Genomic DNA, 57,671 nt, shown 5'->3' with positions numbered 1-57,671 from the left:
TTTTTCTTCGTTTATCACGGTCAAAACTCTTCAACTCAATAAGAGGATTATCAAGCGATTGTTCATATAAAAACTCTGTTAATTCCTGTGCGTTATATTGCAACATCGTAATTGCTTGTCTCAATTCTTGTGTCATCGCTAAACGCATTGTTTGTTCCTGTAAAAGCCCCATCTTCACTTCCATCTCCCCCTTGCTTCCTATTGTACAATATATTTTCCACAAACAAACTGTAAAAAAGTTCCCCTACAGAACTGATTATTTTATTCTTATTAAGCAAGAAAAAAAAATACGACAAAAATATGTAAAAAAGACTGTCCTAAAGATGACAGCCTTAGATTCGACAAACTATTGCAGCTGATAGTATGACCAGTTCCGCAGAACCTCATCTCTTCCGTCAGCAGCCTCATCATCAACTATGAAGATTTGTCCCATTGAAAATACGTAGGGCTGATCCATATGGTGGTGCTGACGCAGAGAAAGTATCGACACCTCCAAAGTTACTTGGCTGGAACTTTACCCCTTAATTAAAGTGCAACAAAAAGACCCCTCATCCGAAATAATTCTCAGATGAGGGGTCTTAAAATGCCGTTGTATCAAACTAGGACGCGCTCGGAGGGACTCGAACCCCCGCAAGACGTGGTACCGGAAACCACCGCTCTATCCGACTGAGCTACGAGCGCATATTACATACACTGCAAACAACAAAGGTTCGCATGTGACACATGAAATATTATACCCTTTCTTCTCACTATACGCAAGGGGGGCATGCAGGAAAAAATATTCTTAACACTGTCATATAAAAGTTTAAAAACTTCATACATATAGTGTGTATATCTTTGATTAAAAAGAAATAGATCAGGCAATGATGAAAAGTGTTCTAAAGAAAACTCGCCGATTGGCGAGCCGGTAGGCGAAGACAGAGGCGTAGTTGCACTTACACTGTATTCCTAAAATTTCTGACTACGTCGAATAACTTCTAGCTAGAAATTTATACTTTTACAGTGTAAAGAAAACTCGCCGATTGGCGAGCCCTGCCCTTGGGCGAAGACAGAGGCGTAGTTGCACTTATACTGTATTCCTAAAATTTCTGACTACGTCGAATTGGCTTCCTGCTAGAAATTTATACTTTTACAGTGTAAAGAAAACTCGCCGATTGGCGAGCCCTGCCCTTGGGCGAAGACAGAGGCGTAGTTGCACTTATACTGTATTCCTAAAATTTCTGACTACGTCGAATTGGCTTCCTGCTAGAAATTTATACTTTTACAGTGTAAAGAAAACTCGCCGATTGGCGAGCCCTGCCCTTGGGCGAAGACAGAGGCGTAGTTGCACTTATACTGTATTCCTAAAATTTCTGACTACGTCGAATTGGCTTCCTGCTAGAAATTTATACTTTTACAGTGTAAAGAAAACTCGCCGATTGGCGAGCCCTGCCTTTGGGCGAAGACAGAGGCGTAGTTGCACTTATACTGTATTCCTAAAATTTCTGACTACGTCGAATTGGCTTCCTGCTAGAAATTTATACTTTTACAGTGTAAAGAAAACTCGCCGATTGGCGAGCCCTGCCCTTGGGCGAAGACAGAGGCGTAGTTGCACTTATACTGTATTCCTAAAATTTCTCGCTACGTCGAATTGGCTTCCTGCTAGAAATTTATACTTTTACAGTGTAAAGAAAACTCGTCGAATCCACTTCCAGCCAGAAATTTATACTTTCTTGAAGTTCAATAAAGAAGGTAATTTTCCTTTTACAACGAATACAAAAAGTATGGCTTAATTATTTCAGATGAGCCATAAGTGTTTTTATTTGACCTTTCTTGACCATAATTGTATCATAAAAAGTAAGTTCTAAATAAGGAGGAATACATAATGAATTTAATTCCTACAGTTATTGAGCAAACAAATCGTGGTGAACGTGCATACGACATTTACTCCCGTCTTTTAAAGGATCGCATTATTATGCTCGGAAGCGGAATTGACGATAACGTTGCAAACTCCATCGTTGCGCAGCTCCTATTCTTAGAAGCACAAGATCCTGAGAAGGACATCCATCTATACATCAACAGCCCAGGCGGTTCCATTACAGCCGGCATGGCGATCTATGATACGATGCAATTTATTAAGCCTCAGGTTTCTACTATCTGCATGGGCATGGCAGCGTCTATGGGCGCTTTCTTGCTAGCGGCAGGTGCAAAAGGGAAGCGTTTGGCTCTGCCTAACAGTGAAGTTATGATCCACCAACCGCTTGGCGGCGCACAAGGACAAGCGACAGAGATCGAAATCGCAGCAAAGCGCATTCTATTCTTGCGTGATAAATTAAACACGATTTTAGCTGAAAGAACAGGCCAGCCGCTTGAAGTAATTGAGCGCGATACAGAACGTGATAACTTTATGACTGCTGAGAAAGCAAAGGAATATGGTCTTATCGACCAAATTGTTACTGAACGTAAATAATAAAAAACAAGCAACCGAATTCGGTTGCTTGTTTTTTATTGCGGAGCGAATCTTATCTAGCTATTCTTAAGACGTCCTGGTTCCTTCTCCGTTTTAACTATTATAAGCAAGTACCGCTCCATTCCTCATGGCATACGATCCTTAACGACGTTTAATCCACTCCAACGCTTTGCCCTATCCTTCTTTTTTTACATATTTTACGAGAGCATCTAAGGCTTCCACCTCATCAGATCCCTCTGTCACAATAGTAATGGTAGTGTTGGCACTTACAGCTAAGCTCATTAGACCCATGATGCTTTTTGCATTTACTTTCTTTCCGTCTTTTTCAATAAAAACATCTGATTGAAAACGGTTTGCTTCCTGAACAAACAACGCAGCTGGACGAGCCTGCAATCCGGACTTTAATAAAACCTCTACTTGCTTCTGAACCAATTTCGTTTCCCCCTTTATTAATTTCCTTATATTTCACCAGCCCGCAATTTATCAGCAATCTCATCGATTTTACGCAAACGGTGATTAATACCTGATTTACTAATTTTTCCGCCTGATACCATTTCTCCGAGCTCCTTCAAAGTTACATCTTGAAAGTTTACTCGTAGCTCAGCAATTTCACGCAGTTTCCCTGGAAGAAAATCCAGTCCGACAGTGCGGTCAATGTAACGAATATTTTCAATCTGACGCAATGCGGCTCCAATCGTTTTATTTAGGTTCGCTGTCTCACAGTTCACGAGACGATTCACAGAATTACGCATATCGCGTACAATACGAATGTCCTCAAAACGAAGCAGCGCATTATGTGCACCAATAATATTCAGGAATTCTGTAATTTTTTCTGCTTCCTTCAAATACGTAATATAGCCTTTTTTTCTCTCCAATGTCTTGCTATTTAAGTCAAACTCGTTCATGAGTTCACATATCGCATCGTTATGTTCCTTGTACAGGGAAAAGATCTCGAGGTGATAAGAAGATGTCTCTGGATTGTTAACCGATCCTCCCGCCAAAAATGCACCGCGCAAGTAAGAACGCTTGCAGCATTTCTTTTTAATAAGCTCCTTTGAGATATCATGGATGAGGGTAAAATCGTTGTGGATAATATGCAAGTCTTCCAAAACCTCTTTTGTCTTTTCAACAAGGCGGACGATATAGACATTATTTTTCTTCAGACGCATTTTCTTTCGAACAAGCAATTCTACCGTAACTTCATAACTTTTTTTCAAGAGCGTATAAATACGGCGAGCAATAGCTGCATTTTCCGTTTGGATATCAATCACAAAGTGTCGGTTGGAAAATGAAAGGGAACCGTTCATGCGAATTAACGCCGATAGCTCCGCCTTCACACAGCAGCCCTTACTTTCTAAATTTGTTAATTCCTTTTTTGTTTCAGATGCAAAGGACACCTCACTTACCTCCTGCCTCTTATGAGTTACACACGAGAGACAGCAATGCATGCTATAGCAGCGAACATAAAATAGATGCAAGCCTTAACGTGTCATGACGAACAACATCATCATCATACTTCACGAGCTCCGCTTCAATAATGTCAATTCCAAGCTGCTGCAGACGCTCGCTGTCGCATAAAACCGGCGTTGATAATTCTTGTTTATATTTCTCAAGCAATTCTTCCGGGATGTCTCCATTATTTACAATAATCGTATTCACAAAATTTGTGCCAAGATGGTCGTGCAGTGCCTGAACATGGTCGGCTGCAGTATAGCCAAGCGTTTCTCCTGCCTGTGTCATCACATTACATACATACACTTTTTTCGCTTGTGCCTCCACAACTGCCTGCCCGATTTTTTCGACAAGCAGATTTGGCAGGATGCTTGTATATAAGCTTCCAGGACCACACACAATTAAATCTGCTCTTCGTATTTCATTCAATGTTTCGTTCAGAGGCTCGACCTGCTCTGGTGTTAAAAATACTCGATGAATACGTTTTCCAAAATAAGGAATTTTCGATTCCCCTGTTACAATTCGGCCATCCTCAAGCTCCGCATGCAGGACGGTACTCTGATTTGCCGCAGGAAGCACACGCCCCCGCACATTGAGTACCTTACTCATTTCTGTAATCGCATGAAAAAAATCACCTGTAATGGAAATCATGCCTGCCAGCAGCAAATTACCGAGCGCATGACCGGACAAACCATCTCCAGTCTTAAAACGATGCTGAAAGAGCGCTTCCACGAGAGGCTCAACATCCGACAGCGCAACAAGTACATTGCGCACATCACCCGGCGGCGGGATCTCCAGCTCGTCGCGAAGACGCCCAGAGCTTCCACCGTCATCTGCCACTGTGACGATAGCTGTAATATCGACTGGATACTTTTTTAAACCTCTCAACAAAACAGATAGCCCTGTACCTCCGCCTATAATGACAATTTTCGGCTTTCTATGTCGCGTTCTCTCCATCTATTAATGTCCCTTTCTTTTTTCCACATCACGGTGAGATACATGCGTTTTATAGTCATTCCCCAATTTTTTCGCCAGGTATTCAGCAAGCGTGACGGAACGGTGCTGTCCTCCAGTACAGCCGATGGCAATAACAAGCTGGCTTTTTCCTTCTCTTTTATAATGCGGCAACATAAAGGAAAGTAAATCCGTTAGCTTTTCCAAAAACTTATGCGTTTCATTAAATTTGAGAACATAAGAAGATACTTCTTCATCAAGCCCCGTTAACGGCTTCATGTTAGGAATATAGTACGGGTTTGGTAAAAAACGCACATCAAACACAAGATCCGCATCAATAGGGATGCCGTATTTGAAGCCAAATGACATTACGTTTACACGGAATGTATGCTGATCATTTGTAGAAAACTGCTCTGTAATTTTTTCACGTAGCTCCTTTGGCTTTAAATCAGATGTATCTAATACCAAATTAGCACGTGCCTTCATATCAGCTAATAACTCACGCTCCAGTTCGATCCCCTTTAAAGGAAGGCCTGTAGGAGCAAGCGGATGGGATCGTCTCGTTTCCTTATAGCGTGACACAAGAGTGCTATCCTTTGCGTCAAGAAATAAAATGTTGGGGATAATCCACGTGCGTTCTGTTAAGTCATCAAGCGCTCCCCACAAATGGTCAAAAAACTCACGACCGCGTAAATCCACACCAAGTGCTACCTTATCCATTTTATTAGTTGTTTCGCTCATGAGCTCCACAAATTTCGGAAGGAGTGTAGGCGGCAAGTTGTCTACACAAAAGTAACCTAAGTCTTCGAAACTTTGCAACGCTACTGTTTTTCCAGCGCCAGACATACCTGTAATGATGACCATTTTAATATCATTTTGCTGTTTCATAACCGATTCCCTCCTTTTTAGACTCAACTAGGGTCTAAGCGATATGACAGCAGTTCAAAATTAGGCGTATATACAAACGTTCCATAAATCATGCCGCTTCCTTGAAGCAAGTAATCAATAATATGATAATCACCCGGAGCCATCGGCAAGGAGTCAACATCAGCCAAAAGATGCCACTGCAGAATCCCTTCCTCGCTTTGCGGCTTGTTCCCGCCAGTAAAATCAGTAGCAAGAAAGGAAAACATCATCCACTCCGAGACAACCTTATCGTTCTCCTTGATAACAAATGTGAATACACCCTTTAAAGAAGGATTCTTTAAATAGATCCCGGTTTCCTCCCTGTATTCACGCACGACAGCTTCACGAATGGTTTCACCGCGCTCCATCTTTCCTCCCGGAGCCACCCACCAGTTGCGGCGCGGCTTTTGCAGCAAAAGTATTTGATTGTCTTTTAATAATACGCAGTTCGCTACTCTTTGCAAGCTCATTCACCTCAGTTGTATAAGCGGCAAACCGCACCGCTTTCTGCCTATGCTTACGTTCCATTATACTATCAATTCCGGTTTGTCACAATGAATGGAGAGAGTACCGAGAGAATAAGTAAAAATGCAAATAAATATAAAAATTGAACATTTTCTGCTTAATATGTAATTGTACCCCTCACTTTCAAGCAAGCTCCCGATAAAATTGCAAGATAATAAAGAAAACTCGCCGATTGGCGAGCCCTGCCCTTGGGCGAAGACAGAGGCGTAGTTGCACTTATACTGTATCCCTAAAATTTCCAACTACGTCGAATTCCCTTCCAGCTGGAAATTTATACTTTCTTACAGTGCAAAAAAAAGAGCATAAGCGTTATTGCCTATGCTCTGCATATAATAAAATAAGTGGGGGTACTTGCCATCTATACTATACCCTATTTATATTGCGTTACATTTACAGCAGCATGATAGAACTATTACCAATATACTACTGTTTCGTTACTTTCAATTCTTCCTTAAGCTCTTCAATATAATGTTGCGCTGTCTGTGCCGCGATGCTGCCATCGCCTGTTGCTGTTACAATTTGACGAAGTGCCTTCTCACGCACATCTCCCGCCGCAAAAATACCTGGTACACGTGTTTCCATGCGGTCATTTGTTTCGATGTAGCCATTTTGATTTGTAATACCTAACGCTTCAAACGGCTTGGATAGCGGCAGCATGCCAACATAGACAAACACACCGTCCGCCTTGAATTCTTGTTCTGCTCCCGTGTTAACATCTGTTAATGTGAGGCTGCCAACCTTTCCGCCCGCTTCGTTGATTTCCTTGACAGTATGATTCCAAACGAAGGAGATTTTGTCATTGGCAAAAGCGCGGTCCTGCAAAATCTTTTGCGCACGCAGCTTATCGCGGCGATGGACAATTGTAACCTTTGTTGCAAAGCGTGTTAAGTACACACCTTCCTCAACAGCAGAATCCCCACCGCCAACAACAACAAGCTCTCTTCCTTTAAAGAATGCGCCGTCGCATACTGCGCAATACGATACCCCGCGACCTCCTAGCTCTTTTTCACCAGGAACACCGATTTTCTTATACTCTGCACCACTTGTGATAATCACCGCACGTGCCTTATATTCTTTCTTGCCTGCAACCACGGTTTTATATTCCTTACCGTCGATGATTTCCTTCACATCACCGTAGCCATACTCCGCACCGAATTTTTTCGCATGCTCGAACATTTTGTTCGACAACTCCGGTCCTAAAATATGATCATAGCCAGGATAGTTTTCTACTTCCTCTGTGTTAGCCATTTGCCCGCCTGGAATACCGCGTTCAATCATTAATGTAGACAAATTCGCCCGGGACGTATACAGCGCAGCAGTCATTCCTGCTGGTCCAGCTCCGATAATAATAACGTCATAAATCTTTTCTTCAGCCACTTTGTTCACTCCTTATTCCGACATCAAGGTCATACACTTCTTCTGTGCTCTCCATTTACAGGTTCATTATACTGCCATGCGATATCTTTTTTCTACTGATTTGTCTCCCTAAAGACCTGTTTTAACGCCTGCACATATTTACGGACAGTTGATACTGACACATTATATATATTTCCAATTTCGGCTTGCGTCATGTTTTTCTTTTGGTCACTGCGTACAAGATACTCAACAGCGGCTGACCAGGCAGATGCATTAGACAATCCTGTACTCTTCTCATAAAGATGCAAAAACGTATAAAACCAAAACTGCAAGCACTCCTCAATTAACTCATCATCTTTTCGTGTATAGCTGTATAAGACATTCGCGACCTGTGCACACTGCTCAAACATTTCTAAATCTCTATCTACTGTTTGACCAACCGTCTTTAAGAAGAAATAATGTGCCCACCGAGAAAGAATCCCAAATTCAGAAGATAATTGTGCAATACGCAAAAAAACATCCGCCTTTTCTTCCGTCTGCAGCTCATTCATTAAATAGAGTGCAAGCATTTTCCCCTGCGTCGTTTCCTCTTCCTCAAACGAATATTTCAGCTGCATGAGTAAAGCCTGCTGGTGAGGTCCGTCCTCTGTAAAATCGGCGGCTCTCCAAGGCTCCTTGCCTTCTCTTTCCGGATACAGGTCAATCACCTGCTTCCATACCTTTTCAGCCATCTGCTCATCGCCAACCATATAAGCGGAATATGCAAGCCAGTAATAATAGCTAACATCTCCTTCATAACCACGACGTCTGAGCAGCTTCAACCATTTATATGCAAGCTCAAAATGTCCGATTGTCGCAAACGTTGTTCCTAATTTAAAGCGATGCTCCGTCAAAATCGGGTACACACGTTCCAGTCCCTTCGCCAGTTCCTCAACCTGCTTTTGACGGCCGATGGCATAAAAGAAAATAACGTTATTGCACAAAGCATGCAAATTCCCCGGATTTTTTTCCAATACTTCCTCGCAAATTTGAAGTGCTCCCTCAACATCCCCAAGCTGAAAGCGAACGATCGCCAAGTTGTTATAAGCAGCCCAAAATTCCGGATATCCAGCGATGATATCCTGTAAAACCGCAATCGCCTCCTCTAACCTTCCATTGCGGATATATCCATTTGCTTCTTCCTGCATAAGAATAAGCTCGTCCTCGTCCTCGAACTCTGCTCCGCCTTCTTCCTCAGCAATCAAATCGAGCAAATCCAATGCTTCCTCGACGAATTCTTCCTCTTCCGCCGTCTCCAAATAACGCTGAGCATATTTCTTTGCCTGCTGAAACAACCCAAGATATGCATAATTATTTGCCATAAAATAATGGCATTCCTTCACAGTGGAATCCGCACGTAACACCGCCGAGAAAATTTGATTAGACTCGTGGTACTCTCCAACCTCGGATAAAGTAATGGCCAACTGACATAACATAAATGGCTCCTTCTTCACGTCCACTGCTCTCTTTAAATATTTAACTGCCTCTTGCAGATTATTGCGCCGATATGCTTTCATGCCTCTTTCATAAAAAAATTCGGCAGACTGATGGAAGGTCACAACTTGTCCCTTCACTTCTCGCACTCTTTCATTTTTCCCCATAAAACCTCCACTTTTCTCTTTGTCCCACACGAAATCCACAGTATCTTTAATTATAAGTATAAACGATTCCTAAGAAAACAAAACAATATATTATATACAGATTATGGAGTTTTATACAATACGTGCAGATACCGCCCTAGAGGGCTCTTTTACCTCACTGCGTCAAATCGTCCCCCGGCTAAAAATGTATCCTCTCAGAAAATGATAAAAGCAATCGACTACCTGCCGATTGCTTTATTATGTACGCCTAGCCATCTCTTCTCTTGTATAAATGATTTGCATCGGATTCCCGCCGACAAACGCTCCTGCTGGAACATCCTTATGTACAAGTGTACCAGCTGATACAACAGCGCCGTCACCAATCACGACACCCGGCAAAATCGTTGTATTCGCTCCAATCATTACCTCATCGCCAATGATTACATCTCCCAGACGATATTCGGTCACTAAATACTCATGCGCCAAAATCGTTGTATTGTAGCCAATGATTGTATTGCAGCCAACCTTAATTTTTTCTGGAAACATCGTATCAGGCATAGCCATAAGCGCAAAGGCTGTTTGCTCACCAATTTCCATACGCAAGAAGGTGCGGTACAGCCAGTTTTTCACATTCAAAAACGGCGTATACCGCGCTATTTGAATAATGGTAAAGGTTTTGACCACCTTCCAAAAGGATACAGTTTGATATATCTGCCATAGCGAGTTCGCACCGTTTACAGGGTACCGCGTCGTCCGCCTCACAGCCTTCTCTCCTCGTTATAAAATAGTCAACAAGTCGCTCATTTTCTCCAGCATATAATCCGGCTTATACGCAGCTAGGTAATCGCGCCCTTTAATTGTCCAGGCTACACCCGCAGTTTTGGTACCAGCGTTTTTGCCTCCTAAAACATCATGATGATTATCCCCAACCATGAGCGTAGTAGCAGGATTGGCATCCAAAAGACGCAGTGCCTTTTCAATCGGCTCCGGATGCGGCTTCACATGCTCGACATCATCAATCGTGACAATGACATCAAAAAATTGATGTAACTTTGTCAAATTCAAGCCCATTTCTACCGTTTTTCGCGCTTTTGTTGTAACAATCCCTAGCTTATAGCCTTGTTTTGCGAGCTGCTCTACTGTTTCATAGACCGTCTCATACTCTTGCACAAGCTCATCATGATGCGCATGATTGAATTCGCGGTACGCCTGAATCATTTCCTCTGTACGCTCCAGATCCATAGATGAAAAAGTTTCACGCAGCGAAGGACCGATAAATGCGAGCACATCCTCCCGTTTATATGTATCCGGATAATACGTATCCAACGTATGCAAAAATGAAGCAATAATCAACTCATTCGTATTAATCAACGTTCCATCCAAATCAAATAATACAGTATTAATTTTCATAAGCCCATTCCTTTCATTCAACTCTTCTTCAGATGATTGAAACCAAAATCTTGCGTACAATTGCTGTAAAACTTAAAGAAAACTCGCTGATTGGCAAGCCGCCACACGCAGACAGAGGCGTAGCCCTACCTATACTGTATTCCTAAAATTTCTCGCTACGTCGAATTGGCTTCCGGCTAGAAATTTATACTTTCTTACAGTGTAAAAAAACATAGCACCCTCTACAAGGCGCTATGCTCACTCGAATGCATCTCCCGCGGACTTACGCCTCTAGGTAACGTTTATTAGCATACCCCATTTTCCTGCGAACGAAGATGAGTACAATAGCTAAAACAATCAGCACGATCGACATCACCTGCGCAATGCGGAGCGGACCAAGCATTAAACTATCCGTTCGCAGCCCTTCAATGAAGAAACGACCAGCAGAATACCAAATCAAATATGTTAAAAACAGCTCGCCGCGGCGAAGGTTGGCTTTTCGTAATAATAATAAAACAATGACCCCTGCAAAATTCCAAAGTGATTCATATAAAAAGGTCGGCTGATAATACACACCGTCAATATACATTTGATTAATAATAAAGTCAGGTAAATGTAGACCTTCCAAAAACCCGCGCGTCACTTCCCCGCCGTGCGCTTCCTGATTCATGAAGTTGCCCCAGCGGCCTATCGCCTGTCCTAGCAAAATGCTCGGCGCTGCAATATCAGTCAGTTTCCAAAATGACAAACCTCTCATTCTTGCAAAAACAACACCGGTTATCATGGCACCAATTAAGCCGCCATGAATCGCCAGGCCGCCCTGACGGATATTAATAATTTGACTAGGGTTAGCAGAATAATAACTCCATTCGAACAACACATAATACGCACGTGCACATAAAATCGCAATCGGTACCGCAAACAATACAACATCAACAAATGTATCCTTTGGCAAACCCCGTCTCTCCGACTCCCGAACAGCAAGCCATAACCCAAGCAGTACACCTGAGCCAATAATTAGACCGTACCAGTAAATCGGAAAAGGCCCGAGCTGAAGGGCAACGCGATTTAAATGCGGAATACTTCCAAGCAGCATCTTCTCCGCTCCTCTCTCTTTCTCGGTTTGTGATTAGGCTTAAGACGAGACAGCTCTCGTCCCCAGACCGAATCAATCCTGATTGCTCATCTCAATCGCACTCATAAGGCGTTCAGAAAACTGCTGCGCTGCGTTGACACCCATGCGTTTCAAACGGAAGTTCATCGCGGCCACCTCGATAATAACTGCAAGGTTTCGACCTGGACGAACAGGAAGCGTAATTCTTGTTACTTCCGTATCAATAATTCTCATTTTTTCCTCATCTAGACCAAGACGATCATAGTTCTTCTTTTGATCCCATAACTCAAGATTGATAACTAACGAAATACGTTTATGATTGCGGACTGCTCCTGCTCCGAACAATGTCATAACATTAATGATGCCCAAACCGCGAATTTCAAGCAAATGCTCGATTAACTCTGGCGAACTACCAACAAGTGTATCATCATCCTCCTGACGAATCTCCACACTGTCATCGGCAACAAGACGATGTCCGCGCTTCACTAGCTCCAGCGCTGTTTCACTTTTTCCGACACCGCTTGAACCCATAATAAGTACGCCAACCCCGTATATATCAACCAATACACCATGAATTGCTGTTGTTGGCGCAAGCTTGCTTTCTAAATAATTTGTCAGTCGGCTGGACAACCTTGTTGTTTTCAAAGAAGACTGCAAAATTGGCACATCCGTCTCACGCGAAGCTATAATCAGCTCCTCTGGCACTTCCTGACCGCGCGTAACAATAATGCAAGGTGTTGTTGGTGTACAAAGCGCGTTCATCCGCTCTGCCTTTTGCTCTGGACTAAGCGTATGAAAGAACGTTAACTCTGTTTTCCCAAGCAACTGTACACGCTCCGCCGGATAATATGTGAAGAAGCCGGCCATTTCAATCCCCGGTCTCGATAAATCGCTCGTTTGAATTGGGCGGTTTACACCCTCTTCTCCGCTGACAAGCTGCAGCTGAAATTGCTCAATTAAATCTCTTGCGCGAACCTTCGGCATATCGCTACCTCCATCTTAAGTATACGTTGTTCATTGTATCATTTTTTTGAAGAAACAAAAAATAAAGATTGGATAAAAATAAGGAACACTACCATTTAGGAAAATAAGCCGCTTCTCACTTCAGCTGCCGGACAACCGCTCCTTAGTCTGCTGGTTAACTCGAAATCAGCTAGCCTTGCTTACTCCATAATTACAATGCTGCCTCTAGACTAGATCCTTTCAGCTGTTCTTCCTCTATGCTTAGTCCTTCCTTGACAGAGGTTCTACTATCACCTTATCAATAAGCATATTCAAAACAGAGATGCATACAGCTACCGCTACTGCTGTGCCGAAGCCTTTAATATCAAATGATGCCCCAAGAAGGCTGTCCGCAATCTTTAACGTAATCGCATTAATAACAATGAGGAATAGTCCAAACGTAACAACTGTAATCGGCAGTGTCACTACAATGAGCAGCGGTTTAATAAACGCATTCAAAAGAGCCAATACAATACTCGCTGCGACGGCCGTCGTAACATTTTCTATATAAAAAGAAGACGGCACCAAAATTTTAAAAATCCCTGCTATCACAATGAGTACAATGCTGTTGCTTATAATTGAGATGATCCATCTCATTCTTTTACACATCCTTTAAAACTTATGTATGGAAAAGCTCCAAAAGAAAAGCTTTTCTTTTGGAGCTTTTTGTATGGATAGGAAGGTATAAATTCCTAATTAAGAACCATTCGATGCAGTCAGAAATTTTAAGAATATAGTATAAGGGCAACTACGCCTCGGGCTTCGCCCAAGAGCAGGGCTCGCCAATCGGCGAGTTTTCTTTACAAGATAAGAAAGGATAACTTTTCGGGATGACGTCTGGCTCCCAAGACCCAAAATGGCAGACTCCGGTCCGCCCCTATGCTGCCATAAAAGGCGGGCCTTGTCCGCTTTTCTTACACTGTAGGAAAGTATAAAATTCCAGCTAGAAGTGAATTCGACGTAGTCGGAAATTTTAGGAATACAGTATAAGGGCAACTACGCCTCGGGCTTCGCCCAAAAGCAGGGCTCGCCAGTTGGCGAGTTTTCTTTATCTACTTCATCAATTCGACTTCCTCTACCCGCTGCTTCATCCGAGCCTTATCACGTTCTAAAATCGTTTTTAAATACTTTGCCGTATACGACTTCTCCTCGTGCATTACCTGCTCAGGCGTACCGGTCGCAACAATTTGTCCTCCCTTGTCACCGCCTTCTGGGCCGAGGTCAATGATATAATCTGCAGCCTTGATCACATCCAAGTTATGCTCGATTATAAGTACCGTGTCCCCATTTTCTACAAGCCGCTGCAGCACTTTAAGCAAACGTGCGATATCATCCACATGAAGACCTGTTGTCGGCTCATCTAAAATATAGATAGTACGCCCGCTTGAACGACGATGCAGTTCTGATGCCAGCTTCACACGCTGCGCCTCACCGCCCGAAAGTGTTGTTGCCGGCTGGCCTAGCTTCATATAATCAAGACCAACATCAGCAATCGTCTGCAGCTTCCTTCTAATCTTAGGAATATTTTCAAAGAACACAAGCGCGTCCTCAATCGTCATATCGAGTACGTCAGCAATATTTTTATCCTTATATTTTACTTCCAGCGTTTCACGATTATACCGCTGGCCATGACAAACTTCACACGGTACATATACGTCCGGCAAGAAATGCATCTCAATTTTGATAATACCGTCACCTCGGCAAGCCTCACACCGCCCGCCTTTGACGTTAAAGCTGAAGCGCCCTTTTTGATAGCCACGCACCTTCGCTTCATTTGTTTGCGCAAATACATCGCGAATATCATCGAACACACCTGTATAAGTAGCAGGATTTGAGCGCGGTGTTCTGCCGATTGGTGATTGGTCAATATCGATGACTTTATCAAGATGCTCAAGACCTTTAATATCCTTATGCTGACCAGGCTTGCTTTTCGCATGATGCAGCTTTTGTGCGAGCGTTTTGTAAAGCACCTCATTAATCAACGTACTTTTCCCGGAACCGGACACACCTGTTACTGCAATAAACGTACCGAGCGGGAAGGACACCTTCACATTCTTTAAATTATTCTCCTTCGCACCAACAATTTCAATTTTGCGCCCATCGCCTTTGCGACGTTCCAGAGGTATCGGAATGAATTTTTTACCAGCTAAGTATTGTCCTGTCAGCGAGTTCTCATCCTCCATCACTTCACGAGGCGTACCGGCTGAGACAACCCGTCCGCCGTGAATGCCTGCACCTGGCCCGATATCGATCAGATAATCCGCCGCCATCATTGTATCCTCATCATGTTCTACAACAATGAGGGTATTACCAAGGTCACGCATATTTTGCAGCGTTTGAATGAGACGGTCATTATCCCGCTGATGCAAACCGATTGAAGGTTCATCAAGAATATATAATACTCCCGTTAATCGAGAGCCAATTTGTGTGGCTAGACGAATGCGCTGTGCCTCTCCACCTGACAGTGTGCCTGCTGATCGGTTTAACGTTAAGTAATCTAATCCAACATTCAGTAAAAAACTGAGACGTTCTTTAATTTCTCGCAAAACTAACCGGGCAATCGCTTCTTGCTTATCTGTTAGCGACAATGTATTAAAAAATGCATAAGCTTCTGTTACTGAGAACTTAGTTGTATCCGCAATCGTATTGCCGCCGACAAACACAGCAAGAGTTTCCGGCTTTAAGCGGGCACCCTTACATTTCGGACATGGCTGCTGCGCCATGTATTTTTCCATTTGCTCACGAATGTAGTCAGAGCTTGTCTCGCGATAGCGGCGTTCAATATTCAGGATCACACCTTCAAAGAAGATTTCGCCTTCCTTGAGTTGGCCAAAGTCGTTTACATAGCGGAAATAGACCTTCTCATCCCCGCTTCCATATAGCACCTTATCCAACAAATGCTTTGGAATGTCCTTCACCGGGATATCCATTTCAATGCCGTAATGATTACAAACTGCTTCAAGCAGCTGCGGATAATATTGTGAGCTGGTCGGTTCCCACGGTGCAATTGCATGATTGCGCAGCGTCAAATCCGGATTCGGAATCACGAGCTCGTAATCAACCTCAAGCTTCGCGCCAAGCCCATCACAAGATGGACATGCTCCAAACGGACTGTTGAAGGAGAACATCCGCGGCTCCAACTCACCAATGGAAAAGCCGCAAAGCGGGCAAGCATGATGCTCGCTAAACAGCAGCTCCTCCTCTCCGATAACGTCGATCAACACACGCCCTTCTCCAAGCTTAAGAGCTGTTTCAAGCGAATCTGCAAGACGAGAGGCAATGCCTTCCTTCATTACGATGCGATCCACTACAACCTCAATCGAGTGTTTTTTATTTTTATCAAGCTGAATATCATCAGATAGCTCGCGCATTTCACCATCAATCCGAACGCGTACATAGCCCTGCTTCTTAATATCCTCAAGCACCTTGACATGCGTTCCCTTTCGTCCTGAAACAATTGGCGAGAGCACCTGCAGCTTTGTTCGCTCCGGATACTCCAAGATGCGGTCGACCATCTGCTGAATCGTTTGTGATGTAATTTCGATGCCATGATTCGGACAAATCGGGGTACCAATGCGTGCGAACAACAAACGCAAATAATCATAGATTTCTGTCACTGTTCCGACTGTGGAACGCGGGTTGCGGCTCGTTGTTTTTTGGTCAATGGAAATTGCAGGCGACAACCCTTCAATTGCATCTACATCCGGCTTATCCATTTGTCCGAGAAACTGGCGGGCGTACGCTGAAAGGGATTCAACATAGCGCCGCTGCCCCTCTGCATAAATCGTATCAAATGCGAGAGAGGACTTTCCCGAACCGGACAATCCCGTTACAACAACAAGCTCATTTCTCGGGATGGTGACATCAATATTTTTTAAATTATGGGCTCGTGCACCCTTTACAATAATTTTATCGTTCATCCTTGTCACCCCTCTGCTTTTAATTCCAACAGCAAATCACGAAGCTCGGCAGCACGTTCGAAATCGAGTGCTTTGGCCGCTTCCTTCATTTCGATTTCGAGTCTGGCAATCATATTGACGCGCTCTTCCTTTGTCATTTTCTTACGGGACAGCTGTTCTGCTTCATATGACGGTGTTTCCTCAGCAACCTGCGTTGCACGGATAATGTCGCGTACCTCCTTGCGAATCGTCTGCGGCGTAATGCCATGACGTTTGTTATACGCCTCTTGAATTTCTCGGCGGCGCTGCGTCTCAGTTATGGCAATCTCCATGGATCTCGTAATTTTATCAGCGTACATAATAACGCGGCCATTCTCATTCCGCGCAGCGCGGCCAATCGTCTGAATGAGCGAACGTTCCGAACGAAGAAAGCCTTCCTTATCGGCATCTAGTATGGCGACAAGCGACACTTCAGGAAGATCAAGACCCTCCCGCAAGAGATTAATGCCAACAAGCACATCATATTTTCCTAACCGCAAATCGCGGAGAATTTCGATTCGTTCAAGCGTCTTAATTTCCGAATGCAGATAATTGACTTTAATCCCAATATCCTTTAAATAATCCGTTAAATCCTCGGACATTTTTTTCGTGAGCGTCGTAATTAACACCCGTTCATTTTTCTCGACGCGATCTCTGATTTCGCCGATTAAATCATCAATTTGCCCCTCAATCGGACGGACATCGATGTTTGGATCCAACAGGCCAGTCGGGCGGATAATCTGCTCAACAGGCTGCGGCTCATGCTCCAGCTCATAAGGTCCTGGTGTCGCTGAGACGTAGACCAGCTGATGCGTAGTTCTCTCAAACTCATCAAATGTTAACGGACGGTTGTCGAGAGCAGACGGCAAACGAAAGCCATGGTCTACAAGCACCTGCTTGCGCGCTTGGTCACCATTATACATGGCACGAACCTGCGGAAGCGTCACATGCGATTCGTCAATCACCATCAAAAAGTCTTCCGGAAAATAATGAAGCAATGTGTATGGTGTCGATCCAGGAGGCCTTAATGTCAAATGCCGTGAATAGTTTTCAATGCCCGAACAAAAGCCCATCTCACGCATCATCTCTAAATCATAACGCGTTCGCTGCTCCAGGCGCTGTGCTTCCAGCAGCTTTCCGTTCTCACGCAGCTGCTTTAGCTGCTCATCAAGCTCTTTTTCAATATTTTCAATCGCAACGGTTAGCTTTTCTTCCCTTGTGACGAAGTGAGATGCTGGAAAGATCGCAACATGCTCACGCTCTGCAAGCACTTCGCCTGTTAATGCATCCACCTCACGGATACGGTCAATTTCATCGCCAAAAAACTCGATGCGAATGCAGTGCTCATCACGAGAAGCAGGGAAAATCTCCACCACATCGCCTCGTACGCGAAACGTTCCCCGCTGAAAATTTATGTCGTTGCGCGCGTACTGCACATCTACAAGCTGACGAAGCAGTGCATCACGTCCCTTCTCCATCCCAACGCGAAGGGAAACTACAAGCTCCTTATACTCCTCCGGTGAACCTAAGCCGTAAATGCATGACACACTCGCTACAACAATAACATCCCTTCGCTCAAATAACGCGGATGTCGCAGAGTGGCGCAGCTTATCAATTTCATCGTTCGTCTGTGCATCCTTTTCAATATACGTATCCGTCTGCGGCACATATGCCTCTGGCTGATAATAATCGTAATAACTAACAAAATACTCAACAGCGTTATTCGGAAAAAACTCTTTGAATTCGCTGTACAGCTGCCCGGCAAGTGTTTTATTATGAGCAAGCACAAGCGTAGGCTTGTTCACCTCTTTGATCACATTAGACATTGTAAAAGTTTTTCCTGTACCTGTCGCACCGAGCAGCACCTGATGGCGTTTTCCTTGCCGAATTCCCTCCGTTAGCTGTTGAATCGCTTTCGGCTGATCGCCTTGCGGAGAGTACGATGAAACAACTTCAAATGGACGTTCCAGCATGTCTAACCTCCAGAAAACAAATTTACCCTTATTGTACCATGAAGACAGGAAAAAACACCAAGAAAACGAACAAGCATTCGATAAGAGTTTTGAAGTTTAGGGGCATAAAAACAGTTTAATTAAAATGAATCAAATCTACTCGGTTCTAACTTTTCTTTGAGTAGAATTTCTAGAGCGGATAATATGTGCAGTGATAAGCTGTTAATTAATAAAAGTATACAATATGATGAACAATGCAAAGCTGGATAAGGACGCCTTCATCAATAAATCATATATGAACCTGGAGGCAAACAAAAACACGGGCGAAGCGATGTTCACCCGTGCTGACAGTTCGTTATTCTTCATATTCTTTTTCGTACTTAGCTGATCGGATGTCCTGTTCCTCACCAAATTCGGTTCCATATGCCAGTCTTGGATTAAAGACAGCTGATTGTCTATCTCTTATCTCTCGCTCAGGGGAAATATGGTCAAGAAGACGCGCATGAACGAAAATTTCCGCGGCTCCTATAATCACTGCCGATAAAATACTGCCCCAAGCAATTTGGATATAGCTGTGCAGGAGCACACTGCCAAAAATCCAGACACTTAAATACACTAAAAGGAAATCCACCACAGTAGCGGCTGCACGTCCCCAGTTTGGCAGGACAATTCTGTCTCCTAGCATATACGAAACAACAGTAACGAACAAACTGAATGACAGAATGTCAACAATGTTCGCATCAAAAAATAAATCTAAACCAACCGCAAAAGCAATGATGCAGCTTATAAATTTAACAAGCAATACAGTTATATGCTTCATACTTTAAACCTCCCTCTCTTCTCTAGTTTGAATAAAAAGAGGCAGATTCATACATGCAGTGCCCAAATTTTCAGGAATTTATTTCCGAAATCGATAATTATTTTCCCCTCTTTTCTTCGTCTGATGCATTACAGCATCCACATGCTTCAACAGTCCCCCCATATCTATCATGCTATCCCGATTGCCGGTCCCAAATCAGCACTCCATCCTGGATGAGGTGCGCCGGGCTTAACACAACAAAATCAGCAAGGGCAGATAGTTCTTCCTCGGAGCCAACGCCGCATAATACACTAATGCCACAGCCTGCACCGCTATTTTTCGCTAACTGTAAATCCTTCTCCGTATCTCCTACAATAGCCACCTCATGCGGCTGTAATCCAAACTGCCTGCAAAAGGCGTACACTACAGCAGGATCCGGCTTTTTTGGATATAATTCAGCCGTGCCAACAAATGAAATATACTCTTCAATATGAAGTGCCTCGACACAAAGCCTTGTAATTTCATCATCATCAGACGTAGCAATACCAATCGTGAGCCCCTTTTCCTTCATCTGCGAAAACAGCGTCTGTAAGTCACATGTCGGCTGCACATTCTGAATGTGTTCCTTCGTTTTTAGAGTAGCTTGCTCCATAAGCCACCCGTGCAAGTCGGGGATATCATAAGGAAGCACAGCTTGAAATGCACGTGAAATATCGAGAGAGGTACCGCTGGCAAAGTATCCTTTCTCATCTACCTGACCATTATGGAGGCCAATGGAGGTACATAACGCCTCCTTCAGCCCACTATTTCTTGCTTCTCCCACTTTTTCCAGCAATGCATCAATTACTTCATATTCAATTGCCACCCACAGCATGCCAAAATTTAAAAGCGTACCGTCCTTATCGAATAAAACTCCTTTAATCCCCATTTCCTGAACCACCGCTTTCTTTGCTAATAGCTCCATCATACACGCAGTAGTATGCTCCACAAAATCATTCAGCTCCATTTTCACTCTCTTTTCACCATTCGTCCGTATAGTAAAACCTGTAGCAAATAAAGAAAACTCGCCGATTGGCGAGCCCTGCTCTTGGGCGAAGTCAGAGGCGTAGTTGCACTTATACTGTATTCCTAAAATTTCCGGCTACGTCGAATTCACTTCCAGCTGGAAATTTATATTTTCTCACAGTGTAAGAAAAGCGGACAATGCCCACCCTTGGGCGAAGACAGAGGCGTAGTTGCACTTATACTGTATTCCTAAAATTTCCGGCTACGTCGAATTCACTTCCAGCTGGAAATTTATACTTTCTTACAGTGCAACGAAACCACATACATATCAACACTATAGGAGGAAAAGGTCATGAAAAGACGCACATTAGGAATCGTAGCTGCAGGAACTCTCGCCTTCGGAATCGGACTTGTAAACGGTATGCCGGCATTTGCAGCGCAAAGCACTACAACGCAAACAACACAAGCAGCGGAACAGAAATATGGTCATGGAAAAGAACTAAGCACGGAGGCTGTTACACAAAAGGCAAAGGAATTAGGAATTGCAACAGATGGTAAAGATACACAAACTTTAGCTAAAGAAGTGCGCGATGTCCAGTTAAAGCAGGAAGCAAAGGAGCTTGGCATTTCCACTGACGGTAAAGACAGTGAAACACTCCAAAAAGAAATTCGTGATACAAAGGTGAAGGCTGAAGCAAAGGAGCTTGGCATTTCCACTGACGATAAAGACAGTGAAACACTCCAAAAGGAAATTCGTGATACAAAGGTGAAGGCTGAAGCAAAGGAACTCGGCATTTCCACCGACGGTAAAGACAGTGAAACACTCCAAAAAGAAATTCGTGATACAAAGGTGAAGGCTGAAGCAAAGGAGCTTGGCATTTCCACTGACGATAAAGACAGTGAAACACTCCAAAAGGAAATTCGTGATACAAAGGTGAAGGCTGAAGCAAAGGAACTCGGCATTTCCACCGACGGTAAAGACAGTGAAACACTCCAAAAAGAAATTCGTGATACAAAGGTGAAGGCTGAAGCAAAGGAGCTTGGCATTTCCACTGACGATAAAGACAGTGAAACACTCCAAAAGGAAATTCGTGATACAAAGGTGAAGGCTGAAGCAAAGGAACTCGGCATTTCCACCGACGGTAAAGACAGTGAAACACTCCAAAAAGAAATTCGTGATACAAAGGTGAAGGCTGAAGCAAAGGAGCTTGGCATTTCCACTGACGATAAAGACAGTGAAACACTCCAAAAGGAAATTCGTGATACAAAGGTGAAGGCTGAAGCAAAGGAGCTTGGCATTTCCACCGACGGTAAAGACAGTGAAACACTCCAAAAGGAAATTCGTGACACGAAGGTGAAGGCTGAAGCAAAGGAGCTCGGCATCTCTACTGACAGCAAGGACACAGAAACTTTAGCTGGTGAGGTGCGTGACGCACAGGTGAAGAAAGATGCAAAAGAGCTTGGCATCTCTACTGACGGCAAAGACACAGAAACTTTAGCTAGTGAGGTGCGTGACGCACAGGTGAAAAAAGATGCAAAAGAGCTTGGCATCTCCACCGATGATAAGGACACCCAAACACTAGCTAAGGAAGTCCAAGATGCGAAAGTGTTAAAGGCAGCAAAAGAGCTCAGTATTGATACAGCCAATAAAACAACAAAAGAGCTTATGAAGGAGATTTCTACTAAATCCCCTGAAACAGCAAAAACATTATTTCAAGATAATTATCATAACTTTGGCTATGGTAAGGGAATAGGCGGCAAAGGCAGAGGAATGCGTTAATCTTCTGATAGCCTATGTATAAAAAGGGATTTCAAACAGACCTATACGGTCTTTGAAATCCCTTTTGCATATGTTTATCTCTCACATTTTGCAGCCTTTGTATACATATGTTGAAAATTTTTTGCTTTTCTCTCCCGGTAGTTTAGAATTCCCTTTAGTTTTTATAAAGAAAACTCGCCGATTGGCAGGCTCTGCCCTTGGGTGAAGACAGAGGTGTAGTTGCACTTACACTATATTCCTAAAATTCCGGACTGCGTCGAATTTGCCTCCGAAATTTATACTTTCCTACAGTGTAAAAGAACTAATAATTTGTCGAATATTGGTTTATTTTATTCAGAATACGTGATAAATTATATTTAAATTTATTGAAAAGCGGATTTTCCAATTGTTGTACATGAATTTAAGAGCAATGTCACGCCACCTTGCAGCGTTAATTTGCAGCAGGAAAAATGAAATCTAAATAGGGCAAACTCGTCGAAAGTCGAGGACGCAAAGCCTACAGATCTACGGCAGTTGTGCTATGATGGCTGGGTTGCATAAATTTTTTGTTTACGCCCTATTTATGTCTATATAGGGTGTTTTTTGTATTTGCCAGTCCGCAAAATGAAACGGTTCCTAAATAATACATAAGTTAACGCCCATATAGATATATAGCATATTTAAATCATGATACGAAGCGTCATATTTTTATGTCCTAAAGTACTGATAATAAATTTTAATTCGTAACAGGAAACAGCTAAATCTATATGAGGCAAACCCGTCCCAAGTCGAGGACGTAAAGCCTACAGGTCTACGGCAGTTGTACTATGATGGCTGGTTACATAAATCTTTATTTTCACCCCATTTATGTCTATACAGGGGTTTTTTTATATTTGCTGAATCTCAAGCGAAAGGAATTTTAATGACATGAGAAAAGTTGCAGAAATCCTTGCTATTAATCTTAAGAATATGGGTGTACGTCATGCATTTGGTGTTCCTGGAAAACCTATTGTTCCAATTTTACTCGAATTAGAGAACCATGGTATTCAATTCAATCTAACTAGGCATGAAACTGGAGCTGGTTATATTGCTTCTGGTTATTCCTTAATGAATGATTCTATTGGAGTCGCAATAGGTACTTCTGGTCCAGGCGGCACCAATTTGCTGACGGCTGCGGCACAAGCAAAAGCATGGCATTTACCAGTTGTTTTTATTACAGGGCACCCCTCTGCTAAAGATATGGGTAAACCGTTTGGACAAGACTCTTCAGCATTTGGGACAGACTTAATAAAAATGTTTGAGCCAGTAACAAAATTTAGTGCACGCATAGACCGAGCTGAATCATTTAAAAGTATCTTTTCTCATGCTATTGAGAGCGCATTATATGGAGTGAAGGGACCTGTTCACCTTTCACTCCCTATGGATGTATTGGATGAGCAGGCAGAATCTTTTATTTTAGACATACCCGATGAAGTTCCACATGTGATAGCGACCCAAAAGGAGTTACAACAAGCCTTAGATTGTATTTTAACTTCTAAGCGGCCTGTCATGATTTTAGGAAAAGGTGTGCATTCCTCCAGAGCCTATGAGGAAGTCATTCGTTTAGCGGAAACCTTTAACATACCAGTCATGACAACACCTGGCGGAAAAGGAACATTTCCAACAACACATGATCTGTCCCTAGATGGGTTTGGACTAGGCGGCTCTGCAAAAGCTAGTGAGTATTTAAAGAATAAGAGTGATCTCATAATTGTAATAGGATCTAAGTTATCTGATATGTCTATTGTTGGACTGGATCCCGCTTTGTATCCAGATAAAATTATTCATTTTGATTACGACTATACGTTTATTGGCAAATCAATTCCTGTTGCAACACAGCTTGTTCTTGGTGACGCTAAGCATAATCTTGAGAGTTTATTAAAATTAATTAAGACAGATAGATTAGCTAAACCTTTTTCAAAGCCGCAGATACATATTAGTGCAGAGCTACAAAAGGAAACACCGATTACAGTTGAAAGGCTACTAGCAAAGCAAGTCATTGCTGCCCTAAGAGAGAATTTTCCCGCAGATACTGTTTTCTTTGGTGATGATGGCAGCCATTCCTTTTATGCTATTCAGCACCTAACACTGACAAAGCAGGCCACATTCTATTTTGATGATGTTTTTGGCGCAATGGGACATGCTATTGGTTTTAGTATTGGTGCGAAGTTAAGCAATCCTACTAAGCCTATCGTCTGTTTAACAGGTGATGGATGCTTTTTTATGCATGGAAATGAGGTTTCAACAGCAGTTGACAGCAATGCAGCTACTATCTTTATTGTTTTGAATAATGGAAGACTTGATATGGTCGATAAAGGTATGTCAAACAATGCTGGAAAAGCTGTTGGCACTATTTTCAAAAATGAACTCGACGTTAAAAAATATAGTGAAGCAATGGGAGCATTATCCTTTAAGTGTTGGACTATTGAAGACTTACACCTGGCTCTCAAGGAAGCTCTGAACAATCACAACGGACCGACAGTAGTTGAGGTAATGGTTGATCAAGAAGAAATCCCACCAACGCTGTTGAGAGGATAGCACTATAAGAAGATGAAACGAATGCTGAAAGCATTAAGAAAAGCAGACAAGGGCCGCCTTTTATGGCAGCGTAGGGGTGGGCCGGAGTAAAAGACGCTTTTTTCCTTTTGCGGAGGTTCAGCCCTACGCTGCCACTTTGGCCTTGGGAGCTAGACATCGCCCCGAAAAGTTATCCTTTCTTACAGTAACCGATTGGCAAGCCGTTAGGCGAAGACAGAGGTGTAGTTGCACTTATACTTTGTTCCTAAAATTTCTCACTACGTCGAATGGTCTTCCTGCTAGAAATTTATACTTTCTTAAAGTATAAAAAAAATCCCCCCAAACGGAGGGACAACAATTTATATTAAATAAGGGGGGTAAGGCATAACATGAGAAAGGGTTTAGCTAAGTCGAGCAGCTTGTCCTTCCTTAGGACTTCGCTGCTTTTAACTGTTCCAATTGCTGTTCCACTTCAGCCTGCAAGAGGGGGTTCATGCTCGGTTGATGTGGAGCTGCAATTTCTTGGCTTGCTTTTGCTTCAGCTTCTAACGCCCAGATGCGCTCTTCCATTCTGGCAAAGCCGCGCATTGCGTTATCTGCATTAAAAGACGCAATTGTTGTATTAATTTCCTTCACAGCCCTCGCAGCATGCGCTCTGGCGATCAGCTCCTGCTGCTTTAGCTTCAGCTCTTCATACTTTTCCTGCAGAGCCTTTACCTTTTCATACAAATTAGTAGTTTGTACTTGCATCACTTCATACTGTTGCTTGTACGATGCTAGCTTGCGTTCCTGTACAATCTTATCCTGCAGCGCTAATTTTGCAATTTCGTCCTCATTTCGCTCCACTGCAAGGTTTGCTTGTCTAAGGCGCTTTTCAACAGCTTCCTGCGTTTGCAAAGTAAGCATTTCATACTTTTTCTCCAAAAACAGCTGCTCAGACAGTGCCTGCTGCGCCTTTACGAGCTGCTCCTCCATCTCGCGCAAGTATTGCTTGATCATGCTGAGTGGATCTTCCGCTTTATCAAGCACACTATGCACATCAGCAAGTGCGATATTTTTTATTCGTCTAAAAATCCCCATCTTACTGCTCCTCCTTATGGATTTTATTTTCCCATTCGTCTAAGTAATCAAGTTTATGTGAATCCAAGCTAGAAACGCCTGCTGCTTCTGCTTGTACATAATTTGCAGAAGAGGCGTCCTCATTTCGGCCGTTTTTATAAGCAAGATAAGCTGCTACAAGAATAATCGGAAGAATCAGCACCTTTGGCAATAACAGAATAGCTGCCCATACCATGAGTGCAATTCCAATCCATTTACGGATTCGATTGCCCGCGGCAAGCTTCCATGTCACCCATCCGATTATGAAAAGACCGGCTTGTATCAGAATATGGATAATCCCAAAGCCATGCATATGACCATGTCTACCCATTCCAGAAGAAAACTCTGTGCCGCCACGGAAATGTCCTCCTGGAGCAAATCCGCCGCCTTGGAACTGATGCATGCCTTGTGATCCGAAGCCTCCTCCAAACACGTTAAGCTGCTGGAATGTGATGCGCGCAATTACAAACACTGCTACAGTAATAAACGCCCACACAAGCCATTTTCCTTTTTTCATCACTGTCACCTCCTTTTCGATAAGCTACCTTGTCTACACTTTGAATTGTAGTAGAGAAAAGAGAAAATACAGTGAAAATCCTAAAGAACATAAATATTTTCTTAATAAAAAAAACTCGCCGATTGGCGAGCCCTACTTATACTGTATTCCTAAAATTTCTCGCTACGTCGAATTGTCTTCTAGCTAGAACTTTATACTTTCTGAAAGTGTAAAAAAGAAAAAAGCTACAGTAACGAGGAATCGTACGTAGCTTTTTTGATAAGTATATTTACCTCTGCCAGGATTCTAAACTTTTATCACCAAGCACAAAATTACACCGCTTCTATATCCAAATCATAATCACGCTGTACAAAAATAATCCCTAGCTCATGGTGGTCATTCTCGAAAATGGCGCGCTGCAGGATACGCGGCTCGGCGTTGACATCAATCACCTCAAGCTTGCAAAAAGCTCCCGATGTATTGTGCTGAAGCGCTTGATAAAACTCGCGAAGCGATTTTGGTACAACACCGTTTACCTTTGAGATAATCTCTCCTGGCTTAAGGCCCATTTCCTCAGCAGGCGAATTCGGAAGCGTATCTAAAATCATTAAGCCGGCACCTTTCGGCGAGAAGAATGCCGGATGTTTTTCATCCTCTATTTGCTCGCGAATCGTAATGGAAAGCCGGCCAAGCATTGCGGCACCTGCAGCTGCAATCGCAATCCCCGGCAGCCAGTAACTAATGACCGCTAACAGTAGCACAAAAAGGCCTAAACCAGCTACACGTCGTCCAGTATAAAAGATTGCCCGGCTAGGAAGCTGTCCTTTTATCGATTTAGAAAATCCGATGCTAAATGGCACAAGGAAAAGAGAAAACACATTAGTATCAATCGTGATTACCGGCCACCAAGCAAACACCTTCGTCATTGCATCCCCTGGCACCAAGATAAAAATCGGGACGAACCAAAGCCTCTTGCAAACATGCATGCCAATAGACATACCACGCTTTCCTTTTAAGACCTTTGGCGTAGAGATACGCGAAGCTCGTCCTAAAATGAGCAGACCCTCTACAATAAGCAGAGACGCCATTAGCACCGCAAGCGCCGTTAAATTGGTAGCGCTGCTGTCTGCCAGCCATGCATCCAACAGAGGCTGCCCTGTCTTCCATGATGGAGAAAGCAAAAAATAAAAAATAGCAATGCCAAAGCTGTAGGCTGCTGATAAATAACGATATTGCGTGAGAAGCGCAAACAAAATGGTCCAACAAGCGATGATGAGAAGACTTGCTTTCGAAAGGATGATACCGACGCCAATAAAGATCACAGATAGTATCATCCCAAAGCCAATACCTGACGTGGCAGATGTACGAAGCTCGTACCAAACATCATACACTTTAAATGAAAAATCCTTGCGCTCCCGCTTTACGCGCCAATACCCAGCTAATAAGCTGCTGATAAAGAATATATAAAAAACAGGATGCATAAAAAAGCGCCCAAATGCGTTGAGTATCTCTGAAACAACTATACTCATTGCTACACCACCTTACTTATAAGCTTTCTTTTTTAATTTTATCATACTCACGGCTTTTTTCGTTTTTGTTCATACAAAAAAGTATACAGACACTCTGTCTGTATACTTTTCGACAATTTCTATGAAATCCCTGTCTTACTTCGCCAGTAATTTCACTGCTGCTTGCAGCTGTAAGTCATTTTCACCGGAGCGAATTTTTTCTATTACTTTGTTTTGAATCGCTTCTGCCGTCTGTTTATCAATTTTACCAGTTGCTTCGAGCTTATTTGTCTGCTGGAATGTTTTCACCGCTGATTCTGTTTCCTTGCTAAAGTAGCCGTCCTTGCGTCCTGTCTCATAGCCAAGATCATTTAAGAGCTGCTGTGCACTTTTCACCTGGTCATTGTTATCGTTAAAGGACAAGGTCTTTGCAAACTGAATTGGTGTAGCATAGTAGTAGGCAGGCTGCTTCACTTCCAGCGTCGGCTCAATTCCCTTTTGATGAATCCAATTTCCGTCTGGTGTTAGCCATTTGAACATTGTAAGCTTAATATTGCTGCCATCAGCCATCGGCACTGCCTGCTGAACCGTTCCTTTTCCGAATGATTTTACGCCAATAAGCGGGTAGCCTTCCGCTTCCTTGAGCGCTCCTGCTAAAATTTCGGATGCGGATGCGCTGCCGTTGTCAATTAAGACAGCAATTGGATATGGCTTACGTTCTTTTAAATCTGTAAAATACTTTTGCTTCTTACCGTCTCGATCTTCGATTTGCAGCATTGGCTTTTTATCCGTTACAAGCTCCTTCAAAATCGATTCCACACTTTCTAAATATCCGCCTGGATTCCCGCGCACGTCAATGATAAGACCTGAGATATCCTTCTTTTCCAGTGCCCCAAGCTTGCTTGCAAATTCCTTCGCTGTATCTTCTGAGAAGGAGGTAATTTGCAGGTACCCGATATCCTTTCCATTCTCCTTCTTAACCGAACTAAACACTGTTAGCATTGGAATTGTATCGCGTTTAATTTTAAACGTAATTGTCCCATCTGTTCCTGGACGTTTAATATCAAGGGTCACAAAAGTCCCTTTCTTCCCGCGGATTTTGAGTACTGCCTCTTCGCGTGTTAAATCGGCTACGCTTTTTCCATCTACCGCTACAATTTGATCATTTGGTTTGATCCCCGCCTTCTCAGCAGGTGAATCCTTAATCGGAGAAATAATAATAAGCTTGTCGTCAACCTTGTTCACCTCTGCACCGATGCCTTCCAGCGATGAATCTAAAGATTGCTGGAATTGAGTCGCTGTTTCCTTATCCATATAAGCAGAGTATGGATCCTTCAGCGTTCCAAGCATCCCCTGAATAGCTCCTTCTACAAGCTTATGATCATCCACATCCTTTACATACCGGGAATCAATGAGGTCATATGCCTGTTCAATCTTCTGTAAATCAGATTCCTTGGTCGCCGAGTCGGATTGACCCAATTGTCCTGCTCCAAGCCAATAACGTCCGCCGGCAAACATTCCGCCTGCTCCTAACAAAAACGCCGCAATAATCCAAACGATAGCCACTTTACGTTTCAATGCGGAACTCTCCTTTCCGGTTCGCATAATATTTCGGTCCTTCAACCGCATTTGTAGATACGAGAAAAATTAGCCGAGTAATATGTATGTGTATGAAAAGGCATCACACTACTGTGCGATGCCCAACCTATACCTACTATATGATAAGCTTGTACGAAATATGTTTGCAACTTTTTTATCGAGTCATTGTTACACTTTCAAGAATCTGCGTACCGACATTACACTTCCCCACATCCCAATAACCGCACCAATCAACAGAAGCAGCGCAGAAAGTTGGAACACAAATGGGTTATAAGGAAGCATTTCAAAAATTGTACCTGTTAATTTTTCATTCAGCACACTAAGCGCAGAGTTGTATGCCGTTAAAATTAAGGCAATCGGAAGGATTGAACCAAGCACACCGAGGAACAAGCCTTCAAGCAAAAATGGCCAGCGAATGAACCAATTCGTCGCACCGACAAGCTTCATAATCTCAATTTCTGTACGTCTTGCATAAATTGTAATCTTAATTGTATTTGAAATCAAAAACATAGCTGTGAACAACAAACCGGCAATTAAAACCACTCCGATGTTACGCCCGATTTTCACTGTGCTGAAAAGCTTTTCAACCTGACCTTTACCATACTGTACCATGCTTACAAATTGCATCTTTTCGATTTTTTTGGCTGCTTTTACTGTATCAGTAGGTTTCTTCGTTTTTAAAATATATACATCCTTCAGCGGATTGTCCTGTTCAAATAGCTCAAACGACTTGCCGCTATCTCCAAAACTTTTAATTACACGTTTTAATTCATCTTGTTTAGAAGAAAACTTGATAGAATCAACTTCTGGGAGGCTTTGAATACTTGCTTTTAAGGCCTCCTGATCCTCCTTAGTGGCAGCCGGATCAATGTGCACACGAATCTCTACATCCTTTTCAACCTTTGAAGCAAAGTGGTTCATATTCATAATAACTGCCAAAAATACCCCGACAAGTAAGAGTGTAATCGTCACAGCACTGATAGAAGCAAATGTCATCCAGCCATTTCGTGCCAGACTTTTCGCTCCCTCACGCAAGTGCCGGGAAAAGGTTTTAATCTTCATAGCCGTATCCTCCCTCAGCCTCATCGCGCACAATTGTTCCGCCTTCGATTGCAATTACGCGGTGGCGAATTGTATTCACAATATCAGCATTATGAGTTGCCATAATAACTGTTGCACCTTGTTCATTAATCTCTTTAAAAATATCCATAATCTCCCAAGAGGTATTCATATCCAAGTTTCCTGTTGGCTCGTCCGCAATTACAACCTTTGGATTATTCACAATAGCGCGGGCAATCGCTACGCGCTGCTGTTCGCCTCCAGAAAGCTCAGTGGGAAAAGATTGTGCTTTATGTTCAAGTTTCACGAGTTTTAATACTTCCATCACGCGTTTTTCAATCACTGCTGGCTCCTCTTCAATAACCTCTAAGGCAAATGCCACATTTTCATAGACTGTCATTTTTGGAAGAAGACGATAGTTCTGAAAGACTACGCCAATTTGACGACGGAAATGTGGAACATCCCGCTCGCGCAGAGACTCTATTGAAATAGTATTTACATTAATAGAACCCGTGGTCGGCTTTTCCTCACGGTACATCATCTTAATAAAGGTTGATTTCCCTGCTCCGCTCGGTCCGACTACATAAAGAAATTCACCCTGCTTAATGTTCACGGAAATCCCATTGATAGCTTTTACGCCGTTTGAATATGTTTTATATACATTGTTCATTCTTATCATTTACATCACCCGATCAAACATATTTTCCCTTCGACACTGTTCAAATCTATACGACAAATTTCCTGAAAATCTACGCAAAAAAATAAACGCTTTTAGCTACGCTCCTCATTGTAACATCATTATTTTTCAAATGTATCTACATTTTTATTACAGTTTTGTTACAAACAAGAAAAAGAGTACCTTTTGTCAGATATAGAAAACTCGCTGATTGGCAAGCCGTTAGGCGCAGACAGAGGCGTAGTTGCACTTATACTTTATTCCTAAAATTTCCGACTGCGTCGAATTCGCCTCCAGCTGGAAATTTATACTTTCCTAACGTGCATAGAAAACTCGCTGATTGGCGAGACGTTAGGTAAAAACAGCAGCTTCATTACATTTAACATCTCTACTACGTTGAATGGTTTCTGAGGTGGAAATTACACTAAAAGAAGTGACTTAAGCCTAGAGAGGGTATATAGAACCTTCTGCTCTAAGCAGCAAAAGGTTCCTGCGTCTTTATTTTTTTTGGGAAAGCCATTCTGCAAGCTTCGTTGCATCCTCGCCCTCAACAACTCCGGCCGGCATACTGCCGCGTCCATTTAAAATAATTTTCTCAATTTCTTCTTGGCTGTATTTATTGCCAACCTTCTGCAGGTTTGGTCCAATCTGCCCTTGAAGATCATTGCCGTGACAGCTTGCACAGCTTTGCTGAAACACCTTATCCGGATCTGCACCACTACTTGCCGTTTGATTGGATTTTGAATTAGAAGATGTGTTTTCTTCTGTTTTTCCACATGCACCTAAGCTTAAAAGAAGAGTTGCCCCTGCCACAACAGCTAACAATTTCTTATTCATTTTTCTCACCTCCTACTTGGAAAGAATTTCATACCATTTTTTATTATAATAACCCTTCCGTGATTTGGAAAAAAATTATGCTCTGCTAAATCCTTCCCCAAGCACCTCTGAGGCATCCATTACGATAACAAAGGCTGAAGGATCAAGACGTCGCACAAGTTGTTTCAATTTTGTGAACTCCCTTTGGTGTACAACGCACATCAGTACAGGACGCTCATCATCTGTGAAGCCGCCCTTCCCTGGAAACGTTGTTACACCGCGGTCAATTTCCTCAAAAATACCGCGCCGCACTTCCTGCTCGTGATTCGTAATAATCAGCGCTGTTTTCGAGCGGCTAAAGCCGACCTGGATAATATCAATTGTTTTGCTTGTCACATATAAACTCAATAGAGCATACATTCCACTCTCTAGACTAAATACAATTGCAGACGTTACTACAATCAAGCCATCGATGACCGCAACACACATCCCCAGGCTCAGCCCTGTATACTTATGAACAATTTGTGCCGCTAAATCCGTTCCGCCTGTAGAAGCCTTCCCGCGAAAGACAATCCCAAGGCCAATACCAACTCCAACACCGCCAAATAAAGCGCCAAGCAATGGTTCATGTGTCGCCGGCTGCCAATCCCGTGTTAAATACACAACAAAGGGTAAAAACAAAGTGCCTATAAGCGTTTTGGCGCCAAACTTCTTACCAAGAAAGATAACCCCGGCAATAAACAAAGGAATATTAAAGCACCATTGTACATAAGCGGGCTGCCAGTTAAATACAGCATACAAAATCGTACTAATGCCGCTTACACCGCCTGAAGCAATTTTGTTTGGCAATAAAACTACATTAAAAACAATTGCAATAACAGCCGAACCAAGAAGAATGTACAAATATTCTAAGATGATTCCTACACTTGGATGATAATCTACTTCGTTCCGTTTCACTTTTAAATCCCCCAAAACACGCTATATCTTTTTTTATTTACAGTAATACTTTTCTATTTTCTGTACTATCGAAAGCAAACATTATAAGAAGGGTTTTTATAAGCCCTCTCTATATATTCCTTAATTTTCGACTTTTTACAGCAAATATGTATATCGATTATGATATACATGCCATTCATAAAAAGAGAAGCTGCTATACAACTTCTCTTCCCCTTATATTCCCCAATAGAGAGAATACAAAGACATTCTCCGTTTTCTCCCCATTCGCCAACATCGCGTTGGCATTTTTTTATACTGTAGGAAAGTATAAATTTCCAGCAAGAAGTGAATTCGACGTGGTCGGAAATTTTAGGAACACAGTATAAGTAGGGCTCGCCAATCGGCGAGTTTTCTTTATGATCTTTAATCTTTCCTCAGCCTTATGAAGTGGCAGCCTAAAGCTAAGTGAAAGAGTCTCATCTAAGAGATTCCTTATTCATAAGAGAACCCCGCCACCAAAAGAAAACTACCTTTTGTGACGAGGATCATAAGGGCTACTTCCCTGCATTATCTTTTGCAGAACCGCATGTTTTGCTTTTATGCCATGCGAGAACGCAGGTATGCGTCAATAAACGTATCAATTTCTCCGTCCATGACTGCTTGTACATTTCCAATCTCGGTATTTGTACGATGATCCTTTACAAGGGAGTATGGATGGAACACGTAGGAGCGGATTTGGCTGCCCCAGCCGATCTCCTTTTGTTCACCGCGAATCTCGTCCAGTTCCGCCTGCTGCTCTTCTAATTTCTTTTGATAGAGCTTCGCCTGAAGCATTTTCATCGCACGCTCACGGTTTTTAATTTGAGAACGCTCTGTCTGACATGTTACAACCGTGTTTGTAGGAACGTGTGTAATCCGAACAGCAGAGTCCGTCGTGTTAATATGCTGTCCACCCGCACCACTTGCTCGGTACGTGTCAATTTTCAAATCCTCAGTGCGGATGTCAATTTCAATATTGTCGTCAAACTCCGGCATAACCTCGCAGGATACAAATGATGTATGCCGGCGGCCCGAAGAGTCGAATGGAGAAATACGTACAAGGCGGTGTACACCTTTTTCGGCTTTTAAATATCCATACGCATTATGTCCTTTGATTGAAAGCGTGACGCTCTTAATACCTGCTTCATCACCCGGCAAGTAATCCAGTGTTTCTACTTTAAAGCCGCGTTTTTCTGCCCAGCGTGTATACATACGCAGCAGCATACTGCCCCAGTCCTGCGACTCTGTTCCACCTGCACCTGGATGCAATTCTAAAATCGCATTATTTTTGTCATATGGATCGCTTAGCAGCTGCTGAAGCTCGAATTCGTTCATGCTTTGTAAAAGCGTGCGAACCTCACGCTCAAGCTCCTGCTTCAGTTCTTCATCGTATTCTTCTTTCACAAGCTCATGGGTTACTTCCAAGTTTTCGTGCATTTCATTCATTTCGTTAAACTGCCCAACCTGTTCCTTTAACACATTCGCTTCATTAATAACAACCTGTGCGCTTTTTTGATCATCCCAAAAGCTAGGGTCAGACATCATTTCATCTAGTTCTTCAATACGCTGCTCTTTGCCAGCGAGGTCAAAGAGACCCCCTAAAGTCCGCTAATCGCTTAGCCATTTTCTCTAACTCTTGTCGAATTTCTGTTAATTCCATGTTATCCACCTCTATATTGTATTTGAAGATAGCTTATTCACAAAGCAAACTCTCTCTGCCTAAGCAGAGAGAGTTTGCCCGCATGACGTGTATATGTTGTATCTTCCCTCAAATCCCTGCTTGAAGTCAACCATTCATATAAGAAAAGCGAGAAAAAGCTGACAGCACCCAAAAAGGAATGCTTTCTTAATCTAAGGAACAAGGGAGATTAGTCCTAATTTTATTCAAATGCACCGTGACAAGCCTTATATTTCTTACCACTGCCACATGGGCATGGAGTATTGCGGCCAACTTGTTCACCCTTCACAACAGGCTTCTTCTTTACGTCAGCGCCGTCATCTTTTGGATGAACAGCCTCTCCTTGTGCAACCTCTTGACGCTCTAAGTTGTTCTCAATTTGCGCCTTCATAATGTAACGAGATACTTCTTCCTCGATAGCCGCAACCATTGCTTCGAACATCGCGAACCCTTCCATTTGGTACTCACGAAGCGGGTCAATTTGGCCATACGCACGCAAGTGAATGCCTTCGCGTAAATGATCCATCGCATCAATATGCTCCATCCACTTTGAATCAACAACGCGCAGCACAACTACCTTCTCGAATTCACGAAGCTGTTCATATGGAAGCTGCTCCTCTTTCGCATCATAATGCTCTTTCACCTTTTGGATGATGACCTCGCTCATCTCCTCCGGAGCGAGGCGGCGCAGCTCGTCCTCTGTTATATCGCCTTCTTCAAGAACCGTTGTCTCAAGGAAAGTAATTAAACCTTTTATGTTCCATTCTTCCTCAAGATCTTCTGCCGTATGAGCTGCTACGGATCTTTCGATCGTACCCTGCATCATCCCTTCAATAATCGTACGAAGATTTTCTGCTTCAAGTACATCTTGACGCTGCTTGTAAATCACCTCGCGCTGCTGACGAAGCACATCATCATATTGTAATAGCTGCTTACGTGCATCAAAGTTATTTCCTTCTACACGTTTTTGGGCCGATTCTACTGCACGAGAAACCATTTTACTTTCAATCGGCTGTGTATCATCCATACCAAGACGATCCATCATCGCTTTCATATTATCAGAGCCGAAGCGGCGCATAAGCTCGTCCTCCATGGACAAGTAGAACTGTGTGACACCCGGGTCACCTTGACGCCCCGAACGACCGCGCAGCTGATTGTCAATACGTCGGCTTTCATGGCGCTCTGTACCAATAACCGCAAGGCCGCCAACTTCCTTCACGCCTTCTCCTAGCTTAATATCCGTACCGCGCCCCGCCATATTTGTTGCAATGGTTACGGCTCCCTTTTGTCCAGCATCCGCAATAATATCAGCTTCACGCGCATGATTTTTGGCGTTTAGGACGTTGTGACGCACGCCCTTGCGCGTAAGGATTTTGGAAATCAGCTCCGATGTTTCAATTGCAACTGTACCAACAAGAACAGGCTGTCCTTTACGATGGCGCTCCACAATGTCCCCCACAACTGCGTTAAACTTGCCCTCCATAGATTTGAAAATCAAATCTGGACGGTCATCACGCTGCACATCACGATTCGTAGGGATGACAAGGACGTTCATATTATAAATATTACGGAATTCCTCTTCTTCCGTCTTCGCTGTACCAGTCATACCAGCAAGCTTTTCGTACATCCGGAAGTAGTTTTGGAATGTAATCGTCGCAAGCGTCATGCTTTCATTTTGAATTTCGACGCCTTCCTTTGCCTCAATTGCCTGATGCAAGCCTTCGCTATAACGACGCCCCTTCATTAAGCGGCCTGTGAATTGGTCAACAATTACAATTTCACCGTCCTGCACCACGTAGTCAATATCGCGCTGCATGACAACATGTGCGCGAAGCGCCTGATTAATATGATGCAGCAGCGTTACATGTTTTAAATCGAATAGGTTTTCAATATGAAACGCCTTTTCCGCTTTTGTGATGCCCTCTTCTGTCAGCATGACATTTTTTGTTTTTTCATCGTAAGAAAAATCGGCTTCCTTATTGAGCGTGCGCACAAATGCATTCGCGAATATATACAGATCTGCTGACTTTTTCGCTTGTCCGGAGATAATAAGAGGTGTACGTGCTTCGTCAATTAAAATTGAGTCTACCTCATCTATAATCGCAAAGGAAAGCGGGCGTTGTACACACTGTTCCTTGTACAGCACCATGTTATCGCGCAAATAATCGAAACCAAGCTCATTATTTGTCGTATACGTAATATCAGCTGCATAAGCCACTTGCTTTTCCTCACGAGATAGCGAGTTCAGGTTTAGACCAACTGTCAGGCCAAGAAACTCATGAAGCCTTCCCATCTCGGTTGCATCACGATGTGCTAGGTATTCATTAACCGTCACGACATGCACGCCTTTTCCTGTTAAAGCATTCAGATATACCGGGAGCGCAGAAGTTAAGGTTTTCCCTTCCCCTGTTTTCATCTCAGCGATGTTTCCTTCATGAAGGGCAAGGCCCCCCGTGAGCTGAACCTGATACGGACGCATACCAAGTACGCGCTTCGCAGCCTCACGAACAACTGCGAAAGCTTCTGGAAGCAAATCATCCAACGTTTCACCTTTTGTGAGACGCTCCTTAAATGCTGGTGTCTTTGCCTGCAGCTGTTCATCGGATAAGGCAGAAATCTGCGGCTCTAATTCTTCTATCTGATCCACGATTTTTTGCATACGGTTAATTTGACGTTGATTCGTATCAAATACCTTTTTTAAAATCCCAATCATGGCATACGCTCCTCTTTTACCGAAAAATTTTTCAAATGAACTGAAAATGCTATTTCATTATTGCTTTCATTATAGAAAGCCTAAAACTTTCTTAGTAGTTCTTTATTTATATACATAATACGAGGACTTTTAAAAGTAAGAAAGAAAAGTCAAGATAGGCTAATTGTAACACTTGCATTATAAATATGCCAATACTATAGCAAAAGGACAGACACGAGGGCAGGGCGGGGAGCCTCTCTAAGATTAACAATTTGCAGAACTGGGTGCGCACACAAAAGGCACGATCCGTTCGGAACGCGCCTCGCATAAATCATTATTTTGTCTCAATTAAGCCGTATTTTCCATCCCTACGTGTATACACAACACTTGTTTCATTTGTTTCAGAATTTGTAAACACGAAGAAATTATGTCCTAGCATGTTCATTTGTAAAATGGCTTCTTCAATGTCCATTGGCTTGAGGTCAAATCGCTTCGTACGCACAAGCTCAATATCATCCTCATCAAGAACGTCTTGGGATGGGGCTTCTGTCGCTGCCACGGCAACCTTTTCACGCACTTTGCGATTTACTTTTGTTTTATGCTTGCGAATTTGTCTTTCTAATTTATCAACGACCAAATCAATTGCTGCGTACATATCTGTGTGAGCTTCCTCGGCACGAAGCAATAAATCTGGAAACGGAATATTCACTTCCACACGCTGCTGATCAGAGTACACCTTAAGATTTACTTTGATTTCCGGAAAGGTATCAAAATAGCGCTCAAGCTTGCTGAGCTTCTTCTCCACATACTCTCTTAGTGCTGGAGTTACCTCAATATTTTCACCGCGAATGTTGAATTTCATAGATGAACTCCTCCTTTCAAGCTATGTAGTACTATATTCGACGGGATGTCGAATATCCCTTCCACAAATCGCAAAATGTAGAAAAAAACACTTCCTTTTTCACGAATTTTGTTGAAAGAGAGAGTGTACCTGACACTTATAGTATATCCCTCAGACAAAGCAAAAGCCAAACCAAAATATGAATAATTCGTTACATGTGAAGAAAAGCGGCTTTCAATGATTTGACCACACTAGAGGAGTATGATAAATTTACCTAGGTAACTAATTTAACAAACAGGGAGAGATATCATGTCAAATCATCACCATTTATTTCACTCTATTAACCAGTTGTCCCGACAACTGACAAAAAGAATAAACGAAGCCTTACAGCCTTTCGGATTGTATAGCGCACAATGGTCCGTTTTGTACACTCTACATATCAAGGGCACACTAACACAAACGGAGCTATGCGAATATTTATCTGTAGAAGCCCCTCCTATGACCCGGACCATTCAGCGGCTCATTAAGCAAGGGTACGTAAAGCAAATTCCCTGCAAGGACAAACGTGCGAAGCAAATTGTGCTAACGGACGAAGCAATTGCATCTTTTCCAGAGTGGGAGCAGGCTGTTCTTCATACACATCAATCACTGCTTAACTCTCTGTCCGGTCTTTCACAAACGCAGCTACAAATGCTTCTCTCTGATTGGCTTAAGGATCTCATGCTTGAGGAGGAGAGAATATGAACTCAGAAAAGTTATGGACAAGAAACTTTATTAGCATTTCCGCCAGTACATTGTTTTTGTTTTTAACATTTTACTGCTTGCTTGTCATTTTGCCGCTGTATGCGCTAGAAGACCTGCACGGTCAGGCGACAGATGCAGGTCTTGTTGTTACAGTGTTTCTGCTTGCAGCTATTCTGATCCGGCCGATTGCCGGTCAGTGGCTTGGACGAATCGAAAAACGATCACTGCTGCTCCTCTCTTTATGTCTATTTCTAATCGCTGACCTATTTTATTTCTTTATGCATTCTATAGGAAGCCTGCTCGTACTCCGCTTTATGCATGGCATTAGCTTTGGAATTGTAACCACTGTATGCGGCACAATTGTGGCTGATTTAATTCCAAATTCGCGTAAAGGAGAAGGTATGGGCTATTATGCCATGGCAATGAACCTGGCGATGGTTATTGGCCCATTTGTCGGGCTCACTACCTTTTATAAATGGGGCGCAACCACTTCCTTTATCATAAGCAGCATCTTTGCGCTTTTCGCCTTGATTCTCGGCGGCTCCCTCCGATTGCCTAAGGAACAACAGACTGTAGCGACGAAAACACAAGCAGCCTTTCACATTAAGCAATTATTTGAGGTCTCCGCCGTCCGCATCTCTGTGACCGCAGCCTTTTTCTCATTTGTGTATGCCTCCATACTTTCCTTTGTATCGGTATACGCAAAGGACATTGGTTTAGCAAAAGCAGCGAGCTACTTTTTTGTTGTCTATGCCGTTGTTATGCTGCTATCGAGACCGTTTACGGGAAAACTGTTTGACAAGCGCGGTGCAAATGTCATTATTTATCCGGCGATTATTTTCTTTGCACTCGGCATGCTGCTGCTTAGTATGGCACATACAACCTTTCTGTTTCTGCTTTCGGCAGCTTGTATCGGTCTCGGATGGGGCACGCTATTCCCATGCTTTCAAACAATTGCTGTTCAAAACGCTGCTCCCCAGCGAAGAGGAGTGGCTACCGCGACCTTTCTTTCCATCTTTGACAGCGGAGTTGGTCTTGGTTCATTTGTAATCGGCTTGGCTGCGGTTCATATTCATTTAAGCTCTTTATATTTATACTGTTCTCTTCTTGTTTTGATCGGCGTTGGCGTCTATTATACATTGAACAGGGATCACGCTGCTGCATCCACTCGTTCAAAACAGTATGGGAACGAAAATCCTAGCGGCCAGCACAATCAAGCTGTTTAGAAATTTTATTAGCTGTCTGAATAAGAAGCTTTACTAGCTTTGCAGCGGTATACTGATTGATGCGCTGCATCGGGCCGGCTAGAAATTTATACTTTCTTACAGTGAAATATGAAAAACCCCCGTTTTGCAAAACGGGGGTTGGTGTGCTTTTTCCCTGATTTATGTAAAGCACGAGCTGCTTATAAACGGGTTATTATAGCTTTACTACGTTCGCTGCTTGCGGACCGCGTGCGCCTTCAACGATATCGAATTCTACTTCTTGGCCTTCTTCTAAAGACTTGTAGCCGTCTGTTTGGATTGCAGAGAAGTGTACGAATACGTCGTCTCCATTTTCACGCTCGATAAAACCAAATCCTTTTTCTGCATTAAACCATTTTACTTTTCCTTGCATGCCTTCCATTCCCTTCAATCTTAAATCTTGTGGTTTAGCCCACAATTTGACTATAACGGATTAACCATTAAAAAGTCAAAAATGGACTCCATTTTTCTGCAAATAACCAGAGCTCTATACAAATGAACTAGTAATTGTTATAGCTTTACTACGTTCGCTGCCTGCGGGCCACGTGCACCCTGTACAATTTCAAACTCTACCTTTGCACCCTCTTCTAGTGTTTTAAAGCCTGATCCTTGAATCGCACTGAAATGAACGAAGACATCGTCTCCGCCCTCAACTTGAATAAACCCGAATCCTTTTTCGGCATTAAACCATTTCACTGTACCTTGTTGCATGCTTTCCCATTCCCTTCAATCGTAAACTCATATACCAATGCTTACCCTAACTATAATATATAAAAAAGCTTAGTGTCTAAGTTATTTCATCGTAATTTTATCTAAAGATTCGACATGTATATCATCAATATAAATCTTTAAGATAATCACATGTAAACCCTTTCATTTTTCCTCACTCTTCGGCCTCAGCTAAGTATGCTGGGGATTCAATTCTTATTTCACCCACAAAAAGCAAGCGCTTACGATAAAACCTCCATTAAAGAATGGAGGTGGCATTGCGTTTCCCTATTTTATATGAAGCGTATGCTGCTTATAAACTGGGCTCTTATAGCTTCACAACGTTTGCAGCTTGTGCGCCGCGGTTTCCTTCTGTAACATCGAAGGATACACGTTGTCCTTCTTCTAGTGTCTTGAAGCCATCTGTTTGAATCGCAGAAAAGTGTACAAAGATATCTTCTCCACCTTCTACTGTGATGAAGCCATATCCTTTTTCTGCGTTAAACCATTTTACTGTACCTTGTTGCATGATTCCCATTCCCTTCAATCATAAACTCGTGGGAAAAACCCCACAATTTGACTATAACGGATAAAGAGAGGGAAAGTCCAAACTGTCTTGTCGTGTTTTTATGCCATTATTCGACATTCAAAAGCGATTTCTGTTGATTTTTAAAGAAAACTCGCCGATTGGCGAGCCGTTAGGCGAAGACAGAGGCGTAGTTGCACTTACACTGTATTCCTAAAATTTCCGACTACGTCGAATTGACTTCCTGCTGGAAATTTATACTTTTTCTTACAGTGTAAAGAAAACTCGCCGATTGGCGAGCCGTTAGGCGAAGACAGAGGCGTAGTTGCACTTACACTGCACTCCTAAAATTTCTAACTACGTCGAATCCACCTCCATCTGGAAATTTACACCTCACTAAAATACAAGGATAGTAGATATATACTTTCACTATCCTGGCAATTTTCATCCCCGAAATACAGTCAAAGCGTACACAGCAGCTGCTCCCTGTTCCCGCAACACCTTTCCTATTTGGCGTAACGTTGTACCTGTCGTGTATACATCATCAACCAGCAAAATATGCTCACCTTCCAATTGAATACGGGAGGACAACAAAAATGGGGACTGTGTCTGCAGACGCTCCATCCGAGTCTTTTTGCTTTGTTTTTCAGTGTGAACACGCGTAATAAGAGGTGATTTCATGTACGGTAAGCAAGCTGCAAGCAGCTCAGCCTGATTAAAACCGCGCTCATATTGCCTTTCGCTGCTAAGCGGCACGGGAATTACCCGGCAGGATTGCGGGAGATGCTTATACAGCTGCCGTATCTCCTTGTGAAAAATTTCAGAAAGGATCGCATCGCCGCGAAACTTATAGCGGGCCAATACCGCCTTCGCCCAATCATCGTAGACATATAAGGAGCGATTTTGCAGCAATGCTCCCCGCATCGGCCCCTCCTCCCAGCGCAAGCAATCCTTGCACATCCCTTTTTCTTGATGCGAAGGGGCAAGGCGTTCCAGCGAACGTCCGCATATTGCGCACAGCTCTCCCTCTATCCTTTCAAATTTCTCTTCACACTCCTGGCAAATCAGCTGTTCTTCTCCCTTTACGAGAAATGAAAACCAGCCAAGGGCGTATGACAGATTCTCAAAGCAAAGTAAACAATGTCCTGTCATACAAGCCATCCCTTTCGCTCGGCTTCTTTATTCATTGTTTCAATATGCCGCCTCGCCGCTGCCATTTCCTCTGTTTTGCCGTAGTGAAAATAAATCACATCCCCCTTCGGGTAAGCTGCATTCCGCCCAGCTCTTCCCGCAATTTGCACAAGTGCACTTTCCGTAAACACATTCTCCTCAGCTCCAAGTACAGCCACCTGCACATCAGTTATTGTAACGCCTCGCTCTAAAATAGTTGTCGTAACTAACAGCGGAATATCCCCTGTCCGAAATAAACGAATCTTTTCTTTTCTCAGCGGGTCCTCTGCATGCACGCCTTCGATTCGGTTATCTAGCTGCTTTAGAATAGCTGCAACAGGCTCAACCTGCCGAATATGCGGCACGAATAACAGGATGGGACGCCCGGCAGCTGCATGCTTCTCTATCCAATGCATAATGTTTTTCGGAAGCACGTGCCTCTTGAGCTTCCCCTTCCAGTTGCCGCACCAAGAGAAGGAGGGAATTGGCAAAGGATGGCGATGATATCGCACTGGAATAATAACAGCCTTCCGCGTTCCAGCTCGCGCTTCCTTCTTCCAGCGCCGATTCGGTGTAGCCGTCACATAAATAATAGCTGCAGCTGCTTTTTTCGCGTTCTCTACCGCATATTGCAAAGAGGCATCAGCCGAATATGGAAATGCATCTACCTCATCAATAATGACTGTATCAAAGGCATGGAAATAGCGAAGCAGCTGATGTGTTGTAGCAATTGTTAACGGAGCTTGCGTATGTCGATCCGAACTGCCGCCATATAATGCTGCGATCGGAATATTCGTAAACACCTGCCTGAGCCGCGGTTCGAGCTCCAGCACAACATCCGTACGCGGCGTCGCAATACAAACCCGCTCTCCCTTTGCAAGAGAAGCATAGATACCGGCAAATAGCATCTCTGTTTTCCCGGCACCGCACACTGCCCAAATCAGACACTCCTCCTTATGCTCAATTGCATGTAAGACTGCTTCTGAAGCGGTACGCTGTCCATCTGAAAGAACACCCTTCCAGACAAACTTTACCTGCATCCCTCCCCTGTCTGCTGATGGCCCTTTCCAGTAAAACAGCGGTGTGCATTCACTCGTTCTGCCCATCGTGATGCAGCGACGACAATATGTACAAATTGTTTGGCAGCGCGAACAAGAAAAACGCGCGAAAAACAGTGGATCTCCATTACCGCACCGTGTACAATGATATCCCTGGTTCACCCGTTTTACACTTGACTCTGCTGCAAGAAACCCCTCTCTTTGATGCTGACGCAGTAATTCCTCTGAAAAAGGCAGTTCTCCCGGAAGAAGCCGTCTTCCCTCCAAAAATGCGCAAAGCTCAGCTGAGTACATGTTAATCCCCCTTTTTACTGCCCATTGTAGCAATGCCAGCTAAAGCTGGCAAAACGCAAAAAAGCTGATAACCCGCTATGAAAATAGCAAGTTATCAGCTTAAAGTGTGCTGTTTCATTGGAAAGCCTGTTTATTTTTAGAATCTGCCGTACCCTAGGAGGTGTGATTGATTATAGCTGCTGCTAAGATTAGAATATGCAATGCCACTATCGCCTGCATGAATCATTGTGTTGTTTCCAACGTAAATTCCGATATGAGATGGACCAGGTTTATATGTATTTTGGAAAAAGATAAGATCTCCTGGCTGTAATTGATCACGGCTAATGCGAGATACAGAATTCCAGTAGCCGCTTACGTCCGTACGTGCTTTACCATATACATAAGAGATGAATCCACTGCAGTCAAAACCGCTTGGAGATGCGCCGCCGAATACATAAGGAACACCTAAGTATTGCTGTGCCTTAGCTACAACACCGCCTGATGTTGGCGCTGGAGCTGGAGCTGGTTTTGCCGGTGCTGGTTTTGCCGGTGCAGTCTGTGCCGGTGCAGTCTGCGCTGGTTTTGCCGCTTCCTGTGCTGGTTTTGCCGCTGCTGTCTGTGCTGGTGCCGCTGCTTCCTGCGCTGGTGCTGCTGCTTCCTGCGTTGGTGCCGCCTGTTCATCTGTAGTAATAGACGTTTCATTAGCCATACGCTGTGCAAACATAGCTGCTTCTTCTAGTTCTTTTCTTGCTTTCTCATCTAGGTCTTCTTGAACAAGCTGTTGAATTTTCCCTTCAAGCTCATCAACAGCCCCTTGCTTCGCTTGGCGAGCTGCCTCTATTTCCGCACTTACCTTATCTAAAGAAGCAGCAACCTCAGTAAGCTCTTTTTGTTTTTGCACAACAAGTTCTTGCGCTGCCTTCACTGCATCTTCATCACGCTGCTGTGCTTCTAAAATATCCTTGTCCGATTGGAAAATTAAACTTACAGAACTGATGCGGTCGAGCAAATCTGACAAACTCTCTGCGTCTACAATAACGTCCGTTACCATATTTGATCTCTGTTGAGATTGAAGTGCAACCAGACGATTTTTAATTACATACTCACGCTGCTCAATCTTCTTCTCAAGCGCTGCAATTTCCTCATTTTTTTGCACAATCAGCTGCTGCGTTTCTGTTAAGTTCTTTTGCGTTTCCGCTTTCTTTTGCTCATTCTCAATCCGGTCTTGTTCGTACTTTTCAATTTCTTTCTTCACGTCACTAATTTGCTTTTGATACTCTTGAATCTGCTGCGCTCTCACAGTGGACTCTACTTGGATGTTGTCTTCGGCCATTACTGCCGGAGCTGTTGTCGTAAATATCATCAATCCTGCGGCGATCGCGCAAGATACGGCTTTCCAATTGTTCATAATATTCACACCTTCCCTTTCCCAAATAAATTTATACCATATTTACCAATAAAATTTGGCGTTGTTACAAATTTGTAAAATAAATGTAACACGTAGATTGTAGAATCATGAAATATTGCTCCTAACCTTGTCAATCCATGTTGAAAAACGCTTACATAGCAAGCGCCTCTCGACATTCTCTTATAAATTACCAGTATATGTTTGTTACAATTTGTCGTAAAAAAACTCGCCGACTGGCGAGCCCTGACCTTGGTGAAAACAGCGGCATAGCTGCACTAATACTGTATCCCTAAAGTTTCTGACTACGTCGAATCCGCTCCCGGATGGAAATTCATACCTTTTTACAATGTAAAAAAGGTGTAACAAAATGCGAACATTTTGTTACACCTTCACAAACTCCTCTTATACCCATTGCTCTGCCCATTTTTGCACTTCCTGCATAACGGTTTCAAGAGCTGTTCCTTTTTCGGATAATGCGTACTCAATACGTACCGGAACCTCTGGATATACCGTTCGCACGACAATTCCTTCAGTTTCCAGCTCCTTTAATCTCTCAGACAGCATCCTATCACTCATATTCGGAATGATATCCGCCATTTCACGAAAACGCTTCGGCCCCGCCAACAGCGATTGGATAATTAAGCCCGTCCATTTCTTGCTAAGAAGCGTAAAGGCAGACTCAAATTTCGGACATAACGCTGAATTGTGTTCCATATGCCTTCACCTCCATTTCATTATAAAATAGCTTCTTATAAAAAGTAAGTAGGAGTATATGATAAATTATATCCAAAATAAGCTGTTTTTTACAAAAACACAAAAAAAATTATCTTCCATTTTTACATTGACTAAAAGATACTACGGTTTGAAGGGAAGCCAGCTTCTCAGGCCTTGCATCCACCGACCGTATTACTTCTTATACCATCCTAAGCCAATCGTTCCCTCGCCTAAATGAGTACCAATCACAGCTCCAAAATAGCCTACACCCACTTCAACATGCGGATAGGCTTCCCTTAGCTGCTGCGCAAATTCCTGTGCCTCTTCCTCTCGGTTGGCGTGAATCACAACGGCCTCCATCGGCAAACCTTGACGGGCATCCTCTTCAAACAATTCTATCACTCGCTTTAGTGCTTTTTTACGTGTCCGGATCTTTTCCAGCGGTACAATTACTTTATTTTCGAAGTGCAGTAACGGTTTGACTTGAAGCAAACTCCCGATGAATGCTTGTGCACTGCTTAAACGTCCTCCCCGCTGCAGGTGGTTTAAATCATCCACAACAAAAAGCGCATTAGCTGATTGTTTTATCTCGTCCATACGCGGCATAATTTCCTCCGGCGTCTTGCCTGCTATGGCCATTCGCGCTGCTTCCAATACATAGAACGCTTGGATCGCACAGCTAATTTCTGAATCATATGTATAAATGCGTGCACCGTCCACCATTTGAGCAGCCGCCGTAGCAGTTTGATATGTCCCACTAATCCCGCTTGATAAATGAATGCTGATAATGGCGTCATACTCACGGGACAAATCCTCAAACAACTTAACAAACAAACCGATTGCAGGCTGTGAGGTTTTCGGAAGTGCCGCCTGCTCATTCACCTTTATATAAAATTGATCAGCCTGTAATTCCAGCTCCTCCTGATAAGAAGCATCGCCAAAAATAACATTCAGAGGGATCATCTGAATGTCCAGCTGCCGCCTTATTTCTTCCGGTATGTATGCTGTGCTGTCCGTCACAATCGCGGTTCTCATCATGTTACCATCCTTATAAAGCAAATTTCCCTTCATTCTGTACATTGTACACGAAAATAAGAAAAGCGGACAAGACCTGCCATTTTGGGTCTTGGGAGCTAGACGTCACCCGGAAGGTTATACTTTCTTAATATTGCCAAAAAGAAGTATCTTCCCTAGGCAGCGAAAGATACACATTATAATGATTTATTTTGCAAGTTTCAACAAAAAATATAGAATCCTTCGATATTTTCACTTCATTCGACTGACAAAAAATGAGAAAATGTTTGAAACTCGAAAAGTTCCCTTTTAGAATAAGGCTTATAGGTAATTTTAATGAATAGGGGCGTATAGCATTGTTAGCACAATACTTTACTGTTAAAGGGTACGGAGAACATGAAATTATTATAGAGAAATCCCGCTTTATTTGCTATGTAGGCCGTGCGACTACCGAGGAAGAAGCACAGAGCTTTATTCAAGAAATAAAAAAGAAACATTGGAACGCTAACCACAATTGCTCCGCTTATTTAATCGGGGCGCACGATCAGATTCAAAAAGCAAATGATGACGGTGAGCCGAGCGGTACAGCTGGTGTTCCGATGCTAGAGGTATTAAAAAAGCGCAAACTAAAAGATACCGTTGTTGTCGTTACCCGTTACTTCGGCGGCATTAAGCTCGGGGCTGGCGGCTTAATACGGGCTTACGGCAAAAGTACAAGTGAAGGCTTGAATCATACTGGAATTGTCGAGCGAAAGCTGATGCGCGTCATGCAGACAAAGGTGGACTATACACTGTTGGGGAAGATCGAAAATGAATTGCGCCAGTCTCGCTATACAATCAAGGATATTCACTATTTGGAGGATGTTACCTTTGATGCTTACGTAGAGGAAGGCGGAAAGGAAGCATTCCAGGAATGGATCATAGAACTAACAAATGGTCGCTGCATAATTGCTGAAGGAGACATGCTATACCTTGAACAAGATGTATCGGCTGCTTCAATCTAAGTTTAAAGGAGTTGCCTTATGAAGGATCGTCATCAATATATACAAGAGCGCAAGAGGGTGAAGCGGAGAAGGCGGCGCATCGCTCTTGTAACTATTCTGCTCTTAATCATTGGCGGAGTAGGATACGGTGCTTATTCCTACCTTCGTCCGTTCTTATCCTTAGCTAATATTTATAGCGGGTCAGATCGGGAAAAATCAAAGCTTCGGACAGAAGAGGCGGAAATTACAAAAAAACCGTTTAGTATCCTGTTAACAGGTGTTGAGGATTATGCTACAGGCGGAAAGAATGGAAGAACTGACTCGATTATCTTTGCTACCATCAACCCAAAAACAAAGCATGTCACAATCCTAAGTATTCCGCGTGATACACGCGTAAACATCTCAGGGCGTGATAAGCTTGATAAAATTAACGCTGCCCATGCCTACGGCGGCATAGATATGACAATGAACACCGTAGAGGACTTTTTAAACGTTCCAGTCGATCATTATGTTGAAATTGGCTTTGAGGGCTTTAAAAAAATTGTCGACGCTGTAAATGGTGTTACAGTAGACGTTCCATTTGATTTCGTCGAGGGCTCTGATTTAAACCCAAGAAAAGGGATTTCCTTCCATAAAGGATCGCAGCACTTAAACGGGGAAGAAGCGCTCGCCTATGTAAGAATGAGGAAGCATGATCCAATGGGCGACTTCGGCCGCGCACAGCGACAACGACAAGTCTTAGGCGCCCTCGTTGAGAAGCTGAATTCCCCTTCTGTCGTGACAAAGCTAGACGACATTGCCGAAATTATTGGAAAGCATGTAAAAACCGATATCCCAGTTTCTGACGGCTTGGCTTTATATCAAAAATTCTCTGGCTTTAAAGCATCCAGCATTGAAACACTTCGCCTTGACGGTGATGATGACTATATTAACGGAATTTACTACTATATTCCAAAAAAAGAAAGCCAACAGGAAATACACGATAAACTATGGAAAACACTTGACTTGCCACCAGAGAGTTCAAGTTCGAGTTCTTCAGATGACTCTGAATCAAACGAGGAAGAATAAAAAGCTTGGGACACAGCTCCCAAGCTTTTTATTTTTAGAAGTTGAACAAACTGATTTTTACTGCTCCTATAGAGGAGATATACGATCAAGTACTGTCTCAAATAGGCATTACAGCATACTCCAGAGAAGGCTGCATTCTATAGCAATGCTATTCAAGATTGCTTCATTACAAGCTTTCGCAATAGGCTCAGTATTGGCTGCCTTCGCTTGCCAATAAGTCCGACAATTTCAGCAAACAGCTCCACCAGCACTAAAAAGATAATAAATAGCACAACCGCAGAACGGTAATTATCATACGGAAAAAAGAAGGCGAACACGCCTGACAAAGCGCCCACTCCGTACAAAATCAACACGCTCGTGCGGTGGCTGTAGCCCAGCCTCATCAAGCAATGATGAAGATGAAACTTGTCAGGTGCCATAATATTTTGGCGATTTAACAAGCGCCGAATGACAGCAAAAAACGTATCTGACAATGGAATAGCTAAAATAATAATCGGAACAAGCACGCTTGTTAAAGCAATCCCTTTAAAAAAGCCGACAATGGAAATAAGCGAGACGGAATATCCTAAAAAAAGGGAGCCCACATCCCCCATGAAAATCTTAGCTGGGTGAAAATTAAATACAAGAAAACCTAGGTTGCTTGCCATTAAAATAACGATATAGCCGATGAGGAAATACTGCTGTTGCGCGACTGCGATGGACAGCATAATAGTAAGCGCAATTGTTGATACACCAACGGCTAAGCCATCGAGACCATCAATGAGGTTGATGGAATTGGTAACAAGAATAATCCAAAGAAATGTAATGATATAGCTTGTTACATCCAAATTAATTTCCCCATAAAATGGAAGCATAAACTTATTAATCGAGATGCCAGATGCAATCGGCACAACCGCAGCAGCCATCTGTCCAATTAGCTTATATAAGGCGGGAAGCGTATATATATCATCAAGCAGCCCCGTCGCAATAATAATAATGGACCCTAACAAAATACCGGAAAATCCGGGAAATGAAATCGGCAAAAACAACAGTCCAGCTACAGCGCCCGCTAAAATAGCCAATCCCCCTATGCGCGGCATCACACGCGTATGCACCTTCCGCTCATTCGGCTTGTCTACGATTCCCAAGCGGCATGAAAGCCAAATCACGAAAGGAGTCGCAAAAAAGGCGATAAGAAAACAGAGAATAAATGCCTCCGCATATATAGAAAATGAAAGCATCGTCACACCTACTTTTACAAAAATACGTATCGTTATTTTTCTTCAAACGTCCTGAATTATGCTCCTCTCTTTACGTATAATATCAAAAAAGCACGGATCTGCTCCTCATTGTTAGCGCTATCCTATCAGAAGTAAAAAAAACACCGCTGCTCCATTGGCAGTGGTGTTTTTAGATGTTTATGAAATGAGTACAGTATTACAAAGCGGACGATATTACACCGAAATCTGCCTGCGTAGCACCGGTACACGTCCGATCGAATAATAATCTATCGCATATTGCCTTACCCTCTCCAGCTCAAAACAATTTCGGCCATCAAATATGACAGGCTGCCTCATAAGCTCCACATATTGCTCTAACGGATACTGCTTAATTTCATCCCACTCTGTCACAAGAAACACAGCATCTGCCTCTGAAATTGCCTCATCAATGCTGCCGACATATTGAATATGAGGTAACAGGAGCTTTGCATTTTCCTTAGCCTGTGGGTCATATGCAACAACATATGCTCCCTCTGTAAGCAGCTGATCAGCAATTACGAGCGAAGGTGCTTCCCGCATATCATCTGTATTTGGCTTAAATGCCAGCCCAAGCATCGCAATCCTTTTTCCATTTAGATCCATCAACTGCTTTGCCTTCTGCACAAGCGAGGTCTGCTGCTTATTGTTTACTTCAATCACTGCCTTTAGCAGCTGAAAATCATGCTTCACATTACCAGCAATTTGGACAAGCGCATCGGTATCCTTTGGAAAACATGAGCCGCCGTAGCCAATGCCCGCCTTCAAAAACTGACTTCCAATCCGCTTATCAAGCCCCATCCCGGCTGCTACATCCTCAATATTGGCATGAAGCTTCTCGCATATATTTGAAATCTCATTAATAAAGCTTATTTTTGTTGCCAGGAACGCATTAGAAGCGTATTTAATCATCTCCGCGCTACGAATATCGGTTTTAAAAATAGGAATTGCGAGCGGTTTGAACAGCTCTTCAAGCACACTCGCTGTCGGCTCATCAGCTGTTCCGATTACAATACGATCTCCCTGAAAAAAGTCATGCACACCTGAGCCCTCCCGCAAAAATTCAGGGTTAGAAGCCATACTAATCGCTACATCTGAGCATAGATGCCGCTCGATGGTTTCCTTTATATAATCATTTGTCCCAACAGGAACCGTGCTTTTTGTTACTACAATCATATCCTGCCTGGCGTACATTCCAATCTCAGCGCATACTTGCGTAATATACGTTAAATTTGCGGACCCATCTGGGTTTGACGGCGTTCCCACCGCAATAAAAACAACCTTTCCCCTCGCATACGCCTCCTGCGCATTTGTTGTAAACGTAAGCAATTCTTGCGCCATTTGCTCCCTCATTAATTCAGCAAGACCATGTTCGTAAATTGGCACCTCTCCACTTTGCAGACGCGTCACCTTCTCCTTATCAATGTCCAGACAGGTGACGCGATGTCCGATTGTCGCCAGCCCGACTCCCGTCACAAGACCAACATACCCTGTTCCCACAACTGTAATGTGCATCTTACACCTCTCTAAAGGAAGTTATTTTCTTTACTGGATTCTACCACATTTTCTCCGTCCAACTATGTTGCTTGTTTCGCTTTCCTTCTAGAGTATAAGGAACCTTAGCCCAGTACAACAAAACAGAGGATATTTTACCTAATCTTTACACAATCCACTCCTTGGCTGGCGGAGCTGCACCGATATTGCCTTCTCGAAATTGACATCTCCTTAAAGCATAAAGAAAACTCGCCGATTGGTGAGCCCTGCCTTTGGGCGCAGACAGAGGTGTAGCCCTACTTATACTGTGTTCCTAAAATTTCCGACTACGTCGAATTTTTTTCCAGCTGAAAATTTATCCTTTCTTAGCAGTGCAAAAACCCTCTTTATACAAGAGGGTTAATATTTTCTATAGGGAATAGGGGGAAAGCAATGTTTTTTCATTAAACAGCTGTTTACTTCGCTGCTTTTAACCATTCCAATTCTTGTTCTGCCTCAGCCTGCAAAAGGGAATTCCCGCTTGGCTGAAACGGTGCGGCAAGGGCTTGGCTTGCCTTTGTTTTAGCCTCTAGCGCCCAGAGTAACCATTTTCCTTTTTTCATTCTTTCACCTCCTTATTGATAAGCTATCCTGTCTACACTTTGCATTCTAATGAGCAAAAGAGAAAATACAGTGAAAAAGGACCCACTAATTTGTGAGTCCCTCAAAAAAGAAAATTCCTAGCAATAGGAAGTATGAACTTTTATCTGGATTATTGCCCGTATCCATCCGGATGAGCTTGGTGCCAGTTCCACGCCGTTTCAATCATTTTTTCCAGAGAATACTTTGCCTTCCAACCAAGCTCTTTATAAATCTTCTCTGAAGAGGCAACCAGCTGCGCGGGATCCCCAGCGCGACGCTCTGTATACACAATGCTGGCTTGCTTGTCAGTTACTTTCTCACACACCTCAATGACTTGCTTGACAGAGAAGCCTGTTCCATTGCCCAAATTATAGATTTCGTTTGTTTTTGATCCATTGCGCAGACTTTCCAGCGCTAGAATATGTGCTTCTGCCAAGTCTGTTACATGGATATAATCGCGGATACATGTTCCATCCGATGTAGGATAGTCTGTTCCGAAGACAGAAATCGTTTCCCGCTTCCCTAGCAAATGCTGTAAAACAAGCGGAATTAAATGGGTTTCCGGGCTGTGATCTTCACCAATCTCTCCTGATTCATGCGCACCTGCCGCATTAAAATAACGAAGAATCACATGCTTCATACCGTACGCATCATAGAAGTTTTGCAAAATCTGCTCAATCATAAGCTTGGAACGACCGTACGGATTGATCGGATTCGTTGGATTTGATTCGTCAATCATATTCGTTTCAGGTATACCGTATGTAGCTGCGGTAGAAGAAAAAATGAATTTATCCACTTGATGTTCCATCATCTTTTCAAGCAGCGTTAGTGTTGCGGCAACGTTATTTTTATAATACTTTAACGGATTGCTGACCGATTCGCCAACAAGGCTGCTTGCCGCAAAGTGCATTACCGCTTCAACAGGATATGTTCCAAATACACGATCTAAATCTGTCGGGCTGCTTAAATCTCCTTCAACAAACGCCGCTCTTGTATCAATGCTTTCTGAATGCCCTGTTGAAAGATTATCAAGCACAACAACCTCATGCCCTTTATCTAATAACTGCTTTACTGTATGGCTGCCGATATAACCAGCGCCTCCTACCACCAAAATCATCTGGTTCCCTCCATGTAGTATGCTGTATAGCATTCATTATACAAAAAAGTTCTGTGCCTTAGCTGAATGTTTTCTGAAACATCAGCCAGCTAGACTCCATGCTATAGGTATCCGACAAAAAGCGCAACCTAAATAAGCATTTTTTACAATACCTCGTTTGATCTCTCATGCTCCTTCAGCTTATGCTTCATAAAGTCTAGGAGCGGGCGTCGCAACTCTTCATTTTGCAAAGCAAATTCGAGAGTCGTTTCTACGAAGCCAAGCTTCTCCCCAACATCATAGCGTCTTCCTTCGAACTCATAGGCAAATACGCGCTGAATACCATTTAAGCTTTCAATCGCATCTGTTAATTGAATCTCGCCGCCAGTGCCAATTTGCTGACGCTCCAGAAACAAGAAGATTTCCGGTGTTAAAATATAGCGCCCGATAATCGCCAAACTCGAAGGCGCAGTTCCTGGACTTGGCTTTTCAACAAATTTACGAACCTGATAGCGGCGGCCTGTTTGCTCAACCGGATCAATAACACCGTAACGATGCGTTTCCTCTTCATCCACCTGCATGACGCCAATCACAGAGGAAAATGTTCGCTCGTATTCATCCATCAGCTGTCGCAAGCAGGGCGTCTCCGATTGTACAATGTCATCGCCGAGTAAAATCGCAAATGGCTCGTCACCGACGAAGTTACGCGCACACCAAACCGCATGCCCGAGCCCCTTTGGCTCCTTTTGGCGGATATAGTGGATATTCGCCATTCTGGAGGATGCCTGCACCTTTTCTAGCAAATCATACTTTTCCTTCTCCAACAGATTTTGCTCTAGCTCAAATGCATGATCGAAATGATCTTCAATTGCCCGTTTCCCTTTTCCGGTTACGATAATAATATCCTCAATACCTGAATCAATTGCTTCCTCCACAATATACTGAATAGTCGGCTTTTCAACAATCGGAAGCATTTCCTTTGGCATTGCCTTTGTTGCAGGCAAAAAGCGTGTACCAAGACCAGCTGCTGGGATAATAGCTTTACGAATTTTTTTCAAACATATTCCCTCCTATTCACGATCTATATAAATCTATTCAACTCCAAGGATTGTAAATATTCCATTTCATGATAATTATACCATATTCAGTCTTTTCATACCTGCAGTTGCTGAAACTCCAGGCAGTTTACCATATAAAAATTTCCTGATTTTAAAAAAACAACCTATATCTTATGTTTACATTGTTTTTTTACATTGTTACAAGAAGGTAATAAAATTCATAATAAAAAAAGATTGAATTCTAGATTTTTTATGATACGATATGTTATGAGTTGAGGAACGTATATATTAATAGCCTATAAATAGTTTTGTGAAAACCATTTTAAAACTATACTTAAGGGTGGGGTATGAGTGAACTCGCAAATTATTTTTGCGTTTGTAATATCCCTGATCACAGCAGTGATCGCGACCCCTGTTGTTATGAAGCTGGCTTTTAAGATCGGTGCCATCGATAAGCCGAATGCCCGCAAAGTACATCAGCGAATTATGCCTCGCCTTGGAGGATTAGCGATTTTTATCGGGGTTGCAGCAGGATATTTTGCAAGCGGATTGTATCACCAACAAATGACAACGATCATCGTCGGCGCCCTCATTATTGTTGGCATCGGAATTTTAGATGACGTACATGAATTATCAGCAAAGGTTAAACTGATTGGTCAAATTGCCGCTGCCCTTCTCATTGTGAAAAGCGGACTTACCATTGACCATCTTACCATTCCGCTTCTTGACAAATATGAGCTTGGCGTATGGGCATATCCAGTTACAGTAATTTGGATTGTTGCTATCACAAACGCTATTAATCTCATTGACGGACTAGACGGCTTATCCGGAGGCATCTCTTCCATCGCCTTAGCAACAATCGCTACCATGGGATTTTTAGAAGGCAGATTGCTGATTGCCACACTTGCTATTATTGCATTAGCAAGTACACTAGGATTTTTGTTCTATAACTTCCATCCAGCGAAAATTTTCATGGGAGATACCGGTGCATTATTTCTAGGATACTGTATTGCGATTCTTTCATTGCTGGGCTTATACAAAAGTGTAACGATGTTTAGCTTTATCGTTCCGATTATCATCTTGGGTGTACCAATTTTTGATACTACATTTGCTATTATTCGCAGAATTGTCAACAAAAAGCCGATTTCTGCGCCAGATAAATCACATTTGCATCATCGTTTACTAGCAATGGGATTTTCCCATCGTACAACGGTTTTACTCATTTACACATTTGGGATTTTCTTCAGCTTAATCGCTGTCTTATTTAAAAGCGCAACTGTATGGGTATCCATCATCATTATCTTCGGCTTGATTTTACTCATGGAGATTGTAGCAGAAATTATTGGAATTGTGCACGAGCGATATAGACCGATTTTATCGTTCTTTAAGAAGGTAAAGACACGTCAGCAATCTCGCTATCAGGATATGTAAACGTCATTCCCTTTTGGGAATGGCGTTTTTTTGCTGTTATATAGCCCATCAATCTGTTGCCGTAAAGCCCTTTTCGTATAAAGACCCCTATCTGGAAATTTACACCTTCCTGCAGTGTGAAAAACTGTCTCCTTTATAAGCAGAATAGCTCGATTCCGTTTTTCTGATTTCCATAATCTGCTCGGTTTAGGCAGAATCTATTCGAACACACTAATAATATAACTCCATCATATGCAAGGTGATGAACAATATGAGAAAACAGCTTCTGCTCATTTACTTTCTTTGTATGAGCATAGTCATCTCGCTTTTCTGCTTTTCGCCATCTGCTAGGGCTTTTCCGTTTGCTTCACCTGTTCATACACACCGAGAGCGACAATCAAGCTTATCGCCTAAACCACTCTCACCAGAGCAATCTCGCTTCGTAAAGGAATGCGTTAACGTCGAAATTCATTATCCTAAAAAAGTTGCCTACCTGACCTTTGATGACGGACCAAACAAATACACACCCCACATTTTAAGTATATTAAAAAAGGAAAAAGCAAAAGCAACCTTCTTCGTCATCGGCAGTCAAGTATCCCGCTACCCACAAACCATGCGCCTCATTCTGCAGCATGGTCACTATCTCGGTCTACATAGCATGTCACACAACGCTGGAAAATTATACAATAGCGATCCTGAAATTTTACTAACAGAGATGGAGCAAGCAAAAAACATTGTTGCGTCTGTCACTGGCGTACAAACACATTTAGTCCGCGTGCCATACGGAAGCAAGCCCTATTTAAAACAGCCCTATCGAGATGCCCTGGCCAGCTCCCATTTCAAGCTATGGGATTGGACTGTTGACACAGATGATTGGAAGCAAACACAAACTGCCTCTTCCTTAGTGAAAAATGTAATGAATCAAAGCAGACATAATGTAGAAGTTATTCTAATGCATGACTCTGCTGTAACCGTCAAAGCATTGCCTAACATTATCGCTTTCCTGCGCAACAGCGGCTATGAGCTGCTTCCTTACAGTCCGGACCACCATGTCGAGGTAAACTTCTGGAGTGATGCACGTTTTTGAGCTCTTCGGGCGAAAAACATAAAGAAAATATACTGTCTTAAAGTGTAAGAAAAGCGGAAAAGGCTCGAAAGGTTATACTTTCTGATTTTGCGAAAAACACAAAAAAGTCGATTCGATAATCGACTTTTTTGTGCAGGAACGCTCTCGTTCCCTTCTCTCTCCCTGACCTGCTTACTGTTTACACTTACAAGAACCGCAACAGCCTGTACAACTGCAGGACTTACAATTGCAGCATGTACAACTACAGGACTTACAACTGCAACCTGTACAACTATAGGACTTACAATTGCAGCATGTACAACTATAGGACTTACAACTGCAACCTGTACAACTATAAGACTTACAACTGCAACCTGTACAACTATAGGACTTACAACCGCAGCATGTACAACCACAGCAAGACTCAGTTGGGTTAGGGCAACACGGTAATGAGAGACATCCTACATAGTAACCGAGCGGAACCATTAAATGCTCGAGGTACTTTTTGTAATATGCCAATCCATTCACCTGGTTCACAAAACTTACTAAAAGTTACAATTCAACATTG

At 43.0% G+C, this 57,671-nt stretch carries 51 protein-coding genes, 1 tRNA gene and 2 riboswitches (1 of these 54 running past the window's edge); of the genes, 9 read left to right on the top strand and 43 right to left on the bottom strand.

From position 1 onward, the window contains the following. Positions 1 to 178: the start of an RNA polymerase factor sigma-54 gene (rpoN, locus tag EP737_RS19395; protein ID WP_129730039.1), read on the bottom strand. The gene continues 1,109 nt to the left of window position 1, outside the view; the window shows 178 of its 1,287 coding nt (coding positions 1-178); its start codon is at positions 176 to 178; its stop codon lies off the left edge, out of view. Between the two features lie 427 nt (positions 179 to 605). After that, a tRNA-Arg gene (locus EP737_RS19390) sits at positions 606 to 681 on the bottom strand. Positions 682 to 1,864: 1,183 nt separating this feature from the next. On the opposite strand from EP737_RS19390, the gene clpP reads away from it, so the two are divergent. Further along, on the top strand, positions 1,865 to 2,449 hold the full coding sequence (gene clpP, locus EP737_RS19385) for an ATP-dependent Clp endopeptidase proteolytic subunit ClpP (protein WP_129730037.1): 585 nt from the start codon (positions 1,865 to 1,867) through the stop codon (positions 2,447 to 2,449). Between the two features lie 174 nt (positions 2,450 to 2,623). Here the strand turns inward: clpP and EP737_RS19380 are convergent, their stop codons facing one another. The 16 genes from EP737_RS19380 to EP737_RS19305 all read right to left on the bottom strand — a co-directional run bounded on the left by EP737_RS19380 (position 2,624) and on the right by EP737_RS19305 (position 20,461). Continuing rightward, positions 2,624 to 2,881, bottom strand: a complete 258-nt coding sequence (locus EP737_RS19380; protein WP_129730035.1) for an HPr family phosphocarrier protein — start codon at positions 2,879 to 2,881, stop codon at positions 2,624 to 2,626. 26 nt (positions 2,882 to 2,907) lie between these two features. Further along, the gene (gene whiA, locus EP737_RS19375; RefSeq protein ID WP_129730033.1) at positions 2,908 to 3,846 is read right to left on the bottom strand and encodes a DNA-binding protein WhiA; all 939 of its coding nucleotides are present in this window, start codon (positions 3,844 to 3,846) and stop codon (positions 2,908 to 2,910) included. Positions 3,847 to 3,898: 52 nt separating this feature from the next. Further along, a complete protein-coding gene (locus EP737_RS19370) occupies positions 3,899 to 4,858 on the bottom strand; it encodes a gluconeogenesis factor YvcK family protein (RefSeq protein ID WP_129730031.1) in 960 nt (319 codons plus the stop codon). A gap of 3 nt (positions 4,859 to 4,861) precedes the next feature. Then, positions 4,862 to 5,743, bottom strand: a complete 882-nt coding sequence (gene rapZ, locus EP737_RS19365; RefSeq protein ID WP_129730029.1) for an RNase adapter RapZ — start codon at positions 5,741 to 5,743, stop codon at positions 4,862 to 4,864. A 23-nt stretch (positions 5,744 to 5,766) separates the two neighbouring features. After that, positions 5,767 to 6,225 carry an NUDIX hydrolase gene (locus EP737_RS19360; RefSeq protein WP_129730027.1) on the bottom strand — a complete coding sequence of 153 codons (459 nt, stop codon included), beginning with the start codon at positions 6,223 to 6,225 and terminating at the stop codon, positions 5,767 to 5,769. 484 nt (positions 6,226 to 6,709) lie between these two features. Then, on the bottom strand, positions 6,710 to 7,663 hold the full coding sequence (gene trxB, locus EP737_RS19355; RefSeq protein WP_129730025.1) for a thioredoxin-disulfide reductase: 954 nt from the start codon (positions 7,661 to 7,663) through the stop codon (positions 6,710 to 6,712). Between the two features lie 92 nt (positions 7,664 to 7,755). Further along, positions 7,756 to 9,282, bottom strand: coding sequence for a tetratricopeptide repeat protein (locus EP737_RS19350; RefSeq protein ID WP_129730023.1), 1,527 nt, complete (start codon positions 9,280 to 9,282; stop codon positions 7,756 to 7,758). Between the two features lie 237 nt (positions 9,283 to 9,519). Further along, positions 9,520 to 10,023 (bottom strand): acyltransferase, encoded by a 504-nt coding sequence (locus EP737_RS19345; protein ID WP_129730021.1) that lies wholly within the window; start codon positions 10,021 to 10,023, stop codon positions 9,520 to 9,522. A 15-nt stretch (positions 10,024 to 10,038) separates the two neighbouring features. Next, positions 10,039 to 10,671, bottom strand: a complete 633-nt coding sequence (gene ppaX / locus EP737_RS19340; protein ID WP_129730019.1) for a pyrophosphatase PpaX — start codon at positions 10,669 to 10,671, stop codon at positions 10,039 to 10,041. 262 nt (positions 10,672 to 10,933) lie between these two features. Further along, positions 10,934 to 11,746 (bottom strand): prolipoprotein diacylglyceryl transferase, encoded by an 813-nt coding sequence (gene lgt / locus EP737_RS19335; protein WP_129730017.1) that lies wholly within the window; start codon positions 11,744 to 11,746, stop codon positions 10,934 to 10,936. A gap of 72 nt (positions 11,747 to 11,818) precedes the next feature. After that, entirely contained in the window at positions 11,819 to 12,748 is a 930-nt protein-coding gene (gene hprK, locus EP737_RS19330) for an HPr(Ser) kinase/phosphatase (protein ID WP_129730015.1), read from the bottom strand. Positions 12,749 to 12,988: 240 nt separating this feature from the next. Beyond that, positions 12,989 to 13,363 (bottom strand): phage holin family protein, encoded by a 375-nt coding sequence (locus tag EP737_RS19325; RefSeq protein WP_129730013.1) that lies wholly within the window; start codon positions 13,361 to 13,363, stop codon positions 12,989 to 12,991. A 455-nt stretch (positions 13,364 to 13,818) separates the two neighbouring features. After that, a complete protein-coding gene (uvrA, locus tag EP737_RS19320; protein WP_129730011.1) occupies positions 13,819 to 16,686 on the bottom strand; it encodes an excinuclease ABC subunit UvrA in 2,868 nt (955 codons plus the stop codon). Positions 16,687 to 16,691: 5 nt separating this feature from the next. Next, the gene (uvrB, locus tag EP737_RS19315; RefSeq protein ID WP_129730063.1) at positions 16,692 to 18,674 is read right to left on the bottom strand and encodes an excinuclease ABC subunit UvrB; all 1,983 of its coding nucleotides are present in this window, start codon (positions 18,672 to 18,674) and stop codon (positions 16,692 to 16,694) included. A 337-nt stretch (positions 18,675 to 19,011) separates the two neighbouring features. Then, complete coding sequence (locus EP737_RS19310) at positions 19,012 to 19,476, bottom strand: YndM family protein (protein ID WP_129730009.1); 465 nt, start codon at positions 19,474 to 19,476, stop codon at positions 19,012 to 19,014. A 172-nt stretch (positions 19,477 to 19,648) separates the two neighbouring features. Beyond that, the gene (locus EP737_RS19305; protein WP_129730007.1) at positions 19,649 to 20,461 is read right to left on the bottom strand and encodes an HAD family hydrolase; all 813 of its coding nucleotides are present in this window, start codon (positions 20,459 to 20,461) and stop codon (positions 19,649 to 19,651) included. Between the two features lie 351 nt (positions 20,462 to 20,812). On the opposite strand from EP737_RS19305, the gene EP737_RS19300 reads away from it, so the two are divergent. Continuing rightward, entirely contained in the window at positions 20,813 to 22,240 is a 1,428-nt protein-coding gene (locus tag EP737_RS19300; protein WP_129730005.1) for a hypothetical protein, read from the top strand. Positions 22,241 to 22,694: 454 nt separating this feature from the next. Next, positions 22,695 to 22,780, top strand: a riboswitch (cyclic di-GMP riboswitch). A gap of 200 nt (positions 22,781 to 22,980) precedes the next feature. Beyond that, a riboswitch (cyclic di-GMP riboswitch) is annotated at positions 22,981 to 23,065 on the top strand. 81 nt (positions 23,066 to 23,146) lie between these two features. Next, entirely contained in the window at positions 23,147 to 24,796 is a 1,650-nt protein-coding gene (locus EP737_RS19295) for a thiamine pyrophosphate-binding protein (RefSeq protein WP_129730003.1), read from the top strand. 408 nt (positions 24,797 to 25,204) lie between these two features. Here the strand turns inward: EP737_RS19295 and EP737_RS19290 are convergent, their stop codons facing one another. The 11 genes from EP737_RS19290 to hpf form a co-directional block, all read right to left on the bottom strand. After that, positions 25,205 to 25,855: a PspA/IM30 family protein gene (locus EP737_RS19290; RefSeq protein ID WP_129730001.1), complete on the bottom strand. Its 651-nt coding sequence runs from the start codon at positions 25,853 to 25,855 to the stop codon at positions 25,205 to 25,207. A 1-nt stretch (position 25,856) separates the two neighbouring features. Next, positions 25,857 to 26,390, bottom strand: coding sequence for a hypothetical protein (locus EP737_RS19285; protein ID WP_129729999.1), 534 nt, complete (start codon positions 26,388 to 26,390; stop codon positions 25,857 to 25,859). Positions 26,391 to 26,701: 311 nt separating this feature from the next. Then, positions 26,702 to 27,898: a PDZ domain-containing protein gene (locus EP737_RS19280; RefSeq protein WP_129729997.1), complete on the bottom strand. Its 1,197-nt coding sequence runs from the start codon at positions 27,896 to 27,898 to the stop codon at positions 26,702 to 26,704. Positions 27,899 to 28,033: 135 nt separating this feature from the next. Next, entirely contained in the window at positions 28,034 to 29,455 is a 1,422-nt protein-coding gene (locus EP737_RS19275; protein ID WP_484068190.1) for a S41 family peptidase, read from the bottom strand. Between the two features lie 189 nt (positions 29,456 to 29,644). Then, complete coding sequence (gene ftsX, locus EP737_RS19270; protein WP_129729993.1) at positions 29,645 to 30,538, bottom strand: permease-like cell division protein FtsX; 894 nt, start codon at positions 30,536 to 30,538, stop codon at positions 29,645 to 29,647. Next, positions 30,528 to 31,214, bottom strand: coding sequence for a cell division ATP-binding protein FtsE (gene ftsE / locus EP737_RS19265; RefSeq protein WP_129729991.1), 687 nt, complete (start codon positions 31,212 to 31,214; stop codon positions 30,528 to 30,530). The genes ftsX and ftsE overlap by 11 nt, the downstream gene beginning before the upstream one ends. Before the next feature lie 495 nt (positions 31,215 to 31,709). Then, the gene (gene cccB / locus EP737_RS19260; protein WP_129729989.1) at positions 31,710 to 32,048 is read right to left on the bottom strand and encodes a cytochrome c551; all 339 of its coding nucleotides are present in this window, start codon (positions 32,046 to 32,048) and stop codon (positions 31,710 to 31,712) included. Between the two features lie 75 nt (positions 32,049 to 32,123). Further along, positions 32,124 to 32,984, bottom strand: coding sequence for a YitT family protein (locus EP737_RS19255; protein WP_246040311.1), 861 nt, complete (start codon positions 32,982 to 32,984; stop codon positions 32,124 to 32,126). 576 nt (positions 32,985 to 33,560) lie between these two features. Continuing rightward, a protein-coding gene (prfB, locus tag EP737_RS19250; protein ID WP_129729985.1) for a peptide chain release factor 2 occupies positions 33,561 to 34,662 on the bottom strand; the annotation gives its coding sequence in 2 pieces (ribosomal slippage) (positions 33,561 to 34,589 and positions 34,591 to 34,662; 1,101 coding nt in all). A 220-nt stretch (positions 34,663 to 34,882) separates the two neighbouring features. Next, positions 34,883 to 37,393 (bottom strand): preprotein translocase subunit SecA, encoded by a 2,511-nt coding sequence (secA, locus tag EP737_RS19245; protein ID WP_129729983.1) that lies wholly within the window; start codon positions 37,391 to 37,393, stop codon positions 34,883 to 34,885. Between the two features lie 313 nt (positions 37,394 to 37,706). Next, a complete protein-coding gene (gene hpf, locus EP737_RS19240) occupies positions 37,707 to 38,234 on the bottom strand; it encodes a ribosome hibernation-promoting factor, HPF/YfiA family (RefSeq protein ID WP_129729981.1) in 528 nt (175 codons plus the stop codon). A 288-nt stretch (positions 38,235 to 38,522) separates the two neighbouring features. On the opposite strand from hpf, the gene EP737_RS19235 reads away from it, so the two are divergent. Continuing rightward, on the top strand, positions 38,523 to 38,957 hold the full coding sequence (locus EP737_RS19235; protein WP_129729979.1) for a MarR family winged helix-turn-helix transcriptional regulator: 435 nt from the start codon (positions 38,523 to 38,525) through the stop codon (positions 38,955 to 38,957). After that, complete coding sequence (locus tag EP737_RS19230; protein ID WP_129729977.1) at positions 38,954 to 40,183, top strand: MFS transporter; 1,230 nt, start codon at positions 38,954 to 38,956, stop codon at positions 40,181 to 40,183. The genes EP737_RS19235 and EP737_RS19230 overlap by 4 nt, the downstream gene beginning before the upstream one ends. A gap of 193 nt (positions 40,184 to 40,376) precedes the next feature. Here the strand turns inward: EP737_RS19230 and cspD are convergent, their stop codons facing one another. From cspD to EP737_RS19190, 8 genes are all read right to left on the bottom strand, one after another. Further along, on the bottom strand, positions 40,377 to 40,574 hold the full coding sequence (gene cspD, locus EP737_RS19225; protein ID WP_129729975.1) for a cold-shock protein CspD: 198 nt from the start codon (positions 40,572 to 40,574) through the stop codon (positions 40,377 to 40,379). A 137-nt stretch (positions 40,575 to 40,711) separates the two neighbouring features. Further along, a complete protein-coding gene (locus tag EP737_RS19220) occupies positions 40,712 to 40,912 on the bottom strand; it encodes a cold-shock protein (protein ID WP_129729973.1) in 201 nt (66 codons plus the stop codon). A 325-nt stretch (positions 40,913 to 41,237) separates the two neighbouring features. Then, the gene (locus EP737_RS19215) at positions 41,238 to 41,438 is read right to left on the bottom strand and encodes a cold-shock protein (RefSeq protein WP_129729971.1); all 201 of its coding nucleotides are present in this window, start codon (positions 41,436 to 41,438) and stop codon (positions 41,238 to 41,240) included. Between the two features lie 441 nt (positions 41,439 to 41,879). Further along, positions 41,880 to 42,587: a ComFC family protein gene (locus tag EP737_RS19210; protein ID WP_129729969.1), complete on the bottom strand. Its 708-nt coding sequence runs from the start codon at positions 42,585 to 42,587 to the stop codon at positions 41,880 to 41,882. Then, positions 42,584 to 43,957 (bottom strand): ATP-dependent helicase ComFA, encoded by a 1,374-nt coding sequence (locus tag EP737_RS19205; protein ID WP_129729967.1) that lies wholly within the window; start codon positions 43,955 to 43,957, stop codon positions 42,584 to 42,586. The genes EP737_RS19210 and EP737_RS19205 overlap by 4 nt, the downstream gene beginning before the upstream one ends. Before the next feature lie 136 nt (positions 43,958 to 44,093). Further along, complete coding sequence (locus EP737_RS19200) at positions 44,094 to 45,344, bottom strand: C40 family peptidase (protein ID WP_129729965.1); 1,251 nt, start codon at positions 45,342 to 45,344, stop codon at positions 44,094 to 44,096. Between the two features lie 402 nt (positions 45,345 to 45,746). Beyond that, positions 45,747 to 46,058 (bottom strand): winged helix-turn-helix transcriptional regulator, encoded by a 312-nt coding sequence (locus EP737_RS19195; protein WP_129729963.1) that lies wholly within the window; start codon positions 46,056 to 46,058, stop codon positions 45,747 to 45,749. A 192-nt stretch (positions 46,059 to 46,250) separates the two neighbouring features. Continuing rightward, positions 46,251 to 47,093, bottom strand: coding sequence for a DegV family protein (locus EP737_RS19190; protein ID WP_129730061.1), 843 nt, complete (start codon positions 47,091 to 47,093; stop codon positions 46,251 to 46,253). A gap of 335 nt (positions 47,094 to 47,428) precedes the next feature. Between EP737_RS19190 and EP737_RS19185 the strand changes: the two genes are divergently transcribed. Next, positions 47,429 to 48,076, top strand: a complete 648-nt coding sequence (locus tag EP737_RS19185) for a YigZ family protein (RefSeq protein WP_129729961.1) — start codon at positions 47,429 to 47,431, stop codon at positions 48,074 to 48,076. Positions 48,077 to 48,094: 18 nt separating this feature from the next. Continuing rightward, the gene (locus EP737_RS19180) at positions 48,095 to 49,123 is read left to right on the top strand and encodes an LCP family protein (RefSeq protein ID WP_129729959.1); all 1,029 of its coding nucleotides are present in this window, start codon (positions 48,095 to 48,097) and stop codon (positions 49,121 to 49,123) included. A 152-nt stretch (positions 49,124 to 49,275) separates the two neighbouring features. Here the strand turns inward: EP737_RS19180 and EP737_RS19175 are convergent, their stop codons facing one another. From EP737_RS19175 to galU, 5 genes are all read right to left on the bottom strand, one after another. Beyond that, positions 49,276 to 50,271 carry a glycosyltransferase family 4 protein gene (locus EP737_RS19175; RefSeq protein ID WP_246040310.1) on the bottom strand — a complete coding sequence of 332 codons (996 nt, stop codon included), beginning with the start codon at positions 50,269 to 50,271 and terminating at the stop codon, positions 49,276 to 49,278. A gap of 285 nt (positions 50,272 to 50,556) precedes the next feature. After that, on the bottom strand, positions 50,557 to 51,873 hold the full coding sequence (locus EP737_RS19170; protein WP_129729955.1) for a UDP-glucose dehydrogenase family protein: 1,317 nt from the start codon (positions 51,871 to 51,873) through the stop codon (positions 50,557 to 50,559). A 434-nt stretch (positions 51,874 to 52,307) separates the two neighbouring features. Beyond that, positions 52,308 to 52,454 (bottom strand): hypothetical protein, encoded by a 147-nt coding sequence (locus EP737_RS25740; RefSeq protein WP_165350862.1) that lies wholly within the window; start codon positions 52,452 to 52,454, stop codon positions 52,308 to 52,310. Positions 52,455 to 52,603: 149 nt separating this feature from the next. Continuing rightward, positions 52,604 to 53,590 carry a UDP-glucose 4-epimerase GalE gene (gene galE / locus EP737_RS19165; protein ID WP_129729953.1) on the bottom strand — a complete coding sequence of 329 codons (987 nt, stop codon included), beginning with the start codon at positions 53,588 to 53,590 and terminating at the stop codon, positions 52,604 to 52,606. A gap of 143 nt (positions 53,591 to 53,733) precedes the next feature. Next, positions 53,734 to 54,627 (bottom strand): UTP--glucose-1-phosphate uridylyltransferase GalU, encoded by an 894-nt coding sequence (gene galU, locus EP737_RS19160; protein ID WP_129729951.1) that lies wholly within the window; start codon positions 54,625 to 54,627, stop codon positions 53,734 to 53,736. Positions 54,628 to 54,978: 351 nt separating this feature from the next. Here galU and EP737_RS19155 point away from each other — a divergent pair, with 351 nt between their 5' ends. Beyond that, positions 54,979 to 56,058, top strand: a complete 1,080-nt coding sequence (locus tag EP737_RS19155) for a glycosyltransferase family 4 protein (protein ID WP_129729949.1) — start codon at positions 54,979 to 54,981, stop codon at positions 56,056 to 56,058. A 250-nt stretch (positions 56,059 to 56,308) separates the two neighbouring features. Further along, positions 56,309 to 57,124: a polysaccharide deacetylase family protein gene (locus tag EP737_RS19150; RefSeq protein ID WP_246040309.1), complete on the top strand. Its 816-nt coding sequence runs from the start codon at positions 56,309 to 56,311 to the stop codon at positions 57,122 to 57,124. Here the strand turns inward: EP737_RS19150 and EP737_RS19145 are convergent. Beyond that, positions 57,070 to 57,519, bottom strand: coding sequence for a hypothetical protein (locus tag EP737_RS19145; protein ID WP_129729947.1), 450 nt, complete (start codon positions 57,517 to 57,519; stop codon positions 57,070 to 57,072). The two genes, EP737_RS19150 and EP737_RS19145, sit on opposite strands and share 55 nt — an antisense overlap. Positions 57,520 to 57,671 lie beyond the last annotated feature (152 nt).

The organism is Ectobacillus funiculus (assembly GCF_004138295.1).
GTDB classification, from domain to species: Bacteria; Bacillota; Bacilli; order Bacillales; family Bacillaceae_G; genus Ectobacillus; species Ectobacillus funiculus.
This window is presented reverse-complemented; position numbering and strand designations above follow the sequence as displayed.

Excerpts from the sequence above, each read along its gene's own strand:
- clpP (WP_129730037.1), top strand. The coding sequence starts at position 1,865 with ATGAATTTAATTCCTACAGTTATTGAGCAAACAAATCGTGGTGAACGT.
- EP737_RS19370 (WP_129730031.1), bottom strand. The coding sequence starts at position 4,858 with ATGGAGAGAACGCGACATAGAAAGCCGAAAATTGTCATTATAGGCGGA.
- rapZ (WP_129730029.1), bottom strand. The coding sequence starts at position 5,743 with ATGAAACAGCAAAATGATATTAAAATGGTCATCATTACAGGTATGTCT.
- EP737_RS19350 (WP_129730023.1), bottom strand. The coding sequence starts at position 9,282 with ATGGGGAAAAATGAAAGAGTGCGAGAAGTGAAGGGACAAGTTGTGACC.
- ppaX (WP_129730019.1), bottom strand. The coding sequence starts at position 10,671 with ATGAAAATTAATACTGTATTATTTGATTTGGATGGAACGTTGATTAAT.
- lgt (WP_129730017.1), bottom strand. The coding sequence starts at position 11,746 with ATGCTGCTTGGAAGTATTCCGCATTTAAATCGCGTTGCCCTTCAGCTC.
- hprK (WP_129730015.1), bottom strand. The coding sequence starts at position 12,748 with ATGCCGAAGGTTCGCGCAAGAGATTTAATTGAGCAATTTCAGCTGCAG.
- EP737_RS19325 (WP_129730013.1), bottom strand. The coding sequence starts at position 13,363 with ATGAGATGGATCATCTCAATTATAAGCAACAGCATTGTACTCATTGTG.
- uvrA (WP_129730011.1), bottom strand. The coding sequence starts at position 16,686 with ATGAACGATAAAATTATTGTAAAGGGTGCACGAGCCCATAATTTAAAA.
- EP737_RS19310 (WP_129730009.1), bottom strand. The coding sequence starts at position 19,476 with ATGAAGCATATAACTGTATTGCTTGTTAAATTTATAAGCTGCATCATT.
- EP737_RS19305 (WP_129730007.1), bottom strand. The coding sequence starts at position 20,461 with ATGGAGCTGAATGATTTTGTGGAGCATACTACTGCGTGTATGATGGAG.
- EP737_RS19300 (WP_129730005.1), top strand. The coding sequence starts at position 20,813 with ATGAAAAGACGCACATTAGGAATCGTAGCTGCAGGAACTCTCGCCTTC.
- EP737_RS19295 (WP_129730003.1), top strand. The coding sequence starts at position 23,147 with ATGAGAAAAGTTGCAGAAATCCTTGCTATTAATCTTAAGAATATGGGT.
- EP737_RS19290 (WP_129730001.1), bottom strand. The coding sequence starts at position 25,855 with ATGGGGATTTTTAGACGAATAAAAAATATCGCACTTGCTGATGTGCAT.
- EP737_RS19285 (WP_129729999.1), bottom strand. The coding sequence starts at position 26,390 with ATGAAAAAAGGAAAATGGCTTGTGTGGGCGTTTATTACTGTAGCAGTG.
- EP737_RS19280 (WP_129729997.1), bottom strand. The coding sequence starts at position 27,898 with ATGAGTATAGTTGTTTCAGAGATACTCAACGCATTTGGGCGCTTTTTT.
- ftsX (WP_129729993.1), bottom strand. The coding sequence starts at position 30,538 with ATGAAGATTAAAACCTTTTCCCGGCACTTGCGTGAGGGAGCGAAAAGT.
- ftsE (WP_129729991.1), bottom strand. The coding sequence starts at position 31,214 with ATGATAAGAATGAACAATGTATATAAAACATATTCAAACGGCGTAAAA.
- cccB (WP_129729989.1), bottom strand. The coding sequence starts at position 32,048 with ATGAATAAGAAATTGTTAGCTGTTGTGGCAGGGGCAACTCTTCTTTTA.
- secA (WP_129729983.1), bottom strand. The coding sequence starts at position 37,393 with ATGATTGGGATTTTAAAAAAGGTATTTGATACGAATCAACGTCAAATT.
- hpf (WP_129729981.1), bottom strand. The coding sequence starts at position 38,234 with ATGAAATTCAACATTCGCGGTGAAAATATTGAGGTAACTCCAGCACTA.
- EP737_RS19235 (WP_129729979.1), top strand. The coding sequence starts at position 38,523 with ATGTCAAATCATCACCATTTATTTCACTCTATTAACCAGTTGTCCCGA.
- EP737_RS19230 (WP_129729977.1), top strand. The coding sequence starts at position 38,954 with ATGAACTCAGAAAAGTTATGGACAAGAAACTTTATTAGCATTTCCGCC.
- cspD (WP_129729975.1), bottom strand. The coding sequence starts at position 40,574 with ATGCAAGGAAAAGTAAAATGGTTTAATGCAGAAAAAGGATTTGGTTTT.
- EP737_RS19220 (WP_129729973.1), bottom strand. The coding sequence starts at position 40,912 with ATGCAACAAGGTACAGTGAAATGGTTTAATGCCGAAAAAGGATTCGGG.
- EP737_RS19215 (WP_129729971.1), bottom strand. The coding sequence starts at position 41,438 with ATGCAACAAGGTACAGTAAAATGGTTTAACGCAGAAAAAGGATATGGC.
- EP737_RS19210 (WP_129729969.1), bottom strand. The coding sequence starts at position 42,587 with ATGACAGGACATTGTTTACTTTGCTTTGAGAATCTGTCATACGCCCTT.
- EP737_RS19205 (WP_129729967.1), bottom strand. The coding sequence starts at position 43,957 with ATGTACTCAGCTGAGCTTTGCGCATTTTTGGAGGGAAGACGGCTTCTT.
- EP737_RS19200 (WP_129729965.1), bottom strand. The coding sequence starts at position 45,344 with ATGAACAATTGGAAAGCCGTATCTTGCGCGATCGCCGCAGGATTGATG.
- EP737_RS19195 (WP_129729963.1), bottom strand. The coding sequence starts at position 46,058 with ATGGAACACAATTCAGCGTTATGTCCGAAATTTGAGTCTGCCTTTACG.
- EP737_RS19190 (WP_129730061.1), bottom strand. The coding sequence starts at position 47,093 with ATGAGAACCGCGATTGTGACGGACAGCACAGCATACATACCGGAAGAA.
- EP737_RS19180 (WP_129729959.1), top strand. The coding sequence starts at position 48,095 with ATGAAGGATCGTCATCAATATATACAAGAGCGCAAGAGGGTGAAGCGG.
- EP737_RS19170 (WP_129729955.1), bottom strand. The coding sequence starts at position 51,873 with ATGCACATTACAGTTGTGGGAACAGGGTATGTTGGTCTTGTGACGGGA.
- EP737_RS25740 (WP_165350862.1), bottom strand. The coding sequence starts at position 52,454 with ATGAAAAAAGGAAAATGGTTACTCTGGGCGCTAGAGGCTAAAACAAAG.
- galE (WP_129729953.1), bottom strand. The coding sequence starts at position 53,590 with ATGATTTTGGTGGTAGGAGGCGCTGGTTATATCGGCAGCCATACAGTA.
- EP737_RS19150 (WP_246040309.1), top strand. The coding sequence starts at position 56,309 with ATGAGAAAACAGCTTCTGCTCATTTACTTTCTTTGTATGAGCATAGTC.